We start from the raw sequence: 57671 nt of genomic DNA on the forward strand, positions 1-57671 counted from the left end.
GTTCATTGCCCCCCAGCACAGCCTGCGTCTGGTCTACTCCGAAGCCGTCCGCTCGCCGGACATGTACGAGAACAATGCCCACTGGACCTACCAGATCAAGAATCTCAGCGGCCCGCTCAGTGGTCCACAGACCTACTATGCAGTAGCCTACGGGCCCGGCAATCTCCAGCAGGAGAAAATGCGCTCCAAGGAACTCGGTTACAACGGCCAATTCCACCACTTGGGGCTGGCAATCGACATACGCGTATTCCGAGAACAGATCAACGACATGATCAGCGAACCGTTGCGGGTCGATGACTTTCTGCCAAACAACGACGCCAGCATTCGCTTCAGAGGAGTAGAGACCCAGCTTGACTGGCGCCTGACCCGACGCGACCGCCTGCGTCTAACCCATGCGCAGATCAACTTTGAGGCCAGTAGCCGTTTCGATCAGCGCCTGACAGCCCGCCACTCGGGTAGTGCCGCCTGGTTGCGGCAATGGCCGGCCGGTTTCGAAAGCAGCCTGATCTATTACGGTGCAGATAAGCTTAACGAGCGCCGATTCGAGCGCCTGGACAGCCGACTGGTCAAGCGTTTTGCACTGAGCAACAACAGGAGCATGGAACTGGCGTTGACTTGGCAGCACCGACTGGACGACGAAGCGCTCACCTGGTCGGAAAACCTGTACGATAGTCGCAATCACTACTATCTCAGTGCTGAGCTAAACTTCTGAAGCCAGTGAATAAGGGGCTCCCCCTTCCTGGAGTCCTGTCATTGCAGACAAGGAATGTCGCCATGGACCATTCATACAGCACCCGGAGGCCGTCATGAAAGCATGGCGTCAGCTTCTGTTTGCCGTGCTGTTGATACTGCTGGGCTCAACATCCGCCCTGGCCAGCGACATTGCCGTCGTTCTGCCAGTACATACCGAACTGACTCGCGAATTCGTTCAAAGCCTGAAACAGCAGCGGCCCACTGACCGCATTACGACCCATCTGCTCGACGAGCAGCCCGCGCCTGAATCTGCAGACTTCATAATTACCTTGGGGCAGCGGGCTCTGGAATGGCGTTTGCTGCAGGATCTGGAGACCCCCACGCTGGCCTCCTACATCACCCTTGACGGCTTGACCCGCCTGGGCCGTCCAGTCCTACCCAGCAGTCTGCAATTGCTGCTAGCCAGCGCCAAACCTGACCGTCAGCTTCATTTGGCCAAACTGCTGATTCCGCGTCTGAGCAGCAGCGGGCTGCTCTATAGCGAAACACAACAGTGGCAGTTGTTTGATTGGGAACAGGCTGCCAGGCGCCACAACCTGCAAATCAACAGCGCCCTCGTCGAAGATTCCGCTCACCTGCCCCGTCGGCTGATTGACCTTCTGGCAGACAGTGATGTCCTGATCGGGCTGGACGATCCCTCCATTTACAATGCAGACCAAGTGAAAACCATTTTGCTGACAAGCTATGCCCGCAACAAGGTATTGATTGGTCCGAGCGCCCCGTTTATTGGCGCTGGCAGTCTCAGCACCACCTACAGCACTCCAACTGACATGGCCCGCAGTCTGGCTCAACTCATGGATATGCCCTGGGTAGCCGGGCGCATTAGTTACCCGAGCCATTTCTCAGTTCTCAGCAACCCGCAGGTCGCCCGTTCGCTGGGCCTCACACTGCCGGAAGACAAGCAGTTGGCCCAGTTAATCGCGGCCCAGGAGCAACAACAGTGAAAGTCCTGAAACGCGGCACCATTCAGCGCAGATTGCTACTAATAGCATTGCTTCCTGTCATGCTGCTGAGTCTGGCACTGGTTGGCTACTTCATCAGTGCACGTCTGGATGACGTCAATCAAGCACTGAACGAAACTGGGCAGCGCATTGCCGAACAGTTGGCCACCGCTGCCGAATATGGAGTTATCAGCGGTAATATCGACACACTCGAAAGCCTGGTTCGCGGTACGCTGGACATTCCCCATGTGCAACATGTTCAGGTTTTCGACAGCCAAGGACAGATACTGCTCAGCCTGGAGCGTCAACCGCCCAAAGACGGCCAGCGACGTCACTTCACAGCCGATATCCTGCGCGAACGCGTTGCCTTGCACAGCGACCTGTTTCTGCTAGACACCCCAACCACGCCACGGGGAGAGCCACAATATCTGGGCCAGGTCTCAGTTGGTCTGAGCAACGCAGCCTTCCTTAAACGGCAACGCCAGATACTGCTAAGTGGCCTGGGGCTGGCCGCCCTGACCCTGATCGCCGCACTGATTCTGGCCTTGCGCCTGGCACAGGCGCTGGCCAAGCCGCTGCGGGACATGAGTCAGGCCGTCAACGCCCTGAGCCAGGGCCAGTTGAACACTCGCCTGAACGTCAGTGATCAACACGAGATTGGTCACTTGATGAGCAATATAAACGCCTTGGCCAGTACTCTGGAGCAAGCCCGACAGGAGCAGCAACAGGCCATCGAACAACTGGTCAAGGCACGCGAAGAGGCCGAATCGGCCAACCGCGCCAAGTCTGACTTCCTGGCGATGATGAGCCATGAGCTACGCACCCCGATGAACGGCGTGCTGGGCATGCTGCAACTACTTGAAACGACTGAGCTAAATCGCGAACAGACCGAGTACGTAGAAATCGCCGGCGACTCTACCGACCATCTGTTAAAGGTCATCAACGACATTCTTGATTTTTCGCGCATTGAGCGCGGCGCGGTCGAAATCGAGCACATCGGTTTTGATCTGCCGCAGCTACTGCGTAGCTCGGTTGCGGTATTCGAGCATGCCGCCAGCCAGAAAGGCCTGAGCTTGATTACTGAGCTGCAAGGTGACCCGATGGACTGCACGGTGGTCGGCGACCCGACCCGTATTCGTCAGATTCTGGTCAACCTGATCGGCAATGCACTGAAGTTCACCGAACAAGGCAGCATCCGCCTGCGGGCCGACTGGAGCGAAGACGGCCCCAACCAGATCTGGCTGCAGTGCCGGGTAGAAGATACCGGCATCGGCATCGCTTCAGACCGCCTGGACAGCATGTTCGACGCCTTCCGCCAGGCTGACAGCAGCACCTCACGGCGGTTCGGCGGCACCGGCCTTGGCCTGTCCATTGCCCGCACCTTCGCCCACCACATGGGCGGCGAGCTGACCGCAGTCAGCCGCGAAGGCCATGGTTCCTGCTTCACTCTCTCCCTGCCCCTGACTCGCTCGCTGGCACCACTCAATGCCCAGTCGGCATCCACCGCCCGCATCGGCTCGCACGACAACGAGCGGCCGATCCTGTTGGTCGAAGACAACCCAGTAAACCAGATGGTGATCGAAGGCATGCTCCGCAGCCTCTCCCTGCGCGTCGAAATCGCCGCGACCGGCACCCAGGCCCTGGAACGACTAAGAACACCCGAACAGCACTATGCGGCCATTCTCATGGATATCCAGTTGCCGGATATCGACGGCCTGGAAGTCTGTCGTCAATATCGCCAGTACTGTCAGGCCCAACAAATCGAGCCGATTCCCTGTATCGCCCTGACCGCCAGTGCCTTTGAACTGGATCGCCAGCATTGCCTGGCCGCCGGAATGCAGGATTTTCTTGGTAAACCAGTATCGCGCCAAGCGCTTCAGGCTGCTCTGGAGCGCTGCCGGAGCCTATCCAGCGAAGATCATTGACCAGACTGATCAGTCACTATTCCGCCAACCCTGAAGGCTGGATTCCCGCCCGGTAACTGGCACACTGAACCCTGTCCCAACAACAACAGCAGTGGCGGAAGCGTTCATGAGCATCACCCCTTCGACCCCCGTAACTCTCGAAAGCCCCTATACCACCCTGCCCGCCCTGGTCGCGGTGCATGCTCGTGAACGTGCCGAACACCCGGCCCTGATCCAGGACGACCGCCAGGTCAGCTACCGGGCACTGAACCAGACCGTTGATCAGGTCGCAGCGGCGCTGCAGCGTGATGGATTGAAACCCGGCGACAGCATCGCCATCTGCGCCAGCAATTCGATTGCTTATGCCTGCCTGTTCATTGGCGCCCTGCGTGCCGGCGTGGTGGTTGCTCCGCTGGCTCCCTCGTCCACTGCCGATAGTCTGCTGACCATGATTGCCGACTCCGGAGCTCAACTGGTCTTCGTTGATCAGGCCGTGGACCAGGCCATCGAATCCGTCAAGAGCAGACTGCACGTTACCTTGCTCAGTCTGGACGACAGCCGGCCGCAGCAGGGCTTCAGTCAGTGGCTGTGCGACGCTGCACCGCAGCCCGTGGAGCTGGCTCCGGAGCTGCCGTTCAATATCATCTACTCCTCCGGCACCACCGGCGAACCCAAGGGCATTGTCCAGTCCCATGGCATGCGCTGGTCGCATATTCAGCGGGGAATCGCGTTCGGCTACGGCCCCGAGTGCGTCACCCTGATTTCCACGCCGTTGTACTCCAATACCACCCTGGTATCCTTCCTGCCAACACTGGGTCTGGGCGGTACACTGGTGCTGATGGCCAAGTTCGATGCCGGCAAGTACCTGGCCCTGGCCGCCGAACACCGGGTTACCCACACCATGCTGGTACCCGTGCAATATCAAAGAATCATGGCCCGCGACGACTTCGACCAGTACGATCTTTCCAGCTTCCAGGTCAAGTTCAGCACCAGCGCCCCCTTTCATGCCGAGCTCAAGGCCGACATCCTGGCCCGCTGGCCGGGTGGCCTGGTTGAGTTCTACGGCATGACCGAGGGTGGCGGCTCCTGCATGTTGCCGGCCCATCAGTACCCGGACAAACTCGGCACCGTCGGCAAGCCGCTGGACGGCCATGACATGCGTGTTATCGACGAAGATGGCCACGAGTTGCCTGCAGGTGAGATCGGCGAGGTGGTCGGCCACTCCCCGGCCATGATGACCGGCTACCTCAATAAACCGGAAAAAACCGCCGAAGCCGAATGGTTCGATAGCACCGGCAAGCGTTTCATCCGCACCGGCGATGTCGGCCGCTTCGATGAAGAGGGCTTCCTGACCCTGATGGATCGGCGCAAGGACATGATCATCAGCGGCGGTTTCAACATCTATCCCAGCGACCTGGAGGCGGTATTACGCCAGCATCCTGCCCTGCTTGAGGCTACCGTCATTGGCGTGCAATCCAGAAGCTGGGGTGAAACCCCGGTCGGCTACGCCGTGCTCAAGAGCGATGCCAGCGACAGCGCCGATAACATTTTGCAATGGTTCAACCAGCAGGTCGGCAAAACCCAGCGCCTCAACCGCCTGATTCTGACCAGCGAGCTACCGCGCAGCGCCATCGGCAAGGTGCTCAAACGTGAACTGCGTGACGCGTTCCAGGCCGAATTCGGCGAACTGGACTGACTCACCCCCCCACAAATACGGCCGAGGTACGGAAACTTTTGTCCTCGGCCGCCTTCGCAGGTATCCTCATCGCGATCAGCCATTGCATCGAGTAGCGCCTTAGCGGTGTGACTTTCGCCGAAGCCAATCAGTCTGAAGATACGCTGACGGCATTTGTGACCCAATCGCAATGCCGAAACATAACACCCCGATACTGCCGGGGATGAGCAGGAGCCTCTATGTCAAAACAAAATGCGTACAGCCGGGAAGAACTGCTGGCATGCAGCCGCGGTGAAATGTTCGGCCCTGGAAACGCACAATTGCCAGCCCCCAACATGCTGATGATCGACCGTATCACTCACATCAGCGATACCGGTGGTCGCTTCGGCAAAGGTGAGATTGTTGCCGAACTGGATATCAACCCCGATTTGTGGTTCTTTGGCTGTCACTTTGAGGGTGACCCGGTAATGCCCGGATGCCTGGGCCTCGATGCCATGTGGCAGCTGGTTGGTTTCCATCTGGGCTGGCTGGGCTATGAGGGCCGCGGCCGCGCGCTGGGCTCCGGCGAGGTCAAATTTTTCGGCCAGGTGTTGCCGACCGCCAAGAAAGTCACCTACACCATTCATATCAAGCGCACCATCAACCGCTCGCTGACTCTCGGCATTGCCGATGGCAGCCTGGCCGTCGATGGCCGCGAGATCTACACCGCCGAAGGGCTGCGGGTAGGTCTGTTCACTTCTACCGATAGCTTCTGAGGATTATCACCATGCGTCGCGTCGTGATTACCGGCATGGGCATTGTCTCCTGCCTGGGCCAGGACCTGGAAACCGTTGCCGCCAGCCTCAAGGCCGGCAAGCCGGGCATCCGCCACAACCCCTCGTACGCCGAAATGGGCCTGCGCAGCCAGGTTTCCGGCAGTGTAGATATCGACCTGGATGCAGCAATTGACCGCAAGATCAAACGCTTCATGGGCGATGCCGCCGCCTTTGCCTACCTGTCAATGGAACAGGCCATTGCCGATGCGGGCCTCAGTGAAGAGCAGGTCAGCAACGTTCGTACCGGCCTGGTTGCCGGTAGCGGCGGCGCCTCAACCCTGAACCAGATGGAGTCGGTCGACCTGCTGCGCGAAAAAGGCGTCAAGAAGATCGGGCCATACCGCGTACCACGGACCATGGGTAGCACCGTTTCCGCCTGCCTGGCCACCCCGTTCAAAATCAAGGGTGTCAACTACTCGATCTCCTCGGCCTGTGCCACCAGCGCTCACTGTATCGGCCATGCCGCCGAACTGATCCAAATGGGCAAGCAGGATGTGGTCTTCGCCGGGGGCGGTGAAGAGGAGCATTGGTCACAGTCGATGCTGTTCGATGCCATGGGCGCCCTCTCAACCCAGTACAACGACACTCCGGAAAAAGCCTCGCGTGCCTACGACGCCAAGCGTGACGGTTTCGTCATCGCCGGTGGCGGCGGCATGGTAGTGGTCGAAGAGCTGGAACATGCCCTGGCCCGTGGCGCCAAGATCTATGCCGAAATCGTCGGCTATGGCGCCACCTCTGACGGCTACGACATGGTTGCTCCCAGCGGCGAAGGTGCCGTACGCTGCATGCAGCAGGCCCTGGCTACCGTCGAGGGCAGCATCGACTACCTCAACACCCATGGCACCTCAACTCCGGTTGGCGACGTCGCCGAACTGAAAGCGATCCGTGAAGTGTTCGGTGACAAAGCGCCGAAGATCAGTTCGACCAAGAGCTTGTCCGGCCACTCACTGGGCGCAGCCGGTGTACAGGAAGCGATCTACTGCATGCTGATGATGCGCGACAACTTCCTTGCCGCTTCGGCCAATATCGAAGAGCTGGATGAGAACGCCGGTGATCTACCGATCCTGCGCGAGCGCCTGGACACTGCCGCCAATCTGGTCATGTCCAACAGCTTCGGCTTTGGTGGCACCAACGCCACCCTGATCCTCAAACGCTGGGCCAACGCCTGAGTTGAACCCGCCTTGAACACAACGGGCCTCCCCTGACGGGCAGGCCCGTTTTTTATGCCAGCCACGCACCAACTGCGCGCACATATCTACAGTAATGGGCGCCAATGGCGCTTTTTCCTGCTGTCTGCCCCTCATACCGCCGCTTTATAATGGCATCTTGCTTGCAATATGCCAGATAAACGCACACCGACAAGGGGCCGATCTTGAGTCTGTTCAACCGTTCGCGCTATCGACAACAAACCAGCAACGACCTGGAACGCCTGCTCTCGCACCTGGATCTGAGCGTCGACATCAATAGTCAGGGGCAGCGGCTACCCGGACTGCCCGATTTCGTTCGCAATCTGCAGCAACGCATCAGTAGCAGCCTGACTGCGGCAGTAGGTATTGCAGCGCACGCACCGGAACTGGCCAGCATTGCCGAAGACACTGCCAGCCACGGCGAGCAACTGGCCCAGTCCTCGGAGTTGATCGCCAGCGCCATCGAGCAAATCAGCATGACCCTGGAGGCCGAGCTGGTCCCCGGCGCGACCCAGGTCGCCAGTCTCGGCAGTGACGTCAACGCCCGCCTGCAACAGTGCCGCAGCGACAGCCATCAGTTGCTTGGCCAGGTCGAGACCATAGAGTCGGCCGAGGCCCAGTTGGCCGGAGAAATTCAGCGCCTGGGCCAACAACTGGATGAGGTCACCCAGGTCATCGGCATGATTGCCAGCATTTCCCAGCAGACCAACCTGCTGGCCCTGAATGCCGCGATCGAAGCCGCCCGCGCCGGCGAGCATGGTCGCGGTTTTGCCGTGGTCGCCGACGAAGTACGCCGACTGGCCGGACATACCACCGAAGCCACCGACCAGGTCAACCAGATCATCGAAGCCTTCCGTGCCGGCATGCAGCATTTGAATGACGCTGGCCAGAGCATGCATCAGGCTATCGCCGAGGGGCGCGAAGGTATTCAGAACATGGATCAACGCCTGAGCGAAGCCAGTCAGGACATGACCCAACTCGATCAGCGCATGGCTGGCATGGCCAGCGGTACCGAGCAGATCGGCGCAGCGGTACGCTCGGTCAGCCAGGACGTACAGAGCATTGCCGATGTCGCCGGACAGTTGCTTGGCAAGGCCACCCAGGTCAAACGCCACAGCGCCGCCGTACGCGAAGAAGGCGATCACCTGCTGGAGGGCCTGGGCGGGTTCCAGCTCGACCTGCATCAGCAGGTTTGTCAACGGATCACCGAACTGGCCAGCGAGCAGGTGTTCTGCGGCCCACCGGCCCAGGCTGAACAGCGCCTGCGAAGCTTTATCGCCAGTGATCCACGCTTCGAACTGCTTTATCTGGTTGGAGCTGACGGAATCCAGGTCAGCGAGAACATTCCGGCCGATGATCTCAAGGCCTCGACCAAAGGCAGCATGCGCGGCAAGAACTGGTCCGACCGTCCCTGGTTCCGGGCGGTCAAGGACAATCTCCAGCCGCATATCAGCCCGGTCTACCGCTCCTCCGCTACCGACGCCTACTGCTTCACCCTGTCGGCACCAGTCTTTGACCAGAACGGCCAACTACGTCATGTGCTGGGGGCAGACGTACGCCTGAACAGTCTGCTCGAGCGTATCGGCAGCCCGCGCCGGGTAGCGGCCAGTTGATCAGCCCATTCCGTACTGCACGCCACCAGCCCGGCGCGCCTGCCGGGCCATAAGCACGACCAGTAGCGCGCAACCGGTCATCACCAGCGCCATAGGCACCGCCGTGCCGTCATGCAGCACCCCAATCAGCGCCGAGGTAATCCCGGCGATGACAAACTGCATGGTGCCCATCAGCGCCGAAGCCAGCCCGGCCTGATGGCCTTGCCCAGCCATGGCACAGGCCGAGGCGTTGGGCAGTACCAGTGCCACCACCGAGACCGCAAAAAACAGCGGCAGCATCAGTGGCCACAACGACTCCGGTTGCACGAAAGTAGTGACCAATAGCCACAGACAGCACAGCAAAAATACTAGCGTGGTGCGCTGCAGCAGCTTGACTGGCGGACGCCGACGCAGAAGCCGGCTATTGAACTGGGCAAACAGGATGAAGCCGGCGGCATTGATCGCAAAAAACCAACCGAAATGCTCCGCCGCGATGCCATACAGCTTGATGATCACGAACGGCGAACCAGCGATATAGACGAACATGCCGGCCATGGCCAACCCACCGGTCAAAGCATGAAACATGAACACTGGCTCACGCAACAGACGCAGGTAGCGGCCCAGTGCGCCAGATAAAGCCGGGCGTTCCTGGGTTTGCGGCAGGGTTTCCTGCAGCCAGATAAATACCGCCACAGCGGCCAGACAGGCGAACAGCGTCAAAAAATAGAAAATCAGCGGCCAGCCACCCAGCTTGAGCATCCCGCCACCCAGCAAGGGCGCCAGGATCGGCGCCACCCCCATTACCAGCATCAATTGGGAAAAGGCCCTGGCTGCCTCTATCGGCTTGCACAGATCGCGTACCACCGCACGGGTTACTACCATCCCGGCGCAACCACCGAGCGCCTGGGCAAAACGCGCCGCCAGCAACCATTCCAAAGTTGGTGCCAGGGCGCAGGCCAGCGACGCCATAGCGAACAGGGCAATGCCGAACAACAGCGGTTTGCGTCGGCCATAGCGGTCGGCGATCGGCCCATAGAATAACTGTCCTGAAGCCAGACCGATGAAGTACGCCGACATACTGAGCTGAATATGCTCGATATCGGTGGCATACGAGGCCGCCATGGCCGGAAATGCCGGGAGATAGAGGTCAATGGCCAGTGGGCCGAAAGCGCTCAGGCCACCCAGAATGAGCAGAATCTTTAAAGGCATGGAATATCCGGAAACAGAAGGACGAACGGCTGACCGCTCAGTCAGAGCCCTACATCATGCCAGAACAGCTGTGCGAATGCTGGCAACAGACTGTTGCCAGCATTTCACCTGCTCCTAAAACCTTCCCCCTAGGGCGGCTCAACGCCGAATCATGAAAGTCCGGCCTGCGGTAAAGGCCCCAATGATCAGTACTGCACCGATGGCCGGCATCCAATATCCCTCGACTTGCGGGATGGTGCGCAGGAAGACGAAGGCCACCGCAGTAGGAGCGACGAAGCGCACCAGGAACTGCCAGGCGGAAAACCAGCGATCATTGGTCGCCATTTGCCGGATCACGTCCTCACGGGTCAGTGCCCAACCTGCAAACAGCGCAATCAGCAAACCACCCAAAGGCATGAGGATGTTAGTAATGAACTCCAGTACATCGAAGGGTGAGCGACCGAACCACTGGTGAGTAATGGTGCCCTCGGACCAGACATTGAAGCTGAACACGGTCAGCAGCCCCAAGGCCCAGCAGCCACCGACCATGATTGCTACGGCCACCGGACGGCTCAGATCGAAACGCTCAAGCAGCCAGGCCGCCACCGGCTCAACCAACGATATCGCCGAGGTCAGCGCCGCGCCAATCACCAAAATGAAGAACACTCCACCAAGGATCGAACCGCCCGGCAGATCGGCAAAGGCTATTGGTAAAGTTACGAACATCAGTCCTGGCCCCTGCCCGGCTTCCATACCGCTGCCAAACACCAGCGAAAAAATCGCCACCCCAGCCATCAGAGCAATCAGCGTATCGACAACAGCAATCGAGACGGCAGTACGCGTCAGGGAAGCTTCGCTGGACATATAAGCGCCATAGGCCATGATCGCACCCATGCCAAGGCTGAGGGTGAAGAATGACTGCCCCATCGCCTGCAGCCAGCCCTCCAGGCTCAGGTCATTAAGGTTGAAGGTAAACAGAAAGCGCATGGCCGCAGCGGCATCCCCAACCACCACACCATAGACCAGCACAATCATCAGGATCACGAACAGGGCCGGCATCATGATCCGCAAGCCGCCTTCGATCCCCCTGTGAATTCCCATCGCGACAATCAAGCCGGAAGCGCCAATGAACAAGGTATGGTAAAGCAGCAGGCGTTCTGGCGAAGCCAGCAAGGCACCGAAGGAGGCACCTATCGTTTCGGCATCAGCGCCGGCCAGCGCCCCGGAAAACAGCAACCCGGTGTAATGGATCGCCCAGCCAGCGATAACCGAGTAGAAACTCAGGATCACGAAGGCTGCACCCGCCCCCATCCAGCCGATCACCTGCCAGGCCGAACTGGTGCCGTGACTTTCCGTCAGGTATTTCATTCCCATGATCGGGCTACGGCGGCTGGAGCGACCGAGCAGAGTCTCAGCGATCAAAATAGGGATCCCCACCACCGCGATGGTCAAGGCGTAGACCAGAATAAAGGCGCCGCCGCCGTTCTCACCCGTCAGATAAGGGAAGCGCCACAGATTGCCTAACCCGACCGCGGAACCCACAGCGGCCAACAGAAAGGTTCCCTTGTGAGTCCAGATATTTTTTCCACTCATTGCAGCGACTCCCCGTTGGAAGTGCGTGGGTTGCTTCGTTATTCAGGTTAGCATAGGGATCACAATTAGCTTTTCCGAGGCGTTATGAGCCGGATTTCCCAGCGTTACAGGCATGTACTCGACTTTGCCCGGCGCTTCGTCATGCCCTATCGCTGGTGGGTACTAGGCGCCTTGGCGGCACTGATGTTTACTGCTGCCGTTACCCTGTCCTTGGGTCAAGGGCTACGTCTGTTGGTCGACCAGGGTTTTGCCACAGGCTCGGCGCAGCAGTTGAATCAGTCGGTAGCGCTGTTCGGGATGCTGGTGGTCGCGCTGGCGATCGGCACCTTCGCCCGCTTTTATCTGGTGTCATGGATTGGCGAACGGGTGGTCGCCGATATCCGCTGTCAGGTGTTCGATCACCTGATTGAGCTGCATCCGGGCTTTTTCGAAAGCAATCGCGGCCTGGAAATCCAGTCGCGCCTTACCGCCGACACCACGGTGCTGCAATCGGTGATTGGCTCTACAGTATCGATTGCCCTGCGCAACGCGCTGATGCTGATCGGTGGCATGATCCTGCTGTTCATCACCAACCCCAAACTCACCAGCATCGTGATGACCGCCATTCCGCTGGTGATTGCCCCGATTCTGTTCTTTGGCCGCCGGGTGCGGCGCCTGTCCCGGCTCAGCCAGGACCGGGTCGCGGATGTCGGTGCCTACGTTGGCGAAATACTCGGCCAGATCAAGACTGTCCAGGCCTACAACCACCAGCATGCCGACAAGACCCGGTTCGCCCAGGTCAGCGAGCAGGCCTTTCAGGTCGCCCGCCAGCGGATTGCCCAACGAGCCTGGCTGACCTTTGCCGTGATCACCCTGGTTCTAGGCGCGATTGGGGTCATGCTCTGGGTTGGTGGTATGGATGTGATTCAGAGCCGCATCAGCGGCGGTGAACTGGCGGCCTTCGTGTTCTACAGCCTCATCGTTGGGGTTTCTGCTGGCGCCCTGAGTGAGGTCATTGGTGAGTTGCAACGCGCTGCCGGCGCCACCAGCAGAATCCTCGAACTGCTGGCCAGCCAACGGGAAATCGGCCCGCCAACCCATGACCTTGAGCACCTGCCACAGCCGCCCAGTGGTCGGATCAGTTTTGAACAAGTGAGTTTCGCCTACCCGTCCCGGCCTCAGCGCCAGGTCATCAACCAGTTCAATCTGAGCGTCAGTCCGGGTGAGACCCTCGCTCTGGTTGGCCCCTCCGGAGCCGGCAAGTCAACGCTGTTCGACCTGCTACTGCGCTTCTTCGACCCCAGCAGTGGCTGCATCCGGATTGACGGCATCGACATCCGCCAACTTGATCCCGATGAGCTGCGCAGCTGCTTCGCCCTGGTATCGCAAAATCCGGCCCTGTTCTATGGCAGCGTGGCTGACAACATCCGTTACGGTCGGCCACAGGCCAGCCAGCAGGAGGTCGAAGCCGCTGCCCGGGCCGCCCATGCCGAAGAGTTCATTCAGACCCTGCCGCAAGGCTATGAAACTCACCTGGGCGATGCCGGGCTGGGGCTTTCGGGTGGCCAGAAGCAGCGTCTGGCAATCGCCCGGGCACTGCTGCTCGACGCGCCGATACTATTGCTCGACGAGGCGACCAGCGCGCTGGACGCCCACAGCGAACACCTGATTCAGCAGGCGCTTCCCAGGTTGATGCAGGGGCGCACAACACTGGTGATCGCCCACCGGCTGGCCACCATTCAGCATGCCGATCGGATCGCGGTGATCGATCAGGGGCAGCTCCAGGCCCTGGGTAGTCATACTGAACTAGTGACCAACAACCCCCTGTATGCCCGCCTGGCCGCATTGCAGTTTGGCCAGTCCGAAGCCCAGCCTCAGTGATAGCTGCCTGAGGCCCCGCGCAGCTTGTCTGGATTGACCACCGAGTAAATACCGGTGATGGCGCGACCATCACTTTCCAACAGCACTACCGAGCGCAACTGGCCATCCAGCAAAAGCAACACCCCGGTCTGACCATTGATCAGTGCCAGACGCATCTCCAACCGGTCACGCCAACTGCGCTGCAAGCCCATCGCCAGACGGGTCGCCGCCCGCACCCCGTGCAAGACCCGGGATGCCGCACGTACTCGCCCGCCACCATCGGCAATCCACCGCACCTCTTCTGCCAACAGGCTGGCAAACGCCTTGGCGTCTCCTTGCGCCATCGCCGCAACGAAGCGCTCCAACAATTGCCGGTGAGCCGCCGGGTCCACATCGAAGCGTGGCCGCTCATCACGCAGACGGGCACGGGCGCGGCTGATGGCCTGACGGCTGGCGACCGGACTCTTGCCTATCATTGCCGCAATCTCGTCATACGAGTAATCGAACACCTCACGCAGCAGAAACGCTGCTCGCTCCTGGGCGCTCAAGCGCTCCATGGCCAACAGAAAAGCCATCGACAGGTCAGAGGCCATTTCAGCCAGACGCTCGGCTCCCGGCACCATGTCGTCGAACACCGGCTCCGGTAACCACGGCCCGCTGTACTCCTCACGGCGGCGCTTGAGCTGACGCAGACGGTCAATCCCCAGTCGCGTCACGACGGTAACAAGCCAGGCCTGGGGGTCAGCAATCTGCTTATGATCAGCCTCGCTCCAGCGGAACCAGGCATCCTGTACCAGATCCTCGGCGTCCATCCGGGTACCCAGCAGTCGATAGCCCAAGCCCAGCAAACGCGGGCGGGCCTGATCAAAAAGTTCAGCCTTGTCATTCATATTGCAGTCTCTGGTGGTGTACAGCCAGGACGCTGGTTTGCGTCCGTCTGTGACAGTTGCTGTCACACTTGTCCAGGCTACGACGTCCTGGGGGTTGTTGACACTTTTCAAGCCACTGGAGTTTATACCCATGCGTCTCGACTACCTCAGACATGCCGACGCCCTGCCCTTGCAGGCACTCACCGCCATCAGCGCCCACCTGCATCATTCGACACTCGACCAGGAACTGCTCGCCCTGATTCAGTTGCGTGCTTCACAGCTCAACGGCTGCGCCTACTGTATCGACATGCACAGCAAGGATCTGCAGGCCCTGGGAGCCGAGCCAGCCCGTATCCATCTGCTGCCGGCCTGGCGCGAGGCCGGAGTCTACAGCCCCGCCGAGCAAGCAGTCCTGGCCTGGACCGAAGCCGTCACCCTGATCAGCCATGAGCAGGATCTGCAAGCCCGGTTCAAGAGCCTGGCTGAACATTTCAACGAAACGGAAATCACCCGGCTGACCTTTGCGATCATCGCCATCAACAGTTGGAATCGCCTGAGCGTCGCCTTTGGCCGGCAACCCGATGGCTATCAACCCGGTGACCTGGAACCGTTTATGCAGCAGGCATTGAAACGTTTTACCAGCCCCGCCTAGGGGCTGGTCCAATGACCTCGCCCACCACACAATGGCTCAACCCTCGACATGCCGTTAAAGCAGGACACTAATTAGCGTAGAAGCCTTACAGGGTGCAGAAGTAGTACTCAACGCTCATGCAAACGGGCGTTGAGTTCATCCACTACCGGCGCCCATTCAGCATCTTCAAGGATTTCCTCACGCAGGAACGCTGCCTGCGAGGCATTCCAGAATGGCGCCTCAGACAGCTTGGCATCGTGGTCCAGGGAATGGGTCGCGAAAAAAGTGTCGATACTCGACGGGTCTGAATCAAGGCCGAGTTGGGCAAACAACTCGGCCAGGGTCTTGTTCGGCATATCCATGGGCACCTCCGGCAAACCTGGGAAAACCTGCACTTCCCATTAAAGCAGAGATGACACCCAACGCGGGCTTGTTCAGGCTTCTGTCAGAACAACTCCAGCTCAGACAGCGCCAGATAGGCATAGAAACCCAGCAAGGCCAGGGCCCGCTTGCTCACCCGCTTGCGCGGCTGGGGTAAAGCCTTGTAGGCATGCAGGCGCTGATACAACGCCAGATTCTGGCGCGCCTGGTGGCGCAGCCGGAAACGTTTTTCGGCATCTTCACCGGCCTGACAGGCCATGCGCTGACGCAACTCAGGATTCCGGTACAAGGCCAGGATGCTGTCTCGGGCCTGATCCACATCCAGATCAACCAGCAACCCGTTGACCCCCTCCTTCACCAGTTCGGGGATAAACCCCACATTTCCGCCAATCACCGGGCAACCGCAGGCAAGCACCTCGCGCAAGGTCCGGCATGACTGGTCAGTGCCACCGACCGGGAAGTACAGCAGATCCATGGCCCGGTAGGCCGCCACCAGATCATCACCCTCGATATAACCCGGCATTACCAGCAGATCGCTGATGCCCAGCCGCTCGGCCGGCGCATGAACAACGTTATTGGCATCGCCATGACCGACCAGGAACAGCTTGAGATTGGGAATCTGCTTGCGCAGCTCCGCAGCTGCGTTGAGCAGCAGATCCAACCGCCGGCGCGGCTGAATGCGCGAAGCCATGCCGATCACGAAATCATCCGGACCAAAACCGAAACGGGCGCGCGCCTGCTCACGGTCCATCGAGGTATTGAAACGCTCAAGATCGATCCCAGGCTCAATCACTGCAATCCGGCTGGCGGGAAACTTGAATCGCTCAACCGCCTGCTGGCGAGCATGCTCACTGATCACCACCAGTCCGTCAGTGGCGTTTTTGAGCAGAAAGCGTGAACGCCATTTGTCATCCGGGCCGTTGGCATTGTAACTGGTGCGCACCAGCAAATGCTTGCCACCAGTCATACAGTTGGCCAGGACGCCGAGCATATGGGCATTGGGCATATGGCAATTGATGACGTCAGTCTGGTGTTCACGCATCACATTGACCAGCTTTGGCACATCCCGTGTTGCCGACATGATCCGCAAGTGTTTTTCCATTTCCAGAGTAACCGGCTCCAGGCCTTTCTTGCGGCACTCCCATAGAGTCGACCGTCGCGCCTTGGGGCTGGGTTTGCCACACACCAGCTGCGAGTCCGCGCCTTCCTGCTGCTCGGCAATCACCAGGTCGGTAACCGGTTCGGACCGCTCGGTCCAGCGCCAATTGCTCAATAAATGGGTGACTTTCGGAGATGCCGATTGCTTGTTCACAGTCAAAAGCCCTGCAAGTGGTTGAATAATCGGCGCGAATTATAGGCAAAAGGCCAGCTGTGGACGACCCCAAAATCGTAACCGAAATCCCCCTAGCCCCCATCTCCGACGACCAGTAGCCAGGAAACACCTCTACTCAGCTTGAACAAGACCGCCAACCCAAGCAAAATACTGAATAAATAACCAGCACTTGATCAGTCCGCATGCCCGACTCACTCGGCCCAGAACATTACTATCTCAGCAACTTCCTGACCGCCCTGAACTGGATTGAGGAGCGTTACGGCGACCTGCTGAGCGCCGAAGAGCATGCGTTCATCTGCGGCTTCAGGCATTTGCCGCTGGCCAGCCAGGCCCTGCTGGTACGTTTAGTGATGCGCAAGGGTCCGCACTTTCGCCACAGCGCACTGAAGTACCCGGAAATTGGCGACATCGCTATCGCCGCCGAGGCTTTGCTCAAGCACGGCTGGCTACGCGACGACCAGCCGCTGGACGCGGCGCAGCTATTTGCCCTGCTGCGCCGAGGCGAACTCCTGACCCTATTGCCTGATACCCCGAGCAGTACCCGAAAAGCCGATCTGTTCGAAGCTCTGTGTGCAAAGATCAGCCAGCCCACCAGGTTCAGCGAACTGGCAGGATTTCTCAATGAGCCGCTCTACACCCTGATGGTCGGCCCGCTCTGCGAGCGCCTGCGACTGATGTTCTTCGGCAACCTGAGCCAGCAGTGGTCGGAGTTCGTCCTGGCTGATCTCGGCATCTTTCGCTATGAACAGGTGCCCATTGCCGCGCAAGCCCGGGGCTTCAGCCAACGGGCCGATATCGATGACTACCTGCACCTGCGAGCCTGCCGCGAACAGCTAGAAGCCGGCGCCAGTGTCAACAGCGTACTGGAACAACTCGGCCCAGTGCGCAGCGACAACCCCTGGATTCTCAACCGCCATGCCAAGCTGCTGTTTTTGCTGGCCCGGCAAGCGGAACGCGACGGTGAACTGCACAACGCCGTGATGCTGTATCAACGTAGCCACTACCCTGGCGCCCGCCAGCGCCGGATTCGCCTGCTTGAGCGCCTCGAATCCTGGGATAGCGCCTGGAGTCTGGCCCAAGTCGCTCTGGCCTCCCCCGAAAGCGATGCTGAGCAGCAATTGCTGGAGCGGCTACTGGCACGCCTGGCGCGCCAGCTCGACCAACCAGCTCCGGCACCACGCCCGCGCTGCGAGCCTGAGCGCATTGACCTGACCCTGGCCAATACCGGCAGCGTCGAATGGGCCGTGCGCGAACACCTGCACACCGAGCAGACCCCGGTGCACTATGTCGAAAACACCCTGATCAACAGCCTGTTCGGTCTGCTGTGCTGGGAAGCGATCTTTACCCCACTCCCCGGCGCCTTCTTCCACCCGTTCCATACCGGCCCGGTCGATCTGCTCAGCGCCGATTTTCACCAGCGCCGCGCACAACAGTTCACTCGCTGCCTGGCGCGGCTCGACGATGGCAGCCATGCCCAGCATATCCGCGCCATCTACCAGGCCAAACAGGGTATCCAGTCGCCGTTCGTGGCCTGGGACTGGCTGCCTGCCGAGCTGCTTGACCAGGCTCTGCTGTGCCTGCCAGCCGAGCACCTCAAAGCCTGGTTCCAGCGCCTACTACAGGATTTACGCAACAACCGCGCCGGCATGCCCGACCTGATCCAGTTCTGGCCGCAGGAGCGGCGCTACCGGATGATCGAGGTCAAAGGTCCCGGTGACCGTCTGCAGGACAACCAGAAGCGCTGGATCGAGTTCTGCACCCGGCACAACATGCCGGTGCAGGTCTGCCATGTGCGCTGGAGCGAGGCATGAGCTACCGGATCGGGGTACGCGCGCTCTGTGAGTTCACCGCCCGCGAGGGCGATCTGGACCTGCGTTTCACCCCGGCGCCAACCGCCGAGGAAGGCCAGGCCGGGCACCGTACGGTTATTGCCCGGCGCGGCCCGGACTACCTCAGTGAAATCCCGGTGGCAGGCGACTACCCAGGCCTGCGGGTAGTTGGGCGGGCAGATGGCTATGACCCTGACTTCAAACTGCTGGAAGAAATCAAGACCCACCGTGGCGATGTCAGCCGCATTCCCCACAACCATCAGGTACTGCACTGGGCCCAGGTCAAAGTCTACGGCTGGTTGCTATGCCAGCAGTGGGGCATGGATGAAATCGACCTGGCGGTGGTGTATTTCAACGTCGTCACCCAGCAGGAAACCGTATTTCGTGAACGCTTTGGCGCCGAATCGCTGCGCGAATTTTTCCAGTTGCAGTGCCAGCGTTTCATCGCCTGGGCTGAACAGGAAACCCTGCATCGTCAACGTCGCGATCATGACCTGGGCGCTTTGAGCTTTCCCTATCCGAGCTTTCGCCACGGTCAGCGCCAACTGGCCGAAGCTGTTTATCGCGCCGCCCGTGATGGCGAGCAACTGCTGGCTCAGGCTACCACAGGAATTGGTAAGACACTGGGCACCCTGTTTCCCCAGCTCAAGGCCTTTCCCGCCCAGCAACTGGACCGGCTGTTCTTTCTCTGTGCTAAAACACCCGGCCGGCATCTGGCGCTGGAGGCCTTGCAGGCTCTGCACCAGCATAATCCCGGCTTGAACCTGCGAGTACTCGAACACGTCGCCCGCGACAAGGCCTGCGAATACCCCGAACGCGCCTGTCATGGTGATTCCTGCCCGCTGGCCAAGGGCTTCTACGACCGTTTGCCGGCCGCACGTCTGGCGGCGCTACAAGCTGGCTGGCTGGATCAGGTCCAGGTCCGAGCCATCGCCAGGGAGCACCAGATCTGCCCTTATTATCTGAGCCAGGAGTTGTGTCGCTGGAGCGATGTAGTGGTCTGCGACTACAACTACTACTTCGATCTTGGTGCCCTGCTCTATAGCCTGACCCTGATCAACGACTGGCGCGTTACCCTGCTGGTCGATGAAGCGCACAACCTGATCGACCGGGCCCGCGGCATGTATAGCGCCGAACTCGACCAGGCCCGCTTCAACAGCCTGCGCCGTAGCGCTCCCGCCCGACTCAAGGGCCCACTGGATCGGGTCGCCCGGCACTGGAACCAGCTACACCAGGACCAACAAGCCGACTATCAGATTTATCCGCAGGTTGCCGACCTGTTTGTCGCCAGCCTGAACAAGGCCGTCAGTGCCCTGACTGACCACCTGACCGACCAGCCCACCGGCAATGACACCGCGCTGTTGCAGTTTTACCTGGATGCCATGCTGTTCTGCCGACTGGCCGAGGCCTACGGCCCGCACTCGCTGTTCGACATCACCCGCTACCAGGACCGCCAGCAAGCGCTGTCAACCCTGTGCCTGCGCAATGTAATTCCCGCGCCCTTTCTTGCCGAACGCTTTCGCCTGGCGCACAGCAGCACCCTGTTCTCGGCCACCTTGAGCCCGGCGCCCTACTACCGGGACCTGCTGGGGCTGAATCAGGACTGCCAGGCCCTGGAGGTTGAATCGCCTTTTCGCCCGGAGCAACTCGACGTGCGCATTACCTCCAAACTATCGACCCGCTACCCGGATCGCACCGACAGCCTAGGCCCCATCAGCGCCCTGATCGCCCAGCAGTTTCACCAACGCCCCGGCAACTATCTGGCGTTTTTCAGCAGCTACGACTATCTGCAACAGGCCCTGGCGCATCTGCGCCGTCATTATCCGCAGATACCTCTGTGGGAGCAGTCACGGCAAATGAACGAATCCCAGCGCCAGAGTTTTCTCCAGCAGTTCACCAGCGAATCCCAAGGGGTGGGCTTTGCCGTGCTCGGCGGCGCCTTTGGCGAAGGCATCGACCTGCCGGGACCACGCCTGATCGGCGCGTTTATCGCCACCCTGGGCCTGCCGCAAGTCAATCCGGTGAACGAGGAAATCCGCCAGCGCATGGAAGATCAGTTCGGCAATGGCTATGACTACGCCTACCTCTACCCGGGCCTGCAGAAAGTGGTCCAGGCCGCTGGCCGAGTCATCCGTACCACCGAAGATCATGGCGTGGTCTGGTTACTGGATCAACGCTTTGCTGAGCGCCGGATCCGCCGCTGGTTGCCCAGTTGGTGGCAGATCCGCAGCTGATTGAATCAACGCAGCAGATCGGCCAGCGCCTGCATGGCCAGCCGAGTGGTCGCAAAGGTATGCGCAGACGGAGCCAGGGGATGCGATGACAGCCGCACAACCACCAACCCGGCCTCGGGGTTGATATGCAGCAGTTGCCCGTAGGCGCCGAGCGCCTCATAGACCCCGTCCGGGTTGTGACTGACCCACCATTGATTACGGTAGGAATAACCCGGCTGGTAATCACGTCCGGAAGCAATGAAAGCATCCTGGTCAGCCCCCCGGCGCAGGTCGGCAATCACCTCGGGGCTGATGATCTGCTGGCCATTGAAACGCCCATCCTGGCGCATCATCTCGGCAAACCGGGCCAGATCACGCAAGGTCGCGTTGAACCCGGCCCCAGCCCATTCGGTACCAAGCCGATCAAGCAGCAGATAACCGTCCTGCTCCGCACCCATCGGCTGCCACAGACGCTCACTGAACAGTTGCGCCAGCGACATGCCGGTAGCCCGGCGCATTATCCAGCCCAGCACCTCGGTATGCACCGTGCGGTAGACAAAGCCCTCGCCATGCTCTCCGCCAGCCTCAATGCTGGCCAGGTAGCTGTAAATATCCTGCGGTCCGGCGTACTGAGCCGGGGTCGGCAGTAAACCGGCGGCAAAACCATATTGCAGAACATCGGACTGCAGGTCGGTTTCGCTGTAGGCGACCTCGGCGGTCATATCCAGCACCTGGCGCAAGGTAGCCCCGGCCCAGCCACTGTGTTTCAGCTCCGGGATATAGTCGCTGACCAGCATCTGCTCATCCAGTACGCCCTCAACCAACAGTTGCGCCGCCAGCACGCCAAGCAGTGACTTGCTGAGCGACCAGAGCATATGCGGTGACTCTGCCGGCATGCCCTGATGATAGGCCTCGTAGATGACCTGGCCGTCCTTCATGATCAGCGTGGCATCGGCATAGCTGCTGCGAAGATATTGCGCAAAGCTCAGTCGCTGATCATCCGGGCCGACAAAAACCAGGGCATCGATACGCTCACGCAGGCTTTCGCCAGTTGGCAGCAAACTCGGCGGCATCAGCCCACGCGCGATATTGCGGCTGGGAAGCAGTTCGCGCATATGATGAAAAGCCCAGCGAGAATTGGGGTAGTTCAGCAGGTAGTTGTCACGCGTGATCTGCGCCTGAGCTGGCGGCGGGAAGCCTTGCATCAACCCCAACTGATCCAGACGCACCGCTTGCGGGTCTGGCAGTCCTTCGGCCACCAGCCCCAGTGGCGCCGCCAGCCACACTCCAAGCAGGGCTGAAACCCATGACCTAGGGAACATAAGCGGCAACCTCAGTGAACGGACAGTCGCGTCGAATGAAGTCATGCAGCAAGGCATTCAACTGCTCGGGCTGATCGAGCGGCGTGGCATGTCCGGAATCGCACACCACTTCGAGCTTGGCGTTCAAGAGTTGCGCGGTGTAGGCCTGTTTGAACGCCAGCGGGGTGTAATCGCGATCACCGGCCACTACCAGTACCGGCACGTCGGCCTGATTGACCGAGTCCGGTGCCGCCCAGCCAAGGATGGCACGCAATGCATGCAGGTAGGAAACCCGATCATTGCTGGCCAGGCGTTGCGCCACCCGGCGGCGCAGATCAGCCTGCTCCGGGTGTGGGAACAGCTTGTGCGCCAGCACATGGCCCAAGGTCTTCAACCCCAGCAGACGGATCATCGCCAGGCGGGTTGCCACCTTGAAACGCACAGCCCAACTGTCCAGCGGGAAGCTCGGCGCACTGTTGATGACCACCAGGCCACCGAGCAACTCCGGACGCCGCGCCAGCAATTCAAAGCCGATCATCCCCCCCATTGAAATACCGACCAGAATGCAGTCCTGAATGCCGACCGTTTCAATAAACTCGGCTACATCACCCGCCAGTTCCGCGACTGTGACCGGCGCTCGCAGCGCCTGACTGTCGCCATGGCCCCGCAGGTCCAGAGCCCAGACCTGCGCGTAACGCGACAGATCATTGATCTGTGGCTGCCAGTCCTGCAGCGACGAGCCCAGCCCATGCAGCAGCAAGACCGGAACCCCCTGTCCTTCGCGCACGTAAGCAATCCGCGCGTTGTTCAACTGAATAAAGTTCACTTTTCCCCCTTGAATCCTGTCATTGGCATGACTGCCATTAGCGTTCCCCGATGCAAGCCGTCAGCCACGGATTCGTCCCTGTGCCAGCGTCCTGGCGCGTTTGCCTAATCACCCGGCGGGCCTATAGAATCAAACGGTTTTCACAGAGACCTCACCATGTACAGCATTTCCAGTCCTACCCAGGCGCGTAGCCGCAAAGCCCTGGAGCGCTTTCTCAATGTGACCGCCGAACTGCTGGCCGAAAACCGCTTTGAAGAAACCAGCATTGCCCAGATCGCCCAACTGGCCGAATCTTCGGTCGGCACCTTCTACCGCCTGCTCGCAGACAAAGACGTATTGCTGTATGCCGTTCACCAGCGTTTTGTCGAACAAAGCCAGTTGGCAATTGGTGAGCTGCTGGCTGACCTGCAGCGCAACGACGCACCACTGACCGAACAGGTCGAAGGCTTTGTGCATGGCATCATCCAGCTGTTCGAGGGGCACGAAGGTCTGCTGCGCGCCTTGATCCGGCGCAGCTCATCCGACCTGCAGTTCCGCCAGCGCTTCCATGAACTCAACGCCTACATTGGCCACAGCCTGCGTGAGCTGGTGCTGGCCCACAGCGGTGAGCTGTCTCACCCTTACCCTGCTCAGGCTGCCGACCTCGCCGCCCATGTCCTGCTGGCCAGCATGAACTACTTCACCATGGTCGGAACCCTGGGCGAAACTCCCCGCACTCGCGTTGCCGGGGAGCTGTCACGCCTGATCTGCAACTACCTGGAAGCCTGACTCTGCCTAACGCCGGCTGTCACGGCGCAATTGCGCCGGCGTGAAGTCATTGGGTCGCAGTTCAACGTTGAACTGGTGTGGTGGCTCCTCGTTGGACAAAAGACCGATCACATAACGCCCACCAATCAGGTCATACACCGCATCCCCTTTGGTCCATACCAGTGGCTGGTCATACAGGTTGATCGTGTAGGACTCGCCCAGCCGCCAGAGGTTGTCGCGGTTGTCGTAGTGATCGACCACCACCAGGTGATAGCTGTCCTCATCGAAGTACATGTCGCGCTGCTTGTACTGATGACGCAGCCCATCCTTTAGCGTCGCGCGTACGTGCCAGACACGATGCAACTCATAACGCAGCAAGTCCGGATTGACATGGCCACGCTGGACGATATCGCTGTAGCGGTTGCTCTTGTCCGCCAGCCGGTAGCTGTTGTATGGAATGATCAACTCCTTCTTGCCCATCAGCTCCCAGTCGTATTTGTCCGGGGCGCCGGAGAACATGTCGAAGTTGTCCGTGGTGCGCATCCCGTCCGAAGCGGTGCCGGGCGAGTCATAGGCCACATTCGGCGCTCGCCTTACCCGCCGCTGACCGGCCGCGTAGATCCATGACATCCGCGGCTCGCGTACCTGATTCACAGTCTCATGTACCAGAAGCTCAGTCCCGGCCAGCCGCGCTGGCGCCAGTACCGACTGGCGGAAGTAGAACAGGATGTTGCCGTTGGGCTGGTTGTGATCGCCGGCGTGCTCGTTGAAGAGGAAATAATCCTCAATCCTGGTCATGAAATAATTGCCGTTCGGCTGCGGAACCGCTTGTGCATAGGAGCGCTTGACGCTGTCACCGCGATAGCGCAGCAGGTGGTTCCACAGCACCTCCAGTGCCGAACCCGGTATCGGGAAAGGCGTCGCAACGCTAAAACCGGCAATCCCGTTGCCGTCATCAATCAGCTCAGCGGTGGCCGTATTGGCCTTGGCCGCGGCATACACCTTGTCCGGATAGGATGCCGAGCGCCGGGTTGGATAGACATTCAGCTTCCAGCTATCGGCATAGCGCTCGAGCATCGCCACTTGCCCGGGACTGAGCTGCTCCCGATAGTCGGCAAGGTTGCCCGCCGTCACGGTGAACAGCGGCTTGTCCATCATGAACGGATCGATATAGCCGCGCTCAGCGTGGAAGGCATTGGCTGACGCCTCCAGACCACCCTCCCATGAAGGAATACTGCCAGCAGCGTTGCCGGCACGCTCTGCCCCCAGCGGGGTCAGATCCTGCCCCAGGCGCGCCACCTGGGCCGGGTCAACCTTGGCCTGCGCCACACCGACCGCCAACAGGCAGGCAAAGGCGCCTACCAGAAATGACTCTGTATTTTTCATTGTTTTCATCCTGTTAGAAGCTGTACTTGACACTCAGGCTCAGGTAATCGCGATCGGTTCGCTTGTTCGCCAGCCCCCCGCCGTCGTAGCCGACGTAACGCACCCCGAAGGTCAGCGCTTCCTGATAAACCGCATCGACTCCCAGCGAATAGCTGCGAGCCCGCTTGATCAGGCCATTGGTCAACTGCGGTGCCACGCCATTGATCCCATACTGATAACCGGCACTGGGAATCAGGTTGAACAGGTTCATGACATTGCTATAGGTCAGCGACATGCTGCCCTGGGCGCCCCAGGCGCTGGACGTGGCACCGTAGTAATCGATCTGCGAATCAAGCCCCTGAACCCGGCTACCGACCAGCTCCAGCATCAGCGTTCCGGTATTCGAGCCCAGCAAGCCGTTGAAGCTCTGGATGCCGACCAGCGCCGCCTGCCACATCGGTTTCTCGTGATAGCCATCCAGCCGCGTACCGACCGGCAATCCTGCAAGGTTGCCCAGCAGCGCCGTTGGCAGGTATTCCCCCAGTCCCAAGGCGATCGGCGCATTCGGGCGATAACTCAGCTCCCCGGCCACCGACACGCCATTCAGCCAGCTGTCGCCGCCCAAACTGGTATTGAAGCTGAGCCCATAGAGATGGCGCTTTTCAAGATACTCGGCGTAATAGCGTGAGCTGGTGCCCACCGGCAGCACACCGACTCCGGGAATGACCACCGGCTGACCGACGGTCAGGCCGAGCATCGGCACATTCATGTTGTAGCGCAGGTAATAGAAACCCAACTCACTGTAATTGAGATCAGGCACCAACCAGCGCAGCGCCACCCCATACTGGCTGGCGCCATCGGCCTTGTGGTCCCGCTCACGCGGTATATAGGTGGTTGGCAGGTATCCCTTGAGCGCAGCGAAGGCTGGCAAGTCCGGCAGACTGTCGGCGAAGGCCTGGGCCTGACCCGGACTGTCGAACGCCAACCCGCCGGTCAAAGGCTCCTGCAGGGGCGGTAGCATCAGGTAGTTGCAACCACCACCGATCACATCAAGCGTGGAGAAATAGGTGCCGCATGGGTCAATGCGGGTGCGCTCCCAGGCACGGCTGGGCTGCCAGTAACCTTCAACCGACAGCCCCTCGCTCAATTCGAACGACAGATAGCCCATCAGCGTCGGCATGTAGGCTTCCTTGAGCTCGGAGCCGGGAGCCCGCAAAGCGTTCAGATCGACCGGATTGGTCGCACCGATACCGTTCTGGGCAAACAGACCTTCACCCCAGTTGATCACCTGGCGCCCCACCCGCGCATTCAGCGCCCGGTCGGCCAGCGTCCAGCTGCCATACACGAAGGCATCGAGCAGATCGACACTGGAGCCGGCATCATTCAGTCCCCGACTAGGGATGTCCCGGTGCCGCCGCGAATCGTCCTCAAGCTCGAAGTCATAGAACGCCCGGCCGCGTACAAACACGCCAAAACGTTCCTGGTAACTCAGATCAAGATCGGACACAGCCTTGGCCACTTCCGAAAACAGCTCACCACGCTTGAAGTTGAGATTGCCGTCATCGGAATTGATCAGCGCGCTGTTATCCCCCCGACCGCCGTTGGCGCGGGCAATAAGCCGGCTGTCCTGTTTCTGCATACGGTAATTGACCCCATAGGAAAGGGTCGTATCGAGCGATAGCGACCAGTCTCCCGAGCGGGTCTGAAACGCCAGAACCTGGCTGCTTGTCAGCAGCGCCAGGCAACCTGCCACCCACGCTTTTCCCTGTGTTGCCACGAGGACCTCCAAAGTATTGTTATTATCGGAACCGGAACATCGGTTCCGATATATTAGGCATGAGTTGGGCACTTCACAAGTCTTTGCGGAAAATTTTCTTCATGAGCCAAGAATGCTGATTCAGAGCCGTTACAGACTTATTACCAGGGCTTGGATGAACTGACGCCTTGACAGAATCGGAATTCTGATTCCTATTTATAGAGCGATAAGCACACTCCCGGGCTGCAGCTTTTGGCCCGTTCACAATGACAAAAATGGAGGTTCGCCATGGCTACACTCACCCGATTGCCACTGAAGTGGCTTGCCCTGCTCTGCCTGATGCTAAGCGCATCACAAGCCTGGGCCGATTCGCGCTGTAACGAACGCAAGAGGACCCTGTTACTGCCCGGCAAGATCAGTTGCAGCTACCAGTCAACCTGGATAGCGTCCAGCGATTTGACTCAACGCAAGATCATCTATCAGTTGCCCGTCGGTACACCACCGGCAGATGGCTGGCCAGTAGTACTGATTTATCAGGGCTCTTTCTTCCCACTCAACAACTTCACCTACTACAGCAACGCCCCATACGGCGGCTTTTATGAAGGCAAGCTGGTACAGACCCTGCTGGACAATGGCTATGCCGTAATCGCCCCCAGCGCCCCTGCCGACCTGTTCTGGCATACCAATATCCCCGGGCTGGCCAGCTTTTATGAGTTGAGTACCGACTTCAGCTTCCTGACCAATGTCTTTAGCGCTATCGATGACGGCCACTTCGGCCCGCTCAATGGTCAGCGCAAATACGCCACCGGCATCTCCAGCGGAGGCTACAACACTAGCCGCATGGCCGTATCGTTTCCTGGCCAGTTCCGTGCCCTGGCGATCCAGGCAGGGTCCTATGCCACCTGCAGCGGCCCGCTCTGCTCAGTACCTGATACCTTGCCGGCTGATCACCCGCCCACCTATTTCCTGCATGGCTTTGTCGATCTGACCGTTCCATGGTGGAGCATGAACCTGTACTACGATCGTCTGCTGCATCAGGGCATCCCCACCGCACGGCATACCGAAACCCTGGGCGGGCATGAGTGGTTCTCCGTCTCGCCCAGCAAAATCCTCGCCTGGTTCAACGCCCACCCCTGAAGGCGGCCTGGCCTAACGCAAGAGACCACATACCCAGTACAGTAAAATAGAGACAACAAAAAACGCCCACTCCAACCGATAATCCGGATTGAAGTGGGCGTTCCCTTACTACAGTCTGGTTAGTGAATCATTACCTTGCAGGCTGCATCTGCAATAGCACTTCACCCCCCTGTTCCCGCTCTTTTGCCCATTGAGTTATCAGCACCATCATCATAAATCCACCGGCGATCAACAACGGATACATAATCAGTATTTCAACCAGCGAATACTTCCAGGACAACGCCCGACCAATACCCAAAAACGCAGCATAAAACCAAGACACTCCAGAAACCACTCCTGCCAGTAAAGCAAAAGTACGCTTATCGAAAGACATCGACAACAAACACCCTGCCTTCTGAATGGCCGGCAATACCTTGTGGTGCAAAAAAATACCATTAAGCGTCAACAACATTACAACGGCAATCTTGGCCTGAAGTTTAGGGTTGAGCAGGTACTCAGCGCCTTTGCCCAGCATATCGACACCAATAATAGCCAGGCCGGTTACCCACAGCAGCACCAGCGCCCAGAATACTGTCGTTTGCAGATGCTGCATGTGAGAACTCTCAGCAACAGGGCTTTTTTCTTGCTTTATCAAGGCCTTGAGCATGGCAAAATCACTACTTAGAATGCTGCCGATGGCGACACAGCAAGCGATCAGATGCGCATACAAAATCCCTAGCCGCACAAACTCCATGATGGTCTGGTTTTCAACCAATGACGAGATGAAAGAAAGTTCCATCGAAGCCTCTCTTGTTCTTTCCAAGATCTGGACCCTCGCCCCACGCGAAGTATCCATAAGTTTTACCTGTGCATTGAAGAAACTACTCCAGTGCGTTTATCCGTTGCTTTTCAGCAAACTCAATAGCACTACTGATCGGCGAATGAATACCTCCTCATTCCGCTTCCTCTGGTAACAGTAAAAACTTCTCTTAACGCAGAACGATGCGCGACAAGAGCACTGCTTTTTTCAATTTACTCCAGACTTCAATACAAGATTTGTCTGGCCACTTGTAAGAGTGGCCAGACCCGCTTAGCGTTCATTTTTCGAACAGTGAAGCCGACAAACGGTACAATGCCACAAACCTTGCGCCATACTAGCCATCAGCCAGACAGGACATACAAAACCGCGTCCCAGACAACTCCAGTCGCGAAAACAAACCCATACTACCTAGGGGTATGAATGATCAGGTCAGCCCGCCACACGACGAACCACCGCCAGCGGAACCGGGCGCGCCTCGCGCTGGGTCAGGTAGCGGGTACAACTGACCCGCAGAAAGGAAGCAAAATTCACCACCTCACCACGCAACTCCATAACCTCATCGTAAAGCTTGCTGATCAACTGGTTGGTGGTCATGCCATCGACCTCGGCAATTTCCTGCAGAATGTCCCAGAACTGGTTTTCCAGCCGCAGTGTGGTTACAACACCGCGAATTCGCAGTGAACGGGAGCGCGACTCATAGAGAATCGGGTCAGCTTTGACGTAGAGCTCACACATGACCACCTCCTTAATGATGGGCCGCCACCGGTCCAATGGCGGCCCCGCGTGACAGATTACAGACGAATCTCAGCGCCCAGCAGCTTGACGAAGGCCGCTAGCCAGGCCGGATGTGCAGGCCAGGCCGGGGCGGTAGCCAGATTGCCCTGAACATGAGCCTGATCAACCGGGATATCCATATAAGTACCGCCAGCCATGCGCACATCCGGGCCACAAGCCGGATAGGCGCTGCACTCGCGCCCCTCCAGAACGCCAGCTGCCGCCAGTAGTTGCGCGCCATGACAAACGGCGGCAATCGGCTTGCCGGCCTGGTCAAAGGCTTGAACGATCTCGATCACCCGTGGGTTCAGACGCAGGTACTCAGGCGCTCGACCACCGGGAACTACCAGGCCGACATAGTCATCGACCCTGACCTGATCAAAATCGTAATTGAGGGCGAAATTATGGCCCGGCTTTTCAGTATAGGTCTGATCGCCTTCGAAATCGTGAATCGCGGTGCGTACCGTTTGCCCAGCCTGCTTATCCGGACAAACGGCATGCACGGTATAGCCCAGCATGCTCAGGGCCTGAAAGGGCACCATGGTTTCATAGTCTTCGGCAAAGTCGCCGGCCAGCAGCAGAAGTTTCTTGTCGGTCATGGTGGTCATCTCCGTACCAGGGTGTGGAGCTGACAGCATGCGCCGGTTTTTTCCATCCGGGGTAACAGCCGGGTACTACATGGGCTTTATCGGTTTTGCCTGGTTTTGCTGAACATGCGCCAGCGCCCCGTCCACCAGAGCCAACAGGGCATCGATAGCCTGGGTTGCCTGCTGAAAATAGCGCTTGGCCTCAATGCCTGGCCGTTCGGCATTCAACAGATTCTGCTCCATGCAAGACAACAGCTCCTGCACCGTACGCTGACAGGACGACAGGTCGAGAAGTTCTGAGGGTAACGGCTGACGGCCCAGGGCGGTGAATGCAGTATCAGACAACTGCTGGATCTTCTGATGCAAAAATCGCAGGCGCACACGTTGCTCAGGGCTGCTTGCCTGAGCGGCAGCGATTCCGACCCCCAAAGCCCGGGCCTGCCCGGCCCATTCGGCCGCCTGAACCACCTCCCGCCAGATACACGGCAGATAGCCAAACTCCGTCAACCCCTGCCCCAGATCACGCTCGGCGGCAATGTCTTCTATCAGGAAAATGGTATTGCGAATGATCAGATGGTGCTGCTGCAAGTTGTTGACCGGGTCAGCCACCCGCCCCTGACGCAACCGCGACCAGTGATCAATGACCCCACTCCAGGCTTCGGCATGCCGTGCATCAATTTCCGCAGCTCCGGCAATAACCCGATCCAACTGCCCGCGCACAGCTTCCTGATCGGCCCGCAGGCTCTGATCGCCAGCCAGCAACCCCTGACTCAACCCCCGATGCCGCTGAAACCCTGCCAGCAGCTCACGCAACAGGCGTAACTGCTGCAAGTTGCGAGCAATCGCGGTACGGATCTGACGCTGGCGACGCCAGTGCAGAGCCAGCATCACTCCCGACAGCAGCGCTATCACAACCAAAACGATTACCATGCTGAAGCTGATCGACATTGCATCACCCCGTCAAATGAGCCAAATGGTGAGCAATCGTGCGGGCCTGACCGGCAGCCTGGAGGTTGTCGGCATTGCCCTGACGTACCCGGTCGGCCAAGGTGGCGATTTCCGCTACCGCCTGGCCCTGCTGGCCGGTGCTGACGGCAACCTGCATGACCTGCTCGGTCAGCTCATGGGTTTTCTCGCGCACCTGCTGAAGCACACCAGCCACGGCTCGGGAGCCCTGGGCACTGTGTTCAGCCAATTCGGTCAAGGCCGACATGTGATTGCCTGCCTGCAGAATATGCTGGCGCACCGCCTCGATATTTCGCCCAATCTCAGTCGCCGAGTCCTGGCTGTGGGCTGCCAGGCGCCGCACCTCATCTGCCACCACGGCAAAACCACGCCCGTTTTCACCAGCCCGAGCAGCTTCGATCGCCGCATTCAGGGCCAGCAGATTGGTCTGCTCGGCAATCGTGCGAATCGCGCTGGACATCGCGTTGATGGTCTCCGACGACTGACCCAACTGGCTCATCAGTTCGTTTGTAGCGCAGGCCTGTCGGTTCATCTGCGACACCTGCTCCAGCAGTTGCGCCAACTGTCGGCTGCTCTCGTCCAACTGACCGCTGGCCAGCACACTGGTCTGACGTGAGCGGTCGGCCAGCGCCGCTACGTCAAGGATACTGACGTTCAACTGCTCGACCGCCGCTGCCGCTGTATTGGCCGCCTCACTCTGGCTCTCGGCATTGCGCGTCACCAGCACCGCGCTGTGCTCCAACTCCTGCGATGAATGCGATATTTCATCCAGCCGTTGCTGCAACGCCTGCTGACGCCGACGCTCAAGCAGCAGCAATTGCTGAAAAGACTCAGCCACCGGACGCAGCGCCTGCCACTGGCTGCCCACCGGAGGCTCCCCTGCCGGGTCGCTGCACAGTTGCTGACAACGCTGCTGCAGCCGGGTCAATTCGGCGAATACCAGCCACAGTGTCGCCCAGGCCAGATAGCCCGTCAGCAGCAGCCACGGCCACACCGGCAACGCTGGTGCCCACCACTGCACTATCAGCCCGAGCGCCACCATGCCTGCCAGCAGACGACGTACACCCGTCAAACCCAGTTCACCCAGCAACAATGCCAGGGGATATGCCAACCTCATCATCGCCCTACTCCCAGCCCTACAAAAAAGGCGCCCGGGCTCGCCATTCAAGATGGAAAGTCCAGGCGCCTTTGCCTGCCGGGCCATGGCCCGGTAATTCAGATTGTCATGGAACCACTGAAAAACTACCTGCGTTGGCAATACTGCGTTAAAAACAGCCTCAAAATGCTCATTTACACCGCGTAAACTGCGCTTTTTCGGCTGTTTTTGCCTTGTCTTGCCTGCCTCGTCTACGTTTTTCAGTGGTTCCTTAATAAAAATGCTGGGCAAGATTCGTACCATCCGGCAACCCCGGCCTGGCCCCCGCAAATGCAATCATTCAGCCATCAGCGCGAACCAATGCCGCCTTTTGCCGATCCAAAACAGGGCATGCCAGCAACCCGCGCCGTTTTCTGGTGCTTGCTGCTATCATGAGTCTGGGCCAATGCCGACCGCCTACCCGGCTCCTGGCAGCCCTCGTTCTGGTTTACCGCACCGGAATGCTTCATCACACAAAGGAATGAATACATGCTCACCATCGCACGCATTTCCCTATTCACCGCACCGGCATTTGCCCTGCTACTGACCGGCTGCAGCAGCCCCAGCTCCGACTCAAGCTCTCCTACCCAGATCAGCGCTGAACAACTGGCAGCCTATTACTGGGTGGTACAGGGCGCCACTGATCGCAATGGCAACCCGGTTGAGGCATTCGAAGGCGATTTCGAACGCCCGCTGCAACTGACCCTCAACAACAACCAGCTCGGCATCGCCGGCAGTTGCAACCTGATCGGCGGTGATTATCGCCTGGAAGGCCCGACCCTGACGCCCGGCCAACTGGTCCAGACCATGATGTACTGTGACCCTGAAGCTGTGATGCTGCGCGAGACAGCCATCAAGCAACAGTTGGAAACCGCCCAGCAAGTGCAACTCAGCAGCACCGTGCCGCCGCGTCTGACCCTGACCAATACTCACGGCCAGCGTCTGAACCTGCAGGGTGAAGCCACGCCGGAAACCCTTTACGGCAGCAGCGGTGAAATCATGTTCATGGAAGTGCAGGCCCAGCGCGTTGAATGCCCGCACCCGCTGATGCCCAACCACCAGTGCCTGCATGTGCGCGAAGTGGTCTACGACGAAACCGGCATCAAGCAGTCAACCGGCGAGTGGCAGAACCTGTACCAGGAGATCCAGGGCTACGAACACCGCCCCGGCATCCGCAACGTGCTGCGGCTCAAGCGCTTCGATGTGGCCAACCCACCAGCGGACAGTTCGTCTGTGGCCTACGTACTGGATCTGGTAGTCGAATCAGAGGTCGTCGAACGCTGAGGAACCAGCGGCGCAGGCGGGAGTCATAGGGCTGGCTCCCGCCAGCACCGTATATGCAGCCAATGTAAAGATAGGTAAAGATCCCTTTACAACCTAAGCATTTCGCTCGTTTTCCGGTCTTAAGGAGTAACCCAGGCGCACTTGAGGGATGCTACCGCGCTCTGGATTACCAAGGACATTTGAACCTGAGCGAGATCAGAACAATGAAAACTTTCCGTTTTGTAGCCACTGCGTGCATCACGGCCATGCTATTCGGTACTGCGGCCCAGGCATCGCCTTTCAAGCCAGCAACGCCGCAAAACGGCGGAGCGCAATTCCAGATACAACAGGCCTCGCATAACGCCTCCCAAAACCGCCATCACCGCCAGGAGCGCAACCAGCGGCAGCACCGCCATGAACGCCACAACCAGCAACGTCGGCACCAGGCGGTCCAGCAACATCGGCGCTCTGATCATCACTACCGGGCACAGCGCCATGTCTATCATGCACCGCCGCCAGTCCATGTGATCCGCCAGCAAGTGTATCCAAAGCGTCACTACATCAGCCGCGGACCGGTCTACCATAACAACATCATCATCGTGCAGGGTCGGCCGATGCCCAAGGGTTACGGCAAGCGTGTGAGTCATTATCAGGTTCGTCACCTGCCGCACTACCCCGGCTACGAGTGGCGTCAGGTCGGCCGCGACCTGATTCTGGTCGCTATCACTACCGGGATTGTCTACGCCATTCTCGACAACGTCCTGAACTGATCTTTCACCGGTGCAACGGCCCTCGGCCGTTGCACCGCCTTGAACCCTGCATTTCACCCCGTTTCTGGCATCAGCCCGACTGATTGGTTATATTGGCGCCCCCAAAACTCAGGACGAGGTATCTAAGCGTGGAGACGCTGGCCTTTCTCAAAATCGCACTGTTCATCATCATCGCCGTCACCTCGCTGGCCAGCTATTTCACCTACAGCGGCCGGCGCCGGGAAACCGCCCAGACCTTGAAAGGCCTGCGCGATGATCTGCAACCCCTGCGCCAGATCAGCAATGAAGAAATCGACGCGCTGCTGCCGTTTCTTGAGGATCCAGCCAAACCTGGCACCAAGCTCAATCTCGACAGCAAGGATGTCTACCTTCTCGAAGGTGGCTACATGCGTCATGGGCTGGAGGGCAACAGTAGCACCTGGCACGACACCATTGCCGGTGTCGAAGTCATTCTGCCCTTCGACGCCGCGTTATTTCTGGGCCAACACAACCAGGCCGAAGTGGTGCTGGCCGGCAACCATGCCGCAGTAGTGCGCCTGAACAACGGTTTCGATCTGCTCGGTGGACTAGCGCGTCAGCAACAGGTTCAGCAGCAAAACGATAACTGGGCCGCCGGCAAGAGCGGCGCCCTGTCACCAGCACCCAGCTACAACCTGCAGTTCCCTCAGGGCGAAAACGCAACCGACACTCAGGCCGGCAGCCTGGCCGTTGATGAAGCCTCCATCAGCATCACTGCCGACACCCCTGACTCTGGTATTCACATCATTTCCCAGCGCGAGGAAAGCCCGGAAGAAAGCCTGTATCGCAAGGGCCGGGGCTATGGTCTGCTGTCGGCCCTGTGCTGGATCCCAGCGTTCATTCTGTTGAGTTTCAGCCAGGACAGCAGCTCCGGCCCTAGTCTGCTGGCGGCCAGCCTGGCGCTGATCGGTCTCGGTTGCTGGCTGTTCTGGCGTCGGCAAAAGCCAGGCACCCCGGAAAAAATCAATCGGGTTTCTGCTCCCTTGAGCAAAACGCTGCTACCCAATGTCGAGCGCCCGGACCTGCCCCATCAGCAATACCTCCTGGGCGCCAACATGGCCATTGAGCTGCCCAAGCACTGGGAGGCCAGTGCTGACCGCATGCTCGGCCAACAGGTACAGGCGGATCTTCGCGTATCGGACTATAAAGCCCTGAACCTGGGCCTGCGCCTATCTATCGCCGACGAAGTCAAACGCTTCCCCCTGGCCTACTGGGGCCGCCACCTGACCCTGGCGCTGGTGGGCGCTGCGGCACTGTTCTGGGTACTGGGGGTATCGCCAGGCGCACGCCTGGACGCCATGCTTGCCTATCACTGGCTCAAGGGTAGCGATGCCCAGCAATATGACAGCAGCGCAGCCCTGCTCGCAGCCCAGCCCGGAGCTGGCAGCCTGCTGACTCTTGAGTTTCAGGGGCGCTGCCAGGTAGTTCCGCCGGTGCCTGGCTGGGGCTATCACCGCATCGATTGCGACCTGATCCGCTGGGATGGCGCCGCTATGCAGGTCGAAGCTCCCGAACTGAATGAAACCGTGCAAACCCTGTATCAGGGCGGCTTTGCCCAAACCCGCCGCGACCGCATGGTTGAACAGCTGTTCCGCATCCGCAACGGTGGCAGCCTGCACTCAGCCACTCCGGTCGTGGTGACCAATCTGCGTGAAGTAGCCGAGTTGATCGATAGCACCTGTACCCTCTCGGCATCCAGCGACGCCAGTCGCCAAAGCCGTCATTACTGCAGCCAGTTGCAATCGATTCTGATGCATGACATGCAATTACCCTGGGGACTGCGCGGCCTGGATTGGGACGAATTCCACGCAACCCTGACCGCTCCGGACCAGACCGACGCCGAGTGGGAAGCCATCATTCTCAACAGCAATCTTGAGCAGCTCTATAGTCGAGCCCGCGCCATGGTCAGCGAACTGATGACCGACAATACCGAACTCTTCGCCAAGCGGCTGGTCGCCGCCCAGCAAGGTGGTGTACTGCTGCAACAGATCGATTCATCGGATAACCGCAGTTATTACTATCGCGGCCAGCAAGACACCACCAAGCTCTGGGAAGATTTACAGTATTACAGTAGTGAAGACGGGCTCCAGACCCTGCAAATTGAAGGCATGCTGGTCAGTAACCAGCAGCATGAAGACGGCAGCCCGCTCCTGCTGATAGATACCGCGCGTACCATCGACAATGGCTGGCCAGCGACAGTACGTACTCTTTGGTTGCTGCTGGCACTGCTGCTGGTCGGTGTTCACGGTGTGCTGACCGCACGCGGACTCAGCGCCAAGGAAGAGCGCGAAAAGGCCCTGGCCAAACACTGTCAGAGCCTTTAATCCAGCAACACCGCCCTGGCCTCATTAATCAATGCGGCCAGGTAGGCACTGCCGCCATGGTCCGGGTGCATCTTCTGCATCATTTGCCGATGCGCCTGGATGATCTCTTCCCGGCTGGCTCCGGGTTTCAGGCCGAGAATATCCAGCGCCTCGGCCTCCGTCAGCGGCTGGTGACCTGTACTGGCACTCTCGGAATCCTCACCTGCCGCTCCCGGGTCATCGGCACGCCAACTATCGGCAAAACGGCGGTCCAGGTAGGACTCGAGCAAGCGTGCCGAATCGTAATCATGCTGGCGGCAATACTGCAGCAACTCAATGAATTCACCTTCACTCAGATGCGCCAGAGAGCGCCCGGCCAGCGGGCCCTGCAGCACCTGCCCGGTCATCTCGCCGGTATCATGATCCAGACTCATTTCGAGAATATCGGTTGCCACCCGCGACTGGTTGCCCGGATTGGCCTGGGTTGGCCCACGCGCCAGCAAAGCCATCAACAGCCGGCGCAAGAACGGCAACACGCCAGCCAATATCGCCAGCGCCAGATAGACACGACCGCTCAAGCTCAGATACAGCAGCACCACACCGCCGACCACCAACAGCATCTTGACCAGCGCCGGCCGACGCTGGTTCGGAGGCTGACTGGCCAGCCACAACCAGCCGCCAAGAACAATCAACAAAACAAGCAGCACCAGCGCAATCATGAAAGCTCCCAGGGCCCGAGTTTTACTTGAGCTGTCGAGTCAAGCGCTTGACCTCCGAAGAGCTGCGCGCCGAAAAGTTTTCCAGCGCCTTGACGCCACCGGAGGCATAAACCGCCACCGCCGCCAACAAGTCCTTCAATACCTGCGGACTGCGCCGATCGAAGGGCGCATAAGCGCCACCCGACAGCTTGCTGACCTGCTGAAACACTGCGCGAGCATGCCGGTCATCCCCCTCATGGAACATGAACACAGGTGTGCGCAGCATCCCCAGCTCGCCGGCAGCATGGCACAGAGAATCCACATGCTCTTCGCAGCAATCGCCAATGAACACCACGGCCTTGACCGGTTGTTTGCGGGTTTCCTCCACCGCATGACGCAGTACCCGGCCAATCTGGGTGATACCGCCCAGGCAGCTCACTCCGTTCATCAAGCCCAGCAACTGCTGAGTCTGAGTCACGAACCGGGTAGCCTTGAATTCCTTGTAGCCGCGGTAGTAACACAGTTGAATCGCCAGCCCGCCGAGATTCTCGGTGGCCAGAAACAGCTCGCTCTGCAAGTGACTGGCCTGATCCCAGGTTGCTTCCCGACTGGCCGTCGCATCCAGCGCAAAAATAAGCCGCCCTTGCCCGCTCCCCGTACCCTTGGGCAGAGACTGTACCTGGTGGATAAACAGATCCAACGCCTGTCTATCGGTTTTTGCCGGAACCCCTTTATCAGACATGGCTGCAACCGTGTACTCGCGTTACCCCCATAGTAGAAAAAAACCAGGGGTATTCACAGGCGCAGCCCCCATCAGCTTTGTCACAAAAGAATGTGACCCAGATCGCATCCTGCACGCTGGATCACGCCACCGATGCTGGCCAGTGGTACATTTCCCGGCTTTTCGAGACAGTACCTGCAGAGCGACTCGCCGAGTGCTCTAGAACGCAGTTTGTATCTTTTTGTAGCCTGCGCGTGCGGCACTGTTTCAAGCGGGTAGAATCCCGCCCCTTGCAGATGCCGGGGCCAGATCAACCGGCCTATACAAGCAGTTCAAGGTTGATTCGACACAAGCCTTGCGGCAGTCGCATCACATGGAGTGAGACTATGATCAAGCAATTCGGAATCATCATGCTGGCCGCCGCTGTTGCCGGTCAGGCTCAGGCCAAGGTCGACCCTCTCCAGGCCGAACGGCTCGGTCGGGATCTGACCCCGCTCGGTGCCGAACGCGCCGGCAACGCTGCCGGGACCATTCCCGAGTGGACCGGAGGTGTCACCCCGCCAGCCCACTATCGCCCGGGTATGCACCACCCAGACCCCTATGCCAGCGACGCCGAGCTGTACCGGGTCAACGCCAGCAACCTGGCGCAGTACGCGAACCAACTACCCGAAGGTCTGAGCGACCTGCTGCAACGTCACCCTGACTATTACATGCGGGTATATCCTACCCGGCGCAGCGCCTCCAACCCGCAACGCATCTACGATGCAACCAAACGCAACGCGGTCAACGCTGAGCTGATCGCCAACGGCAACGGTATCACTGGCGCCGCCGCCGGCATCCCGTTCCCGATTCCGCAAAGCGGCATTGAAGTCATCTGGAACCACATCCTGCATTACAAAGGTGACCAGAACCACTTCATCACCAACCAAGCGGTGGTCATCAACGGTCGCAGCAACCTGATCCGCCGCGACCGTCAGATCTATTATGTCTACGGCCGTGAGGGCATGACCCCGGATCAGTTGGACAATACCCTGCTGTACTACAAATACGTGGTGACCGCCCCAGCCAGGCTTTCTGGCACCGCCCTGGTCGTACAGGATCCACTGGATCAGGTTCTGAGCACCCGCCGCGCCTGGCGCTACAGCCCCGATAACCGCCGGGTACGGCGCCTGCCATCACTGGCCTATGACTCGATCCAGCCCGACACCAGCGGCCTGGCGACCGCCGACGTGGTCGACACCTACAACGGCGCCCCGGATCGCTATGAGTGGAGCCTGCTCGGCAAGCGTGAAATGCTGGTGCCTTATAACAGTTATGCAGTCCATCAAAAGGGTATTCCCTACGACCGCATCGTTCAGGAGAGAACCCTCAACCCTGAACTGCTGCGTTATGAGCTGCACCGGGTCTGGGTTATTGATGCCACCCTGCGCCCAGGCATGAGCCATGTTTACCAGCAGCGGCGTTTCTATGTCGACGAAGATAGCTGGCAGATTCTCGCGGTCGATTTGCGTGACAGGAGTGGAGAGCTGGTCGGCCTGCAGGAAAGCCACCCGATCAACTATTACGACGTGCCCATGGTCGGCAGCACGGTGGAAACCCTATATCACCTCAAGACCGGGAATTACTTCGTCGACGGGCTCAACAACAACGAGCCCATGTACGACTTCAATGCCCAGCTCAGCCCGCACGAGTTCTCCGCCCAGGCCTTGCGCCGCAGCGGCAACTAAACCAGCGGTAACCAGGCTGTCAGGCTCTGCCAGCAGAGCCTGACAGCCCAATCCTCAGTCAAGATCGTCGAGCGTTACGGTCAGATCCCGGCGCGACACATCAACATCCCAGAAGGTGTAGCTGTCACCGTCGGAGTCGACCAGCTTGATATCAAAGATCGGGCTCTTGTAACCCTTGAGCGTCACCCGCTTGGTAGAACCATTGGGCATCACATCATTGCCCAGCACATCCTTTTCCCAGGACTCGGAATTATCCGGGCTCACATACAGGTACATGATGGTGTAGCCGGTGTTATTGGTAATATCCACATAAAATTCCCGAGCCTGTGCCGACAGCACAAACAGCATGGCAAAGAGAAATACCGCCCAATGTTTTAACCGCATGATGAGTCCTCTTGAAAATCCCTGAGTGACGGACTGTCGCTCCGTTGCGCGTAATATTTTGCAACAGACTAGTATCATAAAGCCATAAGAGCGCCAGTGCTTTTTACTGGTTCACAGCCTGCCTCTGAGCGGCAAACATCTCTTGCAGAAAATCGATCAGCGCCCGGACCTTGGGCGTAACAAACTTGCGCGTTGGATAGACCGCATAAACACCCAGCTCCAGAGCCTGGTAGCCGGGCAACAGTTCAATCAGCCGCCCTGCCGCCAGATCCTCGCCAACCAGAAAATCCGGTTGCAGGATGATCCCCTGATCGCTCAATGCCACCGCCCGGCAGGTATCGCCGTTATTGGTGTCCATCCAGGGCCTGGTTCTGACACTGACCTCGCCCTGCGGCCCGCTGAAACGCCACTCATCTCCCGAGTTGAAATAGCTGTAGGCAACCACCCTGTGCGCAGCCAGCTCCTCCGGTTGCGATGGCTGGCCATGCCTGGCCAGATACCCGGGGGAGGCACAGACCCGCAGGCGGGTGCTGGCAATCCGACGGCTGACCAGCGTCGAGCTGGGCAACGACGCGATCCGAATCGCCAGATCAAAGCCCTCCTCCACCAGATCCACCAGGCGGTCCGACAGGGTGATATTGAGCTTGACCTGCGGATGCAGCTCGCTGAACCGCCCCCACAAAGGCGCCAGACGGGTAATCCCAAAGGTCACCGGCACATTGACTCGGAGCAACCCGCGCGCACTGCTGCTGCGCGAACCCAGTTCAGCTTCAGCCTCCTCAACGCCGGCCAGCAACTCCTTGCTACGCTGAAAGAACACCTCCCCTTCCTCCGTCAGCGACAGGCGTCGCGTAGTACGATGCAGCAGACGCACCCCAAGCCGCGCCTCCAGATCATTGATATAGCGCGACACCGCCGCCTTCGAATACCCAAGCGACTCCGCAGCCCGGACAAAACTCCGCGCCTCGACCACTGCGCAAAAGGTCTGCATTTCAACGAAACGATCCATTGTCTCACCCACAGAGATAGTTATTATCAAAAACTCATGTTTATCTCATAAAAATGGATAGGTAAAGTTCACCCATCGCAACACAACAACCCGAGAAAAACCAAGAGAGAGCCTCATGAACACAGCCTTGCTAAACCGGATCGTCAACACCAACGCCAACTGGAGCGCCCTGTTTCTGCGCATCCCGGTCGGCATCATCTTCGCCGCCCATGGAGCCCAGAAACTGTTTGGCTGGTTCGGTGGCTACGGCCTTGAAGGCACCGGCCAATGGATGGCCTCAATCGGCCTGAATCCCGGTTACCTGATGGCCCTGATGGCCGGCAGCGCCGAGTTCTTTGGCGGCATTGCCCTGATCATCGGCCTGCTGGTCCGCCCAGCCGCCGCCGCACTGGCTTTTGCCATGCTGATCGCGATCTTTGCCGTACACTTCGAGAACGGCCTGTTCATGAGCAACAATGGCTATGAATTCGGCCTGGCACTACTGGCCGCCTCGGTTTCACTGCTGTTCAGTGGCGCTGGGCGCGCCTCGGTTGACGCCTTGCTGGCCCAACGCTAAACCCAAAGCGCCGGAGGAAGCACCATGAACATCTTACCCAGTCTGTTCGTATCTCACGGCGCCCCTACCTTTGCCCTGGAGCCCGGCCTCGCCGGGCCCCGCCTGCGGGCACTGGGAGAGGCACTGCCCCGGCCACGCGCTATTCTGATCATCTCGCCGCACTGGATGACCCGTGACCTGCGCATTACCGGCAACGCCGCCCCGGAAACCATTCACGACTTTGGTGGCTTTGCTCCAGCGCTCTATCGCCTTCAATACCCCGCAGCCGGTCACCCGGCACTGGCCAGTGAACTGGCCGAATTGCTGACCGAGGCCGGTTGGCCTGCCAGCCTCGACTTACAACGCGGGCTTGATCATGGCGCCTGGGTTCCGCTGCTGCATCTGTATCCACAGGCCGACATCCCGGTACTGCAACTGTCTATGCCAACCGACCTTGACCCCGAGTCCGCCTACGTACTCGGCCAGGCTCTGGCCCCACTGAGCAACCAGGGAATTCTGGTCATCGGCTCCGGCAGCCTGACCCATAACCTCTACGAGGCCCTGGGCCACAGCCCCGGTGATGCCGAATACGCCAGTGAGTTCTCTGCCTGGGTCCGCAATGCGGTACACAACGGCCAGCATCAACAGCTCAAGCAAACTCTGACACTGGCCCCCCATGCCAGCCGGGCACACCCGACCAGCGAACACTTTCTGCCATTGCTGGTAGCCTTGGGCGCCGCCCATGGCCGCACCGACGCCACGGTATTGGAAGGTGGGCTGGACTACGGCGTGCTGTCGATGGATTCGTTTGTGTTTGGGGCCAGCCTGACAGGCATATGATGGGTTGGAACCTCCAGCACCAGTCAGGCATTGACCCGGCGGCTTTCTGGGGTAATATCCGCGGCTGACCAGGGAAAGCTCAGCCGCCACAACGCCAAGGAGTCAGGCATGTCAGCACACTCGGCCACCCGCACCAGCGGTCTGCCCCGATGACGGCAGAGCAGCGCAACGGCCACTATCATCTGACCTTCGCCGATGGCCGCCGGGAGCCCGTACACCTGCGGGCCAAAGCGCTCAATCGCGGCGCCGATGGCGCCATCTACCGCTCGCCGGACGGACGTTTCGCCTTCAAGTTCTACCACGAGCCCGGCAAGGATCCCGAACGCCGTACCAAAGTCTGGGAAATGATCCTGCACCCGCCTGAGGACAGCCAGGCCGACCATTTCGCCTGGCCCTGCGCCCTGATCAATGACAGTGCCGGGCGTTTTGTCGGTTTTGCCATGCCGCTTCTGGATATCGCCAGCTATGCATCGCTCGACCCGCTGCTCAGTGGCCGTGGACGCCAGCGCGAGTCGCTGCCCGACGACAACAGCTTTCGTCTCAAGGTTGCGATCAACCTGGCCAAGCGGGTGGCCGAACTGCATGCAAAAGGGCACTGCATCATCGACCTGAAGCCGGCCAACCTGCTGGTACACCGGCACACAGGCGATATTGCCGTGGTCGATTGCGACGGTTTTGCCGTGCGAGGCAATACCCAATTCTTCCCGGCTCACCAATTCACGCTTGGCTTCATCGCCCCCGAAGCCTTTCGCGCCAGCCAATCCCCGCAAGTGCTACGTCAGGCTCAGGACCAGTTTGCCCTGGCGGTGATCCTGTTCAAACTGCTCAACAACGGCCTGCATCCGTTTCAGGGCGTGCCGGCCAAGGGGCGTGAGCTTCCAAGCGACAACCAGAACCGTATTGCCGGCGGCTTCTACCCTTATGGGCTGCGCCCGCACGCCGACATTGGCCCTTCACCGTGGAGCGTGCATCGCAATTTCCCCAAACCTCTGCGCAACGCCTTCGATCACAGTTTCAGCTCGTCCAGACGCCCTTCGGCCGATTACTGGGTCGAATTGCTGCAACAGGCGCTGCAGCATCAGGTTCGCTGCCAACGCAACCCAGACCATGCCCACTGGGGCAAACAGTGCCCGCATTGCGCACTGGAAAACCAGCGGGTCGTCGTTCCACCAGCGCAATCAACACCAAGACCACGGCGAGCCGCCAGGACACAGAATCCCCAGGCGGCGATACCACTCAATACCGTTTTCACCGGCCACCAACAGACGCATGTACAGGTGCAGTGGCATATCAACCCTGCGCCATCAAACCAGCCATACGTCACCGCACAAATTCTGCGCTGGCGCAGACGCATCCAGTGGTTACAACGGGCCGGCGCTGCCTTGCTGGCATTGCTGGCCCTGTACTGGCTGGTGCAACTGTTCTATGACCCCGGCCCCGCCCTGCCAGAGGCCGTAGCCAAGGTCAGCGTGCTTAAACCAAGCTATCGGACCGACGACAGAGTACGGTATGCCGATCAGCGCCGCGCCTACCCAGGCTCGTACGCCAACAGCCAGCCGGTGTTGATTCCCCACCACCGTTTGGGCCGGTTCGACACCCCCGAGCGCCTACCGGTGCTGCTCAGCAGACCAGCCAGTAGCGACTATGCCAACAACAGCCGGTTCGGATTTCGCCTGGATCAGCTCAACACCCGGACCAAACGCAGGAATACCAACCTCGACACCACCACTACCCGCCCCGTGAATCTGGCCAATCTGAGTCTTGGCGACTGGCAGGCTGATCACAACGGTGCAGGGATCTTCAGCTACGGCTGCAACCCGCAGCTGTTATGCCATGAAGTGCTGTATCACAACGGTCGCGGCTCACCGATCAGCTTCAGCTTTCCCACCCAATCGGCGAGTAGCCGGGCAACGCCTCAGAAGCTCCTGCCCTGGCGCTTCAACCTCAGCCCAGATGGCAACTTCATGGCAATGGCCAGCGGCCAACAGGTAGTGCTCTACAAAACCGACCAGCCCGATCGCCCGCTGGCGAGCCTGGACCTGCGCCAAAGCCTGCACAATTACCGTGTCGACGCCCTGTCATTGACACACGGCGGCTCGCGGATATTTGTCAGCCTGTCGCAGTCAGACCGCCATATTTCATACCCTGCCGAACTGATCGAGCTTGAGCACACCAGCAAGGGGCTGGTTCTGGTGAGCATGTTCCAGCGCCGTGCCATCCATGAAGGCATCGAAACGCCTGCCGCCTTCCACAGTATCGACGCGGCTGGCAACACCCTGGCTCTGGCCGACTATCGATTGCGCCATCACGACGGCAGCCTCATATCTGGTCGGTACAACAGAGGGACCCTGGGCTATCCCGGCATCAGCATCTGGCGCCGTAACCAGCAGGGCCGCTGGCAGTACAGCCACCGTATAGACGGCATGGATCTGTTGACTCGCGAACCTGTCCAGGTAACCCGCCCGTTGCCCGCAACCGCGTACAGCACCCAGAGCATCATGGCCCACGGGCCTCTGGGCAATCACGGCCAGCCACATCTGGCAATGCAGCTCAGCCCTGACGGCAAGCATTTGCTCACAGGGCTGCAACTGGAACATCACAACAACAGCGTCTACGCCAATGCCTACCTGTTCAATGTGCAGGCTGAAGAAGCCAAGCTGCTGGCCCGCCTGAGAGAAAAGATCGACACACCGCGCAGTGACATGCATATCACCTACGGCGACATCCGCCTCTCCAATAACGCCAACCATATTGCCCTGGGCCTGTTCAGCTACCACGAAAAGCGCAACGGCCCACTGACCCAAGCCTACAAGCTCAGAATCTACGACCTGCAGGAGCTGACCGGCAAAGGACCGCTCTGAACAGAGTTCGATGCACTACACTGAGAAGCTTGGAAAACAACCGCAGAAAAGGATAGTTCGCATGAAACCTACCCGCCTGAACTACGCTCTGGCCTGGGCCTTGTCACTCCTGCTCGTCGGTGCCGCCGACGCCTGCACCCGAGCCGTCTACCACGGCCCAGACGACCTGATAATCACCGCCCGCTCAATGGACTGGAAAGACGAAATCCCGGCCAACCTGTGGCTGTTCCCTCGTGGCCTTCAGCGTCACGGCGCCGTCGGCCCCAGCTCAGTCACCTGGACCTCCCGCTACGGCAGCATCGTCGCCAGCGCATTTGACATCGCCAGCGCCGATGGCATGAACGAGAAAGGGCTAGTCGCCAACCTGCTGTGGCTGGCCGAAGCCCAGTACCCTGAGTTCAGCGACGGCCAGCCCGGTCTGAGCATCGCCGCCTGGGTTCAGTACGTACTGGATAATTTCGCCACGGTTGAAGAAACCGTCGAAGCCCTGCGAGCCGAGCCATTTGTGGTCGTCGCCAGTGACATCCCCGGCACCGACCGCTTTGCCACCCTGCACCTGTCGATCTCCGACGCCAAGGGTGACAATGCCATCTTCGAGTACATCAACGGCAAGCTGGTGATTCACCACGGCATGGACTACCGGGTGATGACCAACTCACCGATCTTTGAGCAGCAACTGGCGCTCAACGCCTACTGGCAGAAGATCGGCGGCACCACGATGCTGCCCGGCACCAACCGTGCCGCAGATCGTTTTGCCCGCGCCTCGTTTTATATCGACGCCATCCCTAAAACCAGCGACCGGCAAGTGGCTGTGGCCAGCGTTTTCAGCGTAATCCGCAACGCTTCGGTGCCGTTCGGCATTTCCTCCGAAGCCGAGCCGAACATCTCATCAACCCGCTGGCGTTCGGTAGCCGACCAAAAACACCTGACCTACTACTTCGAAACCGCCCTCACCCCCAATACCTTCTGGGTCGATCTGAACAAACTCGACATCAGCGCAGGCGCGCCAGTCAGAAGCTTGCAGGTTGCCAATCACGAAAGCTATGCCGGCGAAACCTCGGCTCAATTCCAGCAAGCCAAACCCTTCGAGTTTGCCGGTCTGTAACCTGGCCGGGCCGGAATCAACCCGCTTCCGGCCTGGGTCAGTGATCGTCCTGTTTATCGCCAAACTTGACTTATAGGACAACTGACCTATTCTTTGCTCAACACTTAGGACATCTGTCCTAACAACACCATCAAACAGTCAGGACAGCGCCTGGACATGCCGCACAAAGCCACCCGCGAACAGATCGTTGCCGCCGCTGATCAGTTGTTCTATCAGCAAGGTTACGAGTACACCTCGTTTGCCGACATTGCTGCCGCAGTCAGTATCTCCCGGGGTAATTTCTACTATCACTTCAAGAGCAAGGACGACATCCTGGAAGCCGTTATCCGCCTGCGCCTGGGCAACACTCAGGCCATGCTTGAGCTCTGGGCCAGCCAGGGCAAGACCGCCCAAGAGCGCGTGCGCTGCTTCATCCAGCTACTGATCCGCAACCGCGCCAAGATCGCTCTGTACGGCTGCCCGGTTGGCACCCTCTGTGGCGAACTGGCGAAACTCGAGCATCCCGCCCTGAATGACGCCAATCAGTTATTCCGCCTTTTCCGCCATTGGCTGCGCCAGCAGTTCGAGTCCATGGGCCATCGCGACCAGGCCGACGCTCTGGCCATGCACCTATTGGCCCGCAGCCAGGGTATCGCCACCCTAGCCCAGGCATTTCAAGACCAGGCCTTCATCGAGCAGGAAGCCGAGCAGCTCGATATCTGGCTCACACAGCTCGGCACCCACTAGAGGCTGCGCCATGTTCATCATTTTGCTGCGTTTTGGCCCCAACCGTGCTCAGGCCGGCCAGTTCATGCCGGACCATAAGGCCTGGCTCAAACAGGGCTTCGACGACAACATATTCCTGCTCAGCGGCAGTCTTCAGCCCAATCAGGGAGGCTGCATCCTGGCCCAGGGCGACAGCCTGGAAAGTGTGCAGGCCTGTGTCGAGAAAGACCCATTCGTAGTTCACGGCATAGTCACGGCGGAGATTCTTCAGATCAGCCCGCACCAGGCTGCCGAATCCATGCAGTTCCTACTCAACTGACACCCCACCCGGAGCTTTACCATGACCCTGCTTGCCACCATCGTCGTCATTCTGATCGCCTTGCTGCACGTATATATTCTGGTGCTGGAAATGTTTCTCTGGGACAAGCCTGCCGGGCTTCGCGCCTTTGGCAACAGCCCTGAGCAGGCTGCGCAAACCAAGGTGCTGGCAGCCAATCAAGGGCTGTATAACGGCTTTCTGGCCGCAGGACTGCTCTGGGGGGTGCTGCAAGGAGCAGAAGGCCTGGAATTCAAGGTGTTTTTCCTGCTGTGCGTAATCGTCGCCGGGGTCTACGGCGCCTACAGCGCCAGCCGCAAGATTCTATTCATCCAGGCGTTGCCAGGGCTGATTGGCTTGGGACTGGTACTGTTCAGTCATTAACACAGCCATCCGCTGCATGCCTGGAAGGCCTGAGGTTTACTGTCTATAAACCGCCTGAATACCCCGTTAATGTGGTATTTGTCGGTACCACGCGCCTACACTTTTGCTGGATTTCTAACCCGGTCATTCTCAGCAGAGGCCCCATGAAAACACGCATCACCGAACTCTTTGGCATCGAGCATCCAATCATTCAGGGCGGCATGCACCACGTTGGTTACGCCGAACTCGCCTCGGCAGTCGCCAACGCCGGTGGCCTGGGGATGATCACCGCCCTCACCCAGCCCAACCCCGAGGCCCTGGCCAACGAAATCCGCCGCTGCCGGGAAATGACCGACAAGCCTTTCGGCGTCAACCTGACCTTCCTGCCGTCGGTCAACACCCCGGACTATCCCGGTTATATCGAGGCGATCATCAAGGGTGGCGTCAAGGCCGTGGAAACCGCCGGCAACAACCCGCAGAAATACCTGCCGATCCTCAAGGAGCACGGCATCAAGGTGATTCACAAGTGCACCGCCGTGCGTCATGCGCTCAAGGCCCAAGCCATTGGCTGTGATGCCGTGAGTGTCGACGGCTTCGAGTGTGGCGGCCACCCCGGCGAAGACGATGTACCCAACTTCATCCTGCTGCCGCGCGCCGCCGAGGAGCTGGACATTCCCTTCGTAGCTTCCGGTGGCATGGCTGACGGCCGTTCACTGGCCGCCGCCCTGGCCCTGGGCGCCGAAGGCATGAACATGGGGACTCGTTTCATTGCCACTAAGGAAGCCCCGGTACACGACAACGTCAAACAGGCGATTGTTGCCGCCAGCGAACTGGACACCCGGCTGGTCATGCGTCCGCTGCGCAATACCGAACGGGTACTGAGCAATGCCGCTGTCGAACGCCTGCTGGAAAAAGAGCGCAAGCTCGGCGCCGAACTCAAGTTCGCCGACATTGCCGAGGAAGTTGCCGGTGTTTATCCACGCATCATGAAAACCGGTGAAATGGACGCCGGCGCCTGGTCCTGCGGCATGGTCGCCGGCCTGATCCGTGATGTGCCCAGCGTACAGGAACTGATCGAGCGCATCATGACCGAAGCCGAAGGCATCATCCGCCAACGCCTGGCCAGCATGATCAACCGCTGATCATGCGGACACGCCCCATGGATCGCCACGGCGCTACGCGCCTCGCGATGACGGTGCGGTGGTGCGGGGTGAACGCACAACGCCCCGCCACAATCCCGCGTCATTGCGAGCGCAGCGCGGCAATCCATGCAGGCTAAATTTCACACCACCGGCCAGTTACCTGCCGGAGATCAGCAAACAAGGAACCACTCATGAATTTCGACACACCGCTCTGCCTCTGCGGCCCGCTGCGCGAGCCCAAGCAGATGCTGGCCGATCAGGAATACAGTGGCCATACCTCGATCCATGACGACGCCATGGCCGAAAAACTCGGCTTCAAGGCCGGCCCAATTGAAGGCCCGACCCACTTCAGCCAGTTCACCCCGCTGCTGGCCGAAATCTGGGGCCAGGCCTGGTTCGAGCGTGGTTGTTTCTCCAGCCATTTCCTGAACATGGTGGTCGAGGGTGAGCAGGTGCGCGCCTTCGTCGAACGCCCGGCCCCGGGGGCTACGCGCGTGCGCTGCTGGGCAGAAAAAGCTGACGGCACTCCAGTGCTGGAAGCCAGTGCCAGCCTTGGCCCGGATGATGGCCCGAGCTTGCTCGACGAGCGTATGGCCAAACTGCGCGCCCCGGAGAAGCTGGTCATTCTGTCAGACCTGAGCGTCGGCATGAAAGGCGCAGTAGACGAGCCGGTCCGCATGGACCCTGACCAGCACATGGGCAATCTGTATCCGTTCTCGCTGAATCAGAAGCTTGAACGCATCACCGAAAATTCGCCCTGGTACTCCGACCCGGCAAGCACTCCCTGGGGCCGGGCGATCATTCCACTGGAAATGGTCAGCGTACTGGCCGAATACAGCAGCAAGCTGGCGCAATTCCCGGTCAAACAGCCGGTCATCGGCCTGTTTGCCGACCAGGAAATCCGCATGATTGACGGCCCGCTGTTCGTTGGTGAGGACTACCTGATCCGCCGCGAAGTAGTGGCTCTGTCGGAAAGCAAGCGCACTGAGTCCTACTGGGTTCGCTCACGCATCTATGACGCCAGCGGCACCACCCTGAAAGCCGAAATGCTGCTTAACCACGCCACCCTCAAGCATTCGTACGCCAACTACGAGGCCGAAGCCAAGGCCTGAGTCAGAAACACCAGCGGCGGCCAAGGCCGCCGCTGGGATACCTCAAACCAATATCTCAGACGGCTAGCCGCGTTTTCTGCTCCAAGCCCCCCTGGCTTCTCCCCGCCAAAGACTTCTTCAATCGAGCCTGCCATGCTAGGCTTTGCCTCGGTTGCGAGAAGCGCCCCAGGACTCACCAATTGCCACCAAAGGAATGCCAATGCAAATTCAGATCAACACCGACCGCAATATCACCGGTGACACCCGCCTTAGCGAAACCATCGAAGCCGAGCTGCGCAACAGCCTGGCCCGTTTCAGCGATCAGATCACCCGAATCGAACTGCACCTGCGCGACGAAAACAGCGCTACAAAATCAGGCTCCGCCGACAAGCGCTGCCTGCTTGAAGTCCGCCTGGCCGGACAGAACCCCGTCACCACCCAAGACACTGCCGAGCATGTGATGCAAGCAGTGACCGGCGCCGCCGAAAAAATGGTGCGCCTGCTGGAAACCCAGCTCGGAAAGCTCTCGCGCCACTAAGCACCGCCTGAGCCCTGGCATTACTCGCGCTCCGCTGATTGGCCTGTTCGTCAGGCCAGTCATCCAGCGCGTATCAGCCCCCATATCCGCCAGACCTATTGCCGCCCCTGTGCGCCTGTCCCGGCCCCTTGTTCTGACGAACCTGCTCCCATGACGACACAACGTATTGCCCTGATCATCCTGTTCGTACTGGCCCTGAGCCTGGGCGCTGGCTGGGCTAGCTGGACCTATTTGTTTAGCGAAGATATCGACAAGGCCCGGACTGCGGCCCTGGAACACGTACGCGCGCTGCACGATGAACAACTCAAAGCCGAGCTTCGGGCACAAATCAGCTCACTGTACTCTCTCAAGCGTAGGGCCCAAACGCTGCCCGGCGAATCCTATCGAACCGAGTATATTGACGACCAAACCACCATTTTGCAGCAGCAGCCGGACTTGCAGGAGCTGACACGCGCCTGGCTGGAGGGCACCGTCTTCGACAGCTACCCAGGACGCAACGACACGATCCGGATGCTCACAAGCAACACGCCCTTCTCTCTACGCTACAACTCCGAGCTGCAGTTTCCCTATAGCCTTGAATGGCACTCCATCACCCTGGACAACGGCCAGGTTCTGGAGGCATTGGACAGTTCAGCCCGTCCCGACGGTATCTGGCTGCACAAGTGGACAACGTTTAACCGCCTTGACCTGAAATACCCGCAAGACCAGGACGACCGCCCCGCCCCGGTAACCATGAACGGCAAGGCCGAGGTGGTCATTCCTCGCAGCATCCGGCTTTTTCACTTTTCCAAATCCGAGGTCGGCACCACCCAACAGGACGGCAACCTCAGCGTCAAACTGCTGTCCGTTGGCGACAACCACGCCGAAGTCGAGCTGATCAACCGCCACCCGCCTGCCGCAAACACGCCTGAATGGGCGCTCACCCCCATGTCGGTTCACGCCCAGGACCATACAAACCGCTATCTGGCCACACTAGGCAGCCTCAAGGCAGACCAAGCAGAAATGCGGCTTTACGAACGGCAGTTGCGTGCCGCCATGAAACAAAGCACCTACCAGGAAAGCTTTTTCAATGAGCAACACGCCGAGCGGCTCGCATTCAAACGCATGCAGCGCAAGTATCGTCACAAGATCTATTTCAGAGGCGGTGTTGAGAACATCACGGTCATCGCACTCGACCTATCAGACATCACACTCCACCTGCAAGACCTGATGGCACCGGTCTACCAGCTTGAATCGCGGGTCAAGGACCTGGAGTTTCGGGCCTATCCAGCTCCCACCGTCATCCATGACGAAAGCCTGCCGGCGTACCTGAGCGACTATGACATCAGCGAAGAAGAACAGCGCCAGCGCATCAGCTTCTACCAGGAGGCGGAATCGTCTCGTAACGCCGTGATCCGGTTCGACAATGGCGCCCCTTTCAACTGGCGTGTCGCCGGCAGGACCAACAACCAGGTCAACTTTTACTCGCGAAGCGAATCAGGGGCCAGGGAGCCGATAGAGGGCGTCAGTCAGCATGCGTTCAGTATCAATATCTACGACCAGAACATCCGCTACTATCTCCCCAACTTCAGCAACAGACAGCGTCCAGCCTATGCCAGCGGCACCATGCCGCTGGTCCGGCCCGAGGTGAAGCGGTTCGAGTATGCGGCAGATGCCCTGCCTGAAAATCTTGAGCTCAAGGACAACGCCCTGCTGATCCAGCTACACGACTATCCGGAACAGCGCTGGCGGTTTTACGCCAGGGACAGCAACGGCAAGTACCTGCTGCAGATGTTCGAAGCCAGCCACACGGGCGATGACAGCAAGCCGCTCTACAAGGCCCTGTACTTCTATGGCCAGCCGGCCAGCATCGATGCTTACTTCCTGGCTGAGGTTCACAGGCTGAATTACGATTTTGATATCGAACTCAGAGAGCCCGAGCATCCCTGCTATGCCTCTGACCACATCATGATGGCGGGCTGCCTGTAAACCGAGCCGCCCGCTATCAGCCCTGCTCCCCGCACAGCGACCGGGTCAGCAACGCTGCCAACCGCTCGCCGCTGTAGCCCAGCGCCAGCAGCACATGAAGCTTGGCGAAAGCCGCTTCGGGGGTCAGATCGTTGCCGGGGATCACGCCAATGCGGTTGAGCGCAGCGCCCGTGGCATAGGCGCCCTGGCTGACCTGGCCCTGATAGCACTGGCTGATATTGAGCACGCTGATACCGGCCTGCACCGCCCGCTGCAGGCTATCCATCAACGCCTTGTCGGCATCCGGCGGGTTGCCGACCCCATAGGTCGCCAGCACCAGCCCCTGCAAACCAGGGCTGGCCAGCACCGCATCGAGCAAACTGGCCGGCATGCCCGGATAGACATTGAGCACCGCCACCCGACTGGCATCGAAGGCTGGAATCCGAAAATCCGGCTCGCCCTTAGGCAGCAACAGATCATCGCGCAAATGCAGGTCAATACCCACCTCGCCCAGCCAGGGCGCATTCGGCGAATCGAAGGCATCAAAGCCGGTGCTGCGCACCTTGCGCGCACGGTTACCGCGCAGCAGACGGCCGCGGAAGTAGATGCACACCTCGTGAACGCGGCCGCTGGCGGCCAGGATCAGCGAGGTGGCGAGATTATCCAGCGCGTCCGTGCGCGGCTGCGCCAGCGGGATCTGCGAGCCGGTCAGGATCACCGGCTTGTCACAGCCGCGTAGCAGAAAAGACAGCGCCGACGCAGTGTAGGCCATGGTATCGGTGCCATGCAGCAGCACGAAACCGTCGTAGTTGTGCCATTGCTCAACCACAACCCCGGCAATACGCGCCCAGTCGGCCGGCACCAGATTGGCGCTGTCGATCAGATGCTCCAGCTCGATCAGATCATAGTCGGGCAAGGCCTCGGCGCCGTCGTCCCAATGCGCGTGCAAGCGCCCGGCAAAGCCGGGCATTGGCACATAGCCGTCGGCCGACGGCAGCATGCCGATGGTGCCGCCGCAATAGACGATCAGCACCCTGCCCTTCACGACACCACTCCTGCCGGTGCCAGCATGGCCCGTGGGCTGAGCAAACGATCCAGCTCCAGTTCTTCCAGCAACCCTTCGCCAAGCACCAGTTCGCGCACGGTGCTGCCGCTATGCAGTGCCTCGGCGGCGATGCGGGTAGCGTTGGCGTAGCCGATGCGCGGTACCAATGCGGTGATGATGCCAATGCTGTTGTCGACATGCCGGGCGCACTGCTCGGCATTGGCGCGAATGCCCTGGATGCAGCGCTCATCGAGCATGCTGCAGGCAGCTTCAAGCATCTTCATCGAGTTCAGCAGGTTGTAAACGATCAAAGGCTCCATGGCGTTGAGCTGCAACTGCCCGGCCTCGGCAGCCAGGGTTACTGCCAGATCGCTGGCGATCACCTGATAGGCCGTCTGGTTGACTGCCTCGGGGATTACCGGATTGACCTTGCCGGGCATGATCGAGGAACCCGGCTGGCGCGGCGGCAGCAGAATCTCGCCAAGCCCGGTGCGCGGGCCGCTGGAAAGCAGGCGCAGGTCGTTGCACATCTTGCCGAGCTTGACCGCAAAACGCTTGAGAATCCCCGAAAACAGCACGAAGGCACCCATGTCCGAGGTAGCCTCAACCAGGTTGCTGGCCGACACGATCGGCTTGGCGGAAATCTCCGCCAGATACTTCACCGCCAGCGCCTGATAGCGTGCAGGCGCATTGATACCGGTACCGATCGCAGTACCGCCCAGGTTGACCTCGCACAGCAGCCGGCTGGCCTCGTGCAGGCGATCAACGTCTTCACCCAGGTTGACGGCAAAGGCCTCGAACTCCTGGCCCAGCGTCATGGGTACCGCATCCTGCAACTGAGTCCGGCCCATCTTGACGATATCGGCAAACTCGCGGCCCTTGGCTTCCAGGCTGCCCTTCAAGCGGATAATCGCCTGCTCCAGAGGCTCAGCACAGAACTGCACTGCCAGACACACGGCAGTCGGATAGGCGTCGTTGGTCGATTGCGACTTGTTGACGTCGTCGTTGGGGTGCAGGTACTGGTACTCGCCCTTGGCATGCCCCAGCTTTTCCAACGCCAGGTTGGCGATCACCTCGTTGGCATTCATGTTGGTCGAGGTACCGGCTCCGCCCTGGATCAGGTCGACCACGAACTGGTCGTGCAGCGCCCCAGCGATGATGTCGTCACAGGCCGCGACAATCGCCTCGGCCTTGTGCGGCGCCAGCACCTCAAGATCGCGGTTGGCCAGCGCAGCGGCCTTCTTGACCATGGCCAGCGCGCGAATAAACGCCGGGAAATGGCTGATCGGCACGCCGGTAATGGCGAAGTTGTCCAGCGCACGCTGGGTCTGAATGCCATACCAGGCGTCAGCGGGCACCGCCAGATCGCCGAGCAGATCGTGTTCAATACGGGTGTTCATGATGGCGAGGGACCTCAGTGGGTATCACAGTGAACGGGAGGGGTGGCCCGCCCAGACGGGCGGGCCGTTGGATGGATCAGGAAAGGGTTTCGCGCGGCTGGGCCAGAGCGGCACTACGCTGCTGCAGGCGCTCGATATCCTCGGGTTCCAGCACCCAGGCCGCTGGATCAACGTTCATGTCGCGGAACTTCTCAGCCTCGAAGATCGGCTGCTCGACACCCTCGGCAATCTGCCGGTCGTAGTCCTTGAGAATCCGCAGACCCGGCTTGAACAGCGCCACCAGAGCAATCAGGTTGACCAGTGCCAGCAGGCCCATGGTCACATCGGCAAAGGCGAACACAGTGCCCAGATCGGTGGTCGCACCCCAGCACACCAGACCAATGGTGATCACCCGGAAGCCGTTGAACAGGTTCTGGTTCGAGGTATTGAAGAAGTTGATGCTGTTCTCGCCCAAGTAGTAGTTGTACAGCACGGTACTGAAGCCAAACAGCAACAGCGCGATACTGACGAAGCTACGACCCCAGTCACCGACGTGATCAGCCAGTGCCGACTGGGTCAGCGCCACACCGCCGATGTCAGCCAGCGCCGCCGGATCGTAGATGCCGCTGAGCAGAATGATGAAGGCGGTGCAGGAACAGATGATGATGGTGTCGATGAACACCGAGAACGACTGCACCACGCCCTGGTTGGCCGGGTGCGGCACATAGGCCACCGCCGCCACGTTGGGCGCACTGCCCAGACCGGCCTCGTTGGAGAACAGGCCACGCTTGACGCCCATCATGATCGCCGCGCCAATACCACCACCGACGACCTGCTCCAAACCGAAGGCGCTCTTGACGATCAGTACGATCACATCAGGAATCAGGCTCAGGTTCATGCCCAGTACGACCAGGGTAATCAGCAGGTAACCCACCGCCATGATCGGCACCAGGAACTCCGCTACCCGGGCAATTCGCTTGACCCCACCGAAGATGATCAGACCGGCGATCATCGCCAGACCAATGCCAGAGTAGAACACCGGGATGTTGAAAGCGTCATTCAGCGAGGTCGCTACCGCATAGGATTGCAGCGCGTTGAAGCCGAAACCGAAGGTCACCAGCAGCAGTACCGAATAAACCGCCGCCATCCACTTCCAGCGCGGCCCCAGCCCCTTGGAGATATAGTGCGCCGGACCACCACGATAGGTGCCATCCGGCTCGGCCTGCTTGTAGGCCTGGGCCAGGGAACATTCAAGGAAACTGGTGGCCATACCTATCAGGCCGACCATCCACATCCAGAAGATCGCGCCCGGACCACCCAGCGTGATCGCCACGGCGACACCGGCGATATTACCGCCACCCACCCGGCCGGCAATCGACAGCACCAGCGCCTGGAATGAGCTCAAATGGCCGTGTTTATTGCGCTGAAACGCCTGACTGGCGCCCAATACGCGGAACATGCGAGTGAAATAGCGGAATTGAACGAAACGCGAAGCAACAGTGAAGCCGACACCGACGATCAGCAGCAGGGCTATCAGGACCTTGCCCCACAGCAGGTCATTGAGTAAGTCCAGCATGGCAGTCTCCGTGGTTGTTGTTGTAGGAAGAGATGCATTTAAACAACCCGACGGCGCTGTTAGAATTTTGCTTTCTAGCGTCAAAGTGGCGCAAACTGTCGCTGTTAGCGCATCAAATCGCGCTAGCGCAAACTGACGCACATGAACACGGAAACCGCCTGATGAGCGACCCCGGACTGCATGACGATCTGGCCCAGAACCTGAAGCTGCTCTGCAGCTACTACAAATCCATCGCCGAAGTCTGCCGGCGCCTGGATATCAACCGCCCACAGTTCAACCGCTACCTCAGCGGTCAGCACAAACCCTCCGCCAACACCCTGCGCCGTCTGTGTGAATTCTTTGGGGTCGAGGTGCAGGAAATTTTGCTGCCGCACGAGCAGTTCGAACGGCTGGTGCAGGTTCGCCCGCGTTACGAGCGCAGCACCGTCGATGCCGCCGGCACCGTACTCGAACATCTCGACCAGCTAGGCAAGACCAGCGGCGAACTGGAGCGCTACCTGGGCTACTACTTCGAGTACTACCTGTCGATGTCTACCCCCGGCAAACTGCTGCGCAATCTGGTCTGCCTGGAGCGGCGCGACGATCAGGTGGTGTTCCAGCGTACCGAACGCATGCAACCCAGCCCCGCAGAGCCGCCCTATCACAACCGCTATCAGGGCATCGCCTACCTGCTGGCCGACCGCCTGTTTCTGGTCGACTATGAAACCCTCAACCGCCGCGAAATCACCCAGACCATCCTGTTCCCCAGCTTTCGCAACCGGGTTACCCGGCTGACCGGGCTCAAGGTCGGCGTCTCGGACAACAGTCAACGCATGCCCTGCTGCGCCCGTGTGCTATATGAATACCTCGGCCCCAGCGTGCGTCTGCGCAAGGCGTTCAGCCTCTGCGGCCTGTACGACAGCCAGGACCCGCGCATCGACCAATCGATCCGCGAAGCAGTCAGCAACGACATGCTCCCCGGCCAAACCCTGTTTCAGGCGAGACACTGACATGACCCCGGTCAAACACCTCAGCATCAGCATCAACCGCCCACCCGCCGAGGTTTACGCCTGGGCCGGCAACCCGCTTAACCTGCCCCAATGGGCCGCCGGCCTGGCCCGCTCGCAGGTCAGCCCAGACGGTGACAGCTGGCAAGTCCAGGCCCCCTTCGGCCGCGTGCGCCTGCGCTTCGCCCCGGCCAACGACTTCGGCGTCATGGA

General features: G+C 59.7%; 51 protein-coding genes (2 of these 51 only partly in view). 30 read left to right on the top strand and 21 right to left on the bottom strand.

The features are described 5' to 3' along the window. From BVH74_RS14880 to BVH74_RS14910, 7 genes are all read left to right on the top strand, one after another. Positions 1 to 712, top strand: partial view of a TonB-dependent receptor plug domain-containing protein gene (locus tag BVH74_RS14880; RefSeq protein ID WP_080050850.1) — the end only. It extends 1475 nt beyond the left edge of the window; 712 of the gene's 2187 nt are visible here — the last part of the coding sequence; the start codon falls outside the window, past its left edge; it ends in the stop codon at positions 710 to 712. A 94-nt stretch (positions 713 to 806) separates the two neighbouring features. Beyond that, the gene (locus BVH74_RS14885) at positions 807 to 1697 is read left to right on the top strand and encodes a hypothetical protein (protein ID WP_080050851.1); all 891 of its coding nucleotides are present in this window, start codon (positions 807 to 809) and stop codon (positions 1695 to 1697) included. Further along, complete coding sequence (locus BVH74_RS14890) at positions 1694 to 3619, top strand: ATP-binding protein (RefSeq protein ID WP_231705525.1); 1926 nt, start codon at positions 1694 to 1696, stop codon at positions 3617 to 3619. Before BVH74_RS14885 ends, BVH74_RS14890 begins: the two co-directional genes overlap by 4 nt. A gap of 106 nt (positions 3620 to 3725) precedes the next feature. Beyond that, entirely contained in the window at positions 3726 to 5294 is a 1569-nt protein-coding gene (locus tag BVH74_RS14895) for a class I adenylate-forming enzyme family protein (RefSeq protein ID WP_218189141.1), read from the top strand. Positions 5295 to 5512: 218 nt separating this feature from the next. Continuing rightward, positions 5513 to 6028 carry a 3-hydroxyacyl-[acyl-carrier-protein] dehydratase FabA gene (gene fabA / locus BVH74_RS14900; protein ID WP_080050853.1) on the top strand — a complete coding sequence of 172 codons (516 nt, stop codon included), beginning with the start codon at positions 5513 to 5515 and terminating at the stop codon, positions 6026 to 6028. 11 nt (positions 6029 to 6039) lie between these two features. Continuing rightward, positions 6040 to 7257, top strand: coding sequence for a beta-ketoacyl-ACP synthase I (gene fabB / locus BVH74_RS14905; RefSeq protein WP_080050854.1), 1218 nt, complete (start codon positions 6040 to 6042; stop codon positions 7255 to 7257). A gap of 203 nt (positions 7258 to 7460) precedes the next feature. Beyond that, complete coding sequence (locus BVH74_RS14910) at positions 7461 to 8888, top strand: methyl-accepting chemotaxis protein (protein ID WP_155121728.1); 1428 nt, start codon at positions 7461 to 7463, stop codon at positions 8886 to 8888. Here BVH74_RS14910 and BVH74_RS14915 read toward each other — a convergent pair whose 3' ends face one another. Both BVH74_RS14915 and BVH74_RS14920 read right to left on the bottom strand, forming a co-directional pair. Then, the gene (locus BVH74_RS14915) at positions 8889 to 10076 is read right to left on the bottom strand and encodes a Bcr/CflA family multidrug efflux MFS transporter (RefSeq protein WP_080050856.1); all 1188 of its coding nucleotides are present in this window, start codon (positions 10074 to 10076) and stop codon (positions 8889 to 8891) included. It abuts the gene before it with no gap. Positions 10077 to 10214: 138 nt separating this feature from the next. Beyond that, a complete protein-coding gene (locus tag BVH74_RS14920; RefSeq protein ID WP_080050857.1) occupies positions 10215 to 11648 on the bottom strand; it encodes a sodium-dependent transporter in 1434 nt (477 codons plus the stop codon). 84 nt (positions 11649 to 11732) lie between these two features. Between BVH74_RS14920 and BVH74_RS14925 the strand changes: the two genes are divergently transcribed. After that, positions 11733 to 13508: an ABC transporter transmembrane domain-containing protein gene (locus BVH74_RS14925; protein WP_080050858.1), complete on the top strand. Its 1776-nt coding sequence runs from the start codon at positions 11733 to 11735 to the stop codon at positions 13506 to 13508. On the opposite strand, the gene BVH74_RS14930 is transcribed toward BVH74_RS14925, so the two are convergent. Next, complete coding sequence (locus BVH74_RS14930; RefSeq protein ID WP_080050859.1) at positions 13502 to 14377, bottom strand: RNA polymerase sigma-70 factor; 876 nt, start codon at positions 14375 to 14377, stop codon at positions 13502 to 13504. The genes BVH74_RS14925 and BVH74_RS14930 overlap by 7 nt on opposite strands. A 130-nt stretch (positions 14378 to 14507) precedes the next feature. Here BVH74_RS14930 and BVH74_RS14935 point away from each other — a divergent pair, with 130 nt between their 5' ends. Continuing rightward, positions 14508 to 15008, top strand: a complete 501-nt coding sequence (locus BVH74_RS14935; RefSeq protein ID WP_231705526.1) for a carboxymuconolactone decarboxylase family protein — start codon at positions 14508 to 14510, stop codon at positions 15006 to 15008. A 107-nt stretch (positions 15009 to 15115) separates the two neighbouring features. Here the strand turns inward: BVH74_RS14935 and BVH74_RS14940 are convergent, their stop codons facing one another. Both BVH74_RS14940 and BVH74_RS14945 read right to left on the bottom strand, forming a co-directional pair. Next, complete coding sequence (locus BVH74_RS14940; protein ID WP_080050860.1) at positions 15116 to 15349, bottom strand: DUF2789 domain-containing protein; 234 nt, start codon at positions 15347 to 15349, stop codon at positions 15116 to 15118. Between the two features lie 83 nt (positions 15350 to 15432). Next, positions 15433 to 16641 carry a glycosyltransferase family 4 protein gene (locus tag BVH74_RS14945; protein ID WP_131038215.1) on the bottom strand — a complete coding sequence of 403 codons (1209 nt, stop codon included), beginning with the start codon at positions 16639 to 16641 and terminating at the stop codon, positions 15433 to 15435. A 242-nt stretch (positions 16642 to 16883) separates the two neighbouring features. Between BVH74_RS14945 and BVH74_RS14950 the strand changes: the two genes are divergently transcribed. Together BVH74_RS14950 and BVH74_RS14955 are read left to right on the top strand one after the other, a co-directional pair. Continuing rightward, positions 16884 to 18512: a VRR-NUC domain-containing protein gene (locus BVH74_RS14950; RefSeq protein ID WP_080050862.1), complete on the top strand. Its 1629-nt coding sequence runs from the start codon at positions 16884 to 16886 to the stop codon at positions 18510 to 18512. Continuing rightward, positions 18509 to 20764, top strand: a complete 2256-nt coding sequence (locus BVH74_RS14955) for an ATP-dependent DNA helicase (protein ID WP_080050863.1) — start codon at positions 18509 to 18511, stop codon at positions 20762 to 20764. Before BVH74_RS14950 ends, BVH74_RS14955 begins: the two co-directional genes overlap by 4 nt. Before the next feature lie 5 nt (positions 20765 to 20769). Here BVH74_RS14955 and BVH74_RS14960 read toward each other — a convergent pair whose 3' ends face one another. Together BVH74_RS14960 and BVH74_RS14965 are read right to left on the bottom strand one after the other, a co-directional pair. Then, a complete protein-coding gene (locus BVH74_RS14960; protein ID WP_218189142.1) occupies positions 20770 to 22065 on the bottom strand; it encodes a serine hydrolase domain-containing protein in 1296 nt (431 codons plus the stop codon). Next, positions 22055 to 22870 carry an alpha/beta fold hydrolase gene (locus tag BVH74_RS14965; protein ID WP_155121729.1) on the bottom strand — a complete coding sequence of 272 codons (816 nt, stop codon included), beginning with the start codon at positions 22868 to 22870 and terminating at the stop codon, positions 22055 to 22057. The genes BVH74_RS14960 and BVH74_RS14965 overlap by 11 nt, the downstream gene beginning before the upstream one ends. Before the next feature lie 156 nt (positions 22871 to 23026). Here BVH74_RS14965 and BVH74_RS14970 point away from each other — a divergent pair, with 156 nt between their 5' ends. Further along, entirely contained in the window at positions 23027 to 23638 is a 612-nt protein-coding gene (locus BVH74_RS14970) for a TetR/AcrR family transcriptional regulator (protein WP_080050866.1), read from the top strand. Positions 23639 to 23644: 6 nt separating this feature from the next. Here BVH74_RS14970 and BVH74_RS14975 read toward each other — a convergent pair whose 3' ends face one another. Both BVH74_RS14975 and BVH74_RS14980 read right to left on the bottom strand, forming a co-directional pair. Continuing rightward, complete coding sequence (locus tag BVH74_RS14975) at positions 23645 to 25003, bottom strand: DUF1329 domain-containing protein (RefSeq protein ID WP_080050867.1); 1359 nt, start codon at positions 25001 to 25003, stop codon at positions 23645 to 23647. A gap of 13 nt (positions 25004 to 25016) precedes the next feature. Next, positions 25017 to 26735, bottom strand: coding sequence for a DUF1302 domain-containing protein (locus tag BVH74_RS14980; protein ID WP_177344540.1), 1719 nt, complete (start codon positions 26733 to 26735; stop codon positions 25017 to 25019). Between the two features lie 291 nt (positions 26736 to 27026). Between BVH74_RS14980 and BVH74_RS14985 the strand changes: the two genes are divergently transcribed. Beyond that, the gene (locus BVH74_RS14985; protein WP_080050869.1) at positions 27027 to 27875 is read left to right on the top strand and encodes an extracellular medium-chain-length polyhydroxyalkanoate depolymerase; all 849 of its coding nucleotides are present in this window, start codon (positions 27027 to 27029) and stop codon (positions 27873 to 27875) included. A gap of 130 nt (positions 27876 to 28005) precedes the next feature. On the opposite strand, the gene BVH74_RS14990 is transcribed toward BVH74_RS14985, so the two are convergent. The 5 genes from BVH74_RS14990 to BVH74_RS15010 all read right to left on the bottom strand — a co-directional run bounded on the left by BVH74_RS14990 (position 28006) and on the right by BVH74_RS15010 (position 32121). Continuing rightward, complete coding sequence (locus BVH74_RS14990; protein WP_080051753.1) at positions 28006 to 28653, bottom strand: hypothetical protein; 648 nt, start codon at positions 28651 to 28653, stop codon at positions 28006 to 28008. Between the two features lie 450 nt (positions 28654 to 29103). Further along, positions 29104 to 29409 (bottom strand): ribbon-helix-helix domain-containing protein, encoded by a 306-nt coding sequence (locus BVH74_RS14995; RefSeq protein ID WP_080050870.1) that lies wholly within the window; start codon positions 29407 to 29409, stop codon positions 29104 to 29106. Positions 29410 to 29465: 56 nt separating this feature from the next. Continuing rightward, positions 29466 to 30047, bottom strand: a complete 582-nt coding sequence (locus BVH74_RS15000) for a DJ-1/PfpI family protein (protein ID WP_080050871.1) — start codon at positions 30045 to 30047, stop codon at positions 29466 to 29468. A 75-nt stretch (positions 30048 to 30122) separates the two neighbouring features. Further along, the gene (locus BVH74_RS15005) at positions 30123 to 30983 is read right to left on the bottom strand and encodes a nitrate- and nitrite sensing domain-containing protein (RefSeq protein ID WP_080050872.1); all 861 of its coding nucleotides are present in this window, start codon (positions 30981 to 30983) and stop codon (positions 30123 to 30125) included. A gap of 4 nt (positions 30984 to 30987) precedes the next feature. Beyond that, the gene (locus tag BVH74_RS15010) at positions 30988 to 32121 is read right to left on the bottom strand and encodes a methyl-accepting chemotaxis protein (RefSeq protein WP_080050873.1); all 1134 of its coding nucleotides are present in this window, start codon (positions 32119 to 32121) and stop codon (positions 30988 to 30990) included. A 504-nt stretch (positions 32122 to 32625) separates the two neighbouring features. Here BVH74_RS15010 and BVH74_RS15015 point away from each other — a divergent pair. The 3 genes from BVH74_RS15015 to BVH74_RS15025 all read left to right on the top strand — a co-directional run bounded on the left by BVH74_RS15015 (position 32626) and on the right by BVH74_RS15025 (position 36511). After that, positions 32626 to 33420, top strand: coding sequence for an META and DUF4377 domain-containing protein (locus tag BVH74_RS15015; RefSeq protein WP_080050874.1), 795 nt, complete (start codon positions 32626 to 32628; stop codon positions 33418 to 33420). A gap of 203 nt (positions 33421 to 33623) precedes the next feature. After that, positions 33624 to 34169, top strand: coding sequence for an RcnB family protein (locus tag BVH74_RS15020; RefSeq protein WP_231705527.1), 546 nt, complete (start codon positions 33624 to 33626; stop codon positions 34167 to 34169). Between the two features lie 128 nt (positions 34170 to 34297). Next, positions 34298 to 36511, top strand: coding sequence for an IgaA/UmoB family intracellular growth attenuator (locus tag BVH74_RS15025; protein WP_080050875.1), 2214 nt, complete (start codon positions 34298 to 34300; stop codon positions 36509 to 36511). Here BVH74_RS15025 and BVH74_RS15030 read toward each other — a convergent pair. After that, the gene (locus BVH74_RS15030) at positions 36508 to 37209 is read right to left on the bottom strand and encodes a J domain-containing protein (protein WP_218189143.1); all 702 of its coding nucleotides are present in this window, start codon (positions 37207 to 37209) and stop codon (positions 36508 to 36510) included. The genes BVH74_RS15025 and BVH74_RS15030 overlap by 4 nt on opposite strands. 22 nt (positions 37210 to 37231) lie before the next feature. Further along, positions 37232 to 37930, bottom strand: coding sequence for a hypothetical protein (locus tag BVH74_RS15035; protein ID WP_080050876.1), 699 nt, complete (start codon positions 37928 to 37930; stop codon positions 37232 to 37234). 365 nt (positions 37931 to 38295) lie between these two features. Between BVH74_RS15035 and BVH74_RS15040 the strand changes: the two genes are divergently transcribed. Then, on the top strand, positions 38296 to 39636 hold the full coding sequence (locus tag BVH74_RS15040; RefSeq protein ID WP_080050877.1) for a DUF1329 domain-containing protein: 1341 nt from the start codon (positions 38296 to 38298) through the stop codon (positions 39634 to 39636). Positions 39637 to 39690: 54 nt separating this feature from the next. Here BVH74_RS15040 and BVH74_RS15045 read toward each other — a convergent pair whose 3' ends face one another. Then, complete coding sequence (locus BVH74_RS15045) at positions 39691 to 40020, bottom strand: hypothetical protein (RefSeq protein WP_080050878.1); 330 nt, start codon at positions 40018 to 40020, stop codon at positions 39691 to 39693. Positions 40021 to 40123: 103 nt separating this feature from the next. Next, positions 40124 to 41029, bottom strand: coding sequence for a LysR family transcriptional regulator (locus BVH74_RS15050; protein WP_080050879.1), 906 nt, complete (start codon positions 41027 to 41029; stop codon positions 40124 to 40126). Positions 41030 to 41144: 115 nt separating this feature from the next. Here BVH74_RS15050 and BVH74_RS15055 point away from each other — a divergent pair, with 115 nt between their 5' ends. The 11 genes from BVH74_RS15055 to BVH74_RS15105 all read left to right on the top strand — a co-directional run bounded on the left by BVH74_RS15055 (position 41145) and on the right by BVH74_RS15105 (position 52493). Beyond that, positions 41145 to 41585: a DoxX family protein gene (locus BVH74_RS15055; RefSeq protein WP_080050880.1), complete on the top strand. Its 441-nt coding sequence runs from the start codon at positions 41145 to 41147 to the stop codon at positions 41583 to 41585. A gap of 24 nt (positions 41586 to 41609) precedes the next feature. Continuing rightward, positions 41610 to 42404 (top strand): dioxygenase family protein, encoded by a 795-nt coding sequence (locus tag BVH74_RS15060; RefSeq protein WP_080050881.1) that lies wholly within the window; start codon positions 41610 to 41612, stop codon positions 42402 to 42404. 149 nt (positions 42405 to 42553) lie between these two features. Further along, the gene (locus BVH74_RS15065) at positions 42554 to 45265 is read left to right on the top strand and encodes a protein kinase domain-containing protein (protein WP_080050882.1); all 2712 of its coding nucleotides are present in this window, start codon (positions 42554 to 42556) and stop codon (positions 45263 to 45265) included. A 61-nt stretch (positions 45266 to 45326) separates the two neighbouring features. Then, positions 45327 to 46370, top strand: coding sequence for a linear amide C-N hydrolase (locus BVH74_RS15070; RefSeq protein ID WP_080050883.1), 1044 nt, complete (start codon positions 45327 to 45329; stop codon positions 46368 to 46370). A 156-nt stretch (positions 46371 to 46526) separates the two neighbouring features. Beyond that, the gene (locus BVH74_RS15075) at positions 46527 to 47096 is read left to right on the top strand and encodes a TetR/AcrR family transcriptional regulator (RefSeq protein WP_080050884.1); all 570 of its coding nucleotides are present in this window, start codon (positions 46527 to 46529) and stop codon (positions 47094 to 47096) included. Between the two features lie 10 nt (positions 47097 to 47106). After that, a complete protein-coding gene (locus tag BVH74_RS15080; RefSeq protein ID WP_080050885.1) occupies positions 47107 to 47394 on the top strand; it encodes a YciI family protein in 288 nt (95 codons plus the stop codon). 21 nt (positions 47395 to 47415) lie between these two features. Next, positions 47416 to 47775, top strand: a complete 360-nt coding sequence (locus tag BVH74_RS15085; protein WP_080050886.1) for a DUF1304 domain-containing protein — start codon at positions 47416 to 47418, stop codon at positions 47773 to 47775. A gap of 143 nt (positions 47776 to 47918) precedes the next feature. Next, positions 47919 to 48896 (top strand): NAD(P)H-dependent flavin oxidoreductase, encoded by a 978-nt coding sequence (locus tag BVH74_RS15090; protein WP_080050887.1) that lies wholly within the window; start codon positions 47919 to 47921, stop codon positions 48894 to 48896. A 191-nt stretch (positions 48897 to 49087) separates the two neighbouring features. Next, positions 49088 to 50008: a hotdog family protein gene (locus BVH74_RS15095; protein WP_080050888.1), complete on the top strand. Its 921-nt coding sequence runs from the start codon at positions 49088 to 49090 to the stop codon at positions 50006 to 50008. Between the two features lie 199 nt (positions 50009 to 50207). Next, entirely contained in the window at positions 50208 to 50525 is a 318-nt protein-coding gene (locus BVH74_RS15100) for an HPF/RaiA family ribosome-associated protein (protein WP_080050889.1), read from the top strand. Between the two features lie 231 nt (positions 50526 to 50756). Continuing rightward, on the top strand, positions 50757 to 52493 hold the full coding sequence (locus tag BVH74_RS15105) for a hypothetical protein (protein WP_155121730.1): 1737 nt from the start codon (positions 50757 to 50759) through the stop codon (positions 52491 to 52493). Positions 52494 to 52509: 16 nt separating this feature from the next. On the opposite strand, the gene BVH74_RS15110 is transcribed toward BVH74_RS15105, so the two are convergent. The 3 genes from BVH74_RS15110 to BVH74_RS15120 all read right to left on the bottom strand — a co-directional run bounded on the left by BVH74_RS15110 (position 52510) and on the right by BVH74_RS15120 (position 56472). Next, positions 52510 to 53517 (bottom strand): asparaginase domain-containing protein, encoded by a 1008-nt coding sequence (locus BVH74_RS15110; protein ID WP_080050891.1) that lies wholly within the window; start codon positions 53515 to 53517, stop codon positions 52510 to 52512. Beyond that, positions 53514 to 54917, bottom strand: coding sequence for an aspartate ammonia-lyase (locus BVH74_RS15115; RefSeq protein ID WP_080050892.1), 1404 nt, complete (start codon positions 54915 to 54917; stop codon positions 53514 to 53516). Before BVH74_RS15115 ends, BVH74_RS15110 begins: the two co-directional genes overlap by 4 nt. Positions 54918 to 54993: 76 nt before the next feature. Then, the gene (locus tag BVH74_RS15120; protein WP_080050893.1) at positions 54994 to 56472 is read right to left on the bottom strand and encodes an alanine/glycine:cation symporter family protein; all 1479 of its coding nucleotides are present in this window, start codon (positions 56470 to 56472) and stop codon (positions 54994 to 54996) included. A 161-nt stretch (positions 56473 to 56633) separates the two neighbouring features. Here BVH74_RS15120 and BVH74_RS15125 point away from each other — a divergent pair, with 161 nt between their 5' ends. Further along, the gene (locus BVH74_RS15125) at positions 56634 to 57461 is read left to right on the top strand and encodes a helix-turn-helix domain-containing protein (protein ID WP_205890177.1); all 828 of its coding nucleotides are present in this window, start codon (positions 56634 to 56636) and stop codon (positions 57459 to 57461) included. Between the two features lies 1 nt (position 57462). After that, a protein-coding gene (locus BVH74_RS15130; protein ID WP_080050894.1) for an SRPBCC family protein crosses the window boundary here: on the top strand, positions 57463 to 57671 show its 5' portion. Its footprint extends 193 nt past the window's final position; the window shows 209 of its 402 coding nt (coding positions 1-209); the start codon lies at positions 57463 to 57465; its stop codon lies off the right edge, out of view.

The sequence above is a fragment of the Halopseudomonas phragmitis genome (assembly GCF_002056295.1).
GTDB lineage: Bacteria > Pseudomonadota > Gammaproteobacteria > Pseudomonadales > Pseudomonadaceae > Halopseudomonas > Halopseudomonas phragmitis.

Excerpts from the sequence above, each read along its gene's own strand:
- BVH74_RS15125 (WP_205890177.1), top strand. The coding sequence starts at position 56,634 with ATGAGCGACCCCGGACTGCATGACGATCTGGCCCAGAACCTGAAGCTG.
- fabA (WP_080050853.1), top strand. The coding sequence starts at position 5,513 with ATGTCAAAACAAAATGCGTACAGCCGGGAAGAACTGCTGGCATGCAGC.
- BVH74_RS14950 (WP_080050862.1), top strand. The coding sequence starts at position 16,884 with ATGCCCGACTCACTCGGCCCAGAACATTACTATCTCAGCAACTTCCTG.
- BVH74_RS14995 (WP_080050870.1), bottom strand. The coding sequence starts at position 29,409 with ATGTGTGAGCTCTACGTCAAAGCTGACCCGATTCTCTATGAGTCGCGC.
- BVH74_RS14935 (WP_231705526.1), top strand. The coding sequence starts at position 14,508 with ATGCGTCTCGACTACCTCAGACATGCCGACGCCCTGCCCTTGCAGGCA.
- BVH74_RS14960 (WP_218189142.1), bottom strand. The coding sequence starts at position 22,065 with ATGTTCCCTAGGTCATGGGTTTCAGCCCTGCTTGGAGTGTGGCTGGCG.
- BVH74_RS15000 (WP_080050871.1), bottom strand. The coding sequence starts at position 30,047 with ATGACCGACAAGAAACTTCTGCTGCTGGCCGGCGACTTTGCCGAAGAC.
- BVH74_RS15070 (WP_080050883.1), top strand. The coding sequence starts at position 45,327 with ATGAAACCTACCCGCCTGAACTACGCTCTGGCCTGGGCCTTGTCACTC.
- BVH74_RS15085 (WP_080050886.1), top strand. The coding sequence starts at position 47,416 with ATGACCCTGCTTGCCACCATCGTCGTCATTCTGATCGCCTTGCTGCAC.
- BVH74_RS15060 (WP_080050881.1), top strand. The coding sequence starts at position 41,610 with ATGAACATCTTACCCAGTCTGTTCGTATCTCACGGCGCCCCTACCTTT.
- BVH74_RS15080 (WP_080050885.1), top strand. The coding sequence starts at position 47,107 with ATGTTCATCATTTTGCTGCGTTTTGGCCCCAACCGTGCTCAGGCCGGC.
- BVH74_RS14955 (WP_080050863.1), top strand. The coding sequence starts at position 18,509 with ATGAGCTACCGGATCGGGGTACGCGCGCTCTGTGAGTTCACCGCCCGC.
- BVH74_RS14930 (WP_080050859.1), bottom strand. The coding sequence starts at position 14,377 with ATGAATGACAAGGCTGAACTTTTTGATCAGGCCCGCCCGCGTTTGCTG.
- BVH74_RS15050 (WP_080050879.1), bottom strand. The coding sequence starts at position 41,029 with ATGGATCGTTTCGTTGAAATGCAGACCTTTTGCGCAGTGGTCGAGGCG.
- BVH74_RS15100 (WP_080050889.1), top strand. The coding sequence starts at position 50,208 with ATGCAAATTCAGATCAACACCGACCGCAATATCACCGGTGACACCCGC.
- BVH74_RS15090 (WP_080050887.1), top strand. The coding sequence starts at position 47,919 with ATGAAAACACGCATCACCGAACTCTTTGGCATCGAGCATCCAATCATT.
- BVH74_RS15035 (WP_080050876.1), bottom strand. The coding sequence starts at position 37,930 with ATGTCTGATAAAGGGGTTCCGGCAAAAACCGATAGACAGGCGTTGGAT.
- BVH74_RS14985 (WP_080050869.1), top strand. The coding sequence starts at position 27,027 with ATGGCTACACTCACCCGATTGCCACTGAAGTGGCTTGCCCTGCTCTGC.
- BVH74_RS15015 (WP_080050874.1), top strand. The coding sequence starts at position 32,626 with ATGCTCACCATCGCACGCATTTCCCTATTCACCGCACCGGCATTTGCC.
- BVH74_RS15120 (WP_080050893.1), bottom strand. The coding sequence starts at position 56,472 with ATGCTGGACTTACTCAATGACCTGCTGTGGGGCAAGGTCCTGATAGCC.
- BVH74_RS15095 (WP_080050888.1), top strand. The coding sequence starts at position 49,088 with ATGAATTTCGACACACCGCTCTGCCTCTGCGGCCCGCTGCGCGAGCCC.
- BVH74_RS14990 (WP_080051753.1), bottom strand. The coding sequence starts at position 28,653 with ATGGAACTTTCTTTCATCTCGTCATTGGTTGAAAACCAGACCATCATG.
- BVH74_RS15005 (WP_080050872.1), bottom strand. The coding sequence starts at position 30,983 with ATGTCGATCAGCTTCAGCATGGTAATCGTTTTGGTTGTGATAGCGCTG.
- BVH74_RS14915 (WP_080050856.1), bottom strand. The coding sequence starts at position 10,076 with ATGCCTTTAAAGATTCTGCTCATTCTGGGTGGCCTGAGCGCTTTCGGC.
- BVH74_RS15045 (WP_080050878.1), bottom strand. The coding sequence starts at position 40,020 with ATGCGGTTAAAACATTGGGCGGTATTTCTCTTTGCCATGCTGTTTGTG.
- BVH74_RS15010 (WP_080050873.1), bottom strand. The coding sequence starts at position 32,121 with ATGATGAGGTTGGCATATCCCCTGGCATTGTTGCTGGGTGAACTGGGT.
- BVH74_RS14895 (WP_218189141.1), top strand. The coding sequence starts at position 3,726 with ATGAGCATCACCCCTTCGACCCCCGTAACTCTCGAAAGCCCCTATACC.
- fabB (WP_080050854.1), top strand. The coding sequence starts at position 6,040 with ATGCGTCGCGTCGTGATTACCGGCATGGGCATTGTCTCCTGCCTGGGC.
- BVH74_RS14975 (WP_080050867.1), bottom strand. The coding sequence starts at position 25,003 with ATGAAAAATACAGAGTCATTTCTGGTAGGCGCCTTTGCCTGCCTGTTG.
- BVH74_RS15040 (WP_080050877.1), top strand. The coding sequence starts at position 38,296 with ATGATCAAGCAATTCGGAATCATCATGCTGGCCGCCGCTGTTGCCGGT.
- BVH74_RS14925 (WP_080050858.1), top strand. The coding sequence starts at position 11,733 with ATGAGCCGGATTTCCCAGCGTTACAGGCATGTACTCGACTTTGCCCGG.
- BVH74_RS14970 (WP_080050866.1), top strand. The coding sequence starts at position 23,027 with ATGTACAGCATTTCCAGTCCTACCCAGGCGCGTAGCCGCAAAGCCCTG.
- BVH74_RS15065 (WP_080050882.1), top strand. The coding sequence starts at position 42,554 with ATGACGGCAGAGCAGCGCAACGGCCACTATCATCTGACCTTCGCCGAT.
- BVH74_RS15030 (WP_218189143.1), bottom strand. The coding sequence starts at position 37,209 with ATGATTGCGCTGGTGCTGCTTGTTTTGTTGATTGTTCTTGGCGGCTGG.
- BVH74_RS14920 (WP_080050857.1), bottom strand. The coding sequence starts at position 11,648 with ATGAGTGGAAAAAATATCTGGACTCACAAGGGAACCTTTCTGTTGGCC.
- BVH74_RS14885 (WP_080050851.1), top strand. The coding sequence starts at position 807 with ATGAAAGCATGGCGTCAGCTTCTGTTTGCCGTGCTGTTGATACTGCTG.
- BVH74_RS15055 (WP_080050880.1), top strand. The coding sequence starts at position 41,145 with ATGAACACAGCCTTGCTAAACCGGATCGTCAACACCAACGCCAACTGG.
- BVH74_RS14940 (WP_080050860.1), bottom strand. The coding sequence starts at position 15,349 with ATGGATATGCCGAACAAGACCCTGGCCGAGTTGTTTGCCCAACTCGGC.
- BVH74_RS15115 (WP_080050892.1), bottom strand. The coding sequence starts at position 54,917 with ATGAACACCCGTATTGAACACGATCTGCTCGGCGATCTGGCGGTGCCC.
- BVH74_RS15075 (WP_080050884.1), top strand. The coding sequence starts at position 46,527 with ATGCCGCACAAAGCCACCCGCGAACAGATCGTTGCCGCCGCTGATCAG.
- BVH74_RS15020 (WP_231705527.1), top strand. The coding sequence starts at position 33,624 with ATGAAAACTTTCCGTTTTGTAGCCACTGCGTGCATCACGGCCATGCTA.